55 protein-coding genes and 1 pseudogene (1 of these 56 only partly in view) are annotated in these 57,516 nt (G+C 54.2%); 12 read left to right on the top strand and 44 right to left on the bottom strand.

What is annotated here, in order from left to right; genetic code table 11:
• From FD737_RS23985 to FD737_RS21385, 20 genes are all read right to left on the bottom strand, one after another.
• Positions 1-202, bottom strand: the 5' portion of a protein-coding gene (locus FD737_RS23985) for a hypothetical protein (RefSeq protein ID WP_237448845.1). Its footprint begins 161 nt before the window's first position; 202 of the gene's 363 nt are visible here — the first part of the coding sequence; its start codon is at positions 200-202; its stop codon lies off the left edge, out of view.
• Between the two features lie 14 nt (positions 203-216).
• Positions 217-2,742: a type VI secretion system Vgr family protein gene (locus FD737_RS21475; protein ID WP_202404630.1), complete on the bottom strand. Its 2,526-nt coding sequence runs from the start codon at positions 2,740-2,742 to the stop codon at positions 217-219.
• A 109-nt stretch (positions 2,743-2,851) separates the two neighbouring features.
• Positions 2,852-3,274 carry a putative T6SS immunity periplasmic lipoprotein gene (locus tag FD737_RS21470; RefSeq protein WP_237448844.1) on the bottom strand — a complete coding sequence of 141 codons (423 nt, stop codon included), beginning with the start codon at positions 3,272-3,274 and terminating at the stop codon, positions 2,852-2,854.
• A gap of 73 nt (positions 3,275-3,347) precedes the next feature.
• Positions 3,348-3,794: a putative T6SS immunity periplasmic lipoprotein gene (locus tag FD737_RS21465; protein WP_160834550.1), complete on the bottom strand. Its 447-nt coding sequence runs from the start codon at positions 3,792-3,794 to the stop codon at positions 3,348-3,350.
• 101 nt (positions 3,795-3,895) lie between these two features.
• On the bottom strand, positions 3,896-4,321 hold the full coding sequence (locus tag FD737_RS21460) for a hypothetical protein (RefSeq protein WP_160834549.1): 426 nt from the start codon (positions 4,319-4,321) through the stop codon (positions 3,896-3,898).
• Between the two features lie 333 nt (positions 4,322-4,654).
• Positions 4,655-5,059, bottom strand: a complete 405-nt coding sequence (locus FD737_RS21455; RefSeq protein ID WP_160834548.1) for a putative T6SS immunity periplasmic lipoprotein — start codon at positions 5,057-5,059, stop codon at positions 4,655-4,657.
• A 35-nt stretch (positions 5,060-5,094) separates the two neighbouring features.
• Positions 5,095-5,652 carry a type IV secretion protein Rhs gene (locus tag FD737_RS21450; protein WP_160834547.1) on the bottom strand — a complete coding sequence of 186 codons (558 nt, stop codon included), beginning with the start codon at positions 5,650-5,652 and terminating at the stop codon, positions 5,095-5,097.
• Positions 5,639-8,278, bottom strand: a complete 2,640-nt coding sequence (gene tssH / locus FD737_RS21445; RefSeq protein ID WP_160834546.1) for a type VI secretion system ATPase TssH — start codon at positions 8,276-8,278, stop codon at positions 5,639-5,641. The genes FD737_RS21450 and tssH overlap by 14 nt, the downstream gene beginning before the upstream one ends.
• A 153-nt stretch (positions 8,279-8,431) precedes the next feature.
• Positions 8,432-8,923: a type VI secretion system effector Hcp gene (hcp, locus tag FD737_RS21440; RefSeq protein ID WP_058960474.1), complete on the bottom strand. Its 492-nt coding sequence runs from the start codon at positions 8,921-8,923 to the stop codon at positions 8,432-8,434.
• A 4-nt stretch (positions 8,924-8,927) separates the two neighbouring features.
• Positions 8,928-10,589: an OmpA family protein gene (locus FD737_RS21435; protein ID WP_202404629.1), complete on the bottom strand. Its 1,662-nt coding sequence runs from the start codon at positions 10,587-10,589 to the stop codon at positions 8,928-8,930.
• Complete coding sequence (gene tssL, locus FD737_RS21430; RefSeq protein WP_160834545.1) at positions 10,589-11,239, bottom strand: type VI secretion system protein TssL, short form; 651 nt, start codon at positions 11,237-11,239, stop codon at positions 10,589-10,591. The genes FD737_RS21435 and tssL overlap by 1 nt, the downstream gene beginning before the upstream one ends.
• Positions 11,236-12,573: a type VI secretion system baseplate subunit TssK gene (gene tssK / locus FD737_RS21425; protein WP_160834544.1), complete on the bottom strand. Its 1,338-nt coding sequence runs from the start codon at positions 12,571-12,573 to the stop codon at positions 11,236-11,238. The genes tssL and tssK overlap by 4 nt, the downstream gene beginning before the upstream one ends.
• A gap of 14 nt (positions 12,574-12,587) precedes the next feature.
• Positions 12,588-14,135: a type VI secretion system contractile sheath large subunit gene (gene tssC, locus FD737_RS21420; protein ID WP_160834543.1), complete on the bottom strand. Its 1,548-nt coding sequence runs from the start codon at positions 14,133-14,135 to the stop codon at positions 12,588-12,590.
• Between the two features lie 29 nt (positions 14,136-14,164).
• Positions 14,165-14,662, bottom strand: a complete 498-nt coding sequence (tssB, locus tag FD737_RS21415) for a type VI secretion system contractile sheath small subunit (protein WP_045831911.1) — start codon at positions 14,660-14,662, stop codon at positions 14,165-14,167.
• Between the two features lie 363 nt (positions 14,663-15,025).
• Entirely contained in the window at positions 15,026-15,802 is a 777-nt protein-coding gene (locus tag FD737_RS21410) for an ABC transporter ATP-binding protein (RefSeq protein ID WP_160834542.1), read from the bottom strand.
• Positions 15,799-16,485, bottom strand: coding sequence for an ABC transporter permease (locus FD737_RS21405; protein WP_045816765.1), 687 nt, complete (start codon positions 16,483-16,485; stop codon positions 15,799-15,801). Before FD737_RS21405 ends, FD737_RS21410 begins: the two co-directional genes overlap by 4 nt.
• A gap of 9 nt (positions 16,486-16,494) precedes the next feature.
• Positions 16,495-17,214: an ABC transporter permease gene (locus tag FD737_RS21400; RefSeq protein ID WP_045816766.1), complete on the bottom strand. Its 720-nt coding sequence runs from the start codon at positions 17,212-17,214 to the stop codon at positions 16,495-16,497.
• Positions 17,215-17,226: 12 nt separating this feature from the next.
• A complete protein-coding gene (locus tag FD737_RS21395) occupies positions 17,227-18,075 on the bottom strand; it encodes a transporter substrate-binding domain-containing protein (protein WP_230599012.1) in 849 nt (282 codons plus the stop codon).
• 21 nt (positions 18,076-18,096) lie between these two features.
• Complete coding sequence (locus tag FD737_RS21390) at positions 18,097-19,284, bottom strand: M20 family metallopeptidase (RefSeq protein ID WP_160834541.1); 1,188 nt, start codon at positions 19,282-19,284, stop codon at positions 18,097-18,099.
• Positions 19,285-19,559: 275 nt separating this feature from the next.
• Positions 19,560-20,447 (bottom strand): LysR substrate-binding domain-containing protein, encoded by an 888-nt coding sequence (locus FD737_RS21385; protein WP_160834540.1) that lies wholly within the window; start codon positions 20,445-20,447, stop codon positions 19,560-19,562.
• A gap of 107 nt (positions 20,448-20,554) precedes the next feature.
• On the opposite strand from FD737_RS21385, the gene FD737_RS21380 reads away from it, so the two are divergent.
• Entirely contained in the window at positions 20,555-21,259 is a 705-nt protein-coding gene (locus FD737_RS21380) for an SDR family oxidoreductase (RefSeq protein ID WP_160834539.1), read from the top strand.
• A gap of 210 nt (positions 21,260-21,469) precedes the next feature.
• Positions 21,470-21,592 (top strand): hypothetical protein, encoded by a 123-nt coding sequence (locus FD737_RS24075; protein ID WP_255492038.1) that lies wholly within the window; start codon positions 21,470-21,472, stop codon positions 21,590-21,592.
• A gap of 1 nt (position 21,593) precedes the next feature.
• Here the strand turns inward: FD737_RS24075 and FD737_RS21375 are convergent, their stop codons facing one another.
• Positions 21,594-22,526, bottom strand: a complete 933-nt coding sequence (locus tag FD737_RS21375; RefSeq protein ID WP_160834538.1) for an AraC family transcriptional regulator — start codon at positions 22,524-22,526, stop codon at positions 21,594-21,596.
• A gap of 160 nt (positions 22,527-22,686) precedes the next feature.
• Here FD737_RS21375 and FD737_RS21370 point away from each other — a divergent pair.
• Positions 22,687-23,419 (top strand): annotated as a pseudogene (locus tag FD737_RS21370) (SDR family oxidoreductase).
• Between the two features lie 21 nt (positions 23,420-23,440).
• Here the strand turns inward: FD737_RS21370 and FD737_RS21365 are convergent.
• On the bottom strand, positions 23,441-24,223 hold the full coding sequence (locus FD737_RS21365) for a helix-turn-helix transcriptional regulator (protein WP_230599014.1): 783 nt from the start codon (positions 24,221-24,223) through the stop codon (positions 23,441-23,443).
• 159 nt (positions 24,224-24,382) lie between these two features.
• Between FD737_RS21365 and FD737_RS21360 the strand changes: the two genes are divergently transcribed.
• From FD737_RS21360 to FD737_RS21345, 4 genes are read left to right on the top strand one after another with little or no spacing between them, the layout of a single operon-like run.
• Positions 24,383-26,512, top strand: coding sequence for a TonB-dependent siderophore receptor (locus FD737_RS21360; protein ID WP_160834537.1), 2,130 nt, complete (start codon positions 24,383-24,385; stop codon positions 26,510-26,512).
• Positions 26,506-27,378 (top strand): ABC transporter substrate-binding protein, encoded by an 873-nt coding sequence (locus FD737_RS21355; RefSeq protein ID WP_097117615.1) that lies wholly within the window; start codon positions 26,506-26,508, stop codon positions 27,376-27,378. The genes FD737_RS21360 and FD737_RS21355 overlap by 7 nt, the downstream gene beginning before the upstream one ends.
• A complete protein-coding gene (fhuB, locus tag FD737_RS21350; protein WP_160834536.1) occupies positions 27,375-29,354 on the top strand; it encodes a Fe(3+)-hydroxamate ABC transporter permease FhuB in 1,980 nt (659 codons plus the stop codon). Before FD737_RS21355 ends, fhuB begins: the two co-directional genes overlap by 4 nt.
• 8 nt (positions 29,355-29,362) lie before the next feature.
• The gene (locus tag FD737_RS21345; protein WP_097117617.1) at positions 29,363-30,946 is read left to right on the top strand and encodes a cyclic peptide export ABC transporter; all 1,584 of its coding nucleotides are present in this window, start codon (positions 29,363-29,365) and stop codon (positions 30,944-30,946) included.
• Here FD737_RS21345 and FD737_RS21340 read toward each other — a convergent pair.
• The 12 genes from FD737_RS21340 to FD737_RS21285 all read right to left on the bottom strand — a co-directional run bounded on the left by FD737_RS21340 (position 30,936) and on the right by FD737_RS21285 (position 41,874).
• The gene (locus FD737_RS21340; RefSeq protein ID WP_097117618.1) at positions 30,936-31,631 is read right to left on the bottom strand and encodes a DJ-1/PfpI family protein; all 696 of its coding nucleotides are present in this window, start codon (positions 31,629-31,631) and stop codon (positions 30,936-30,938) included. The genes FD737_RS21345 and FD737_RS21340 overlap by 11 nt on opposite strands.
• A 63-nt stretch (positions 31,632-31,694) precedes the next feature.
• Positions 31,695-33,221 (bottom strand): sodium:solute symporter, encoded by a 1,527-nt coding sequence (locus FD737_RS21335; RefSeq protein ID WP_097117619.1) that lies wholly within the window; start codon positions 33,219-33,221, stop codon positions 31,695-31,697.
• Complete coding sequence (locus tag FD737_RS21330) at positions 33,218-33,487, bottom strand: hypothetical protein (protein ID WP_034822302.1); 270 nt, start codon at positions 33,485-33,487, stop codon at positions 33,218-33,220. Before FD737_RS21330 ends, FD737_RS21335 begins: the two co-directional genes overlap by 4 nt.
• Before the next feature lie 173 nt (positions 33,488-33,660).
• Positions 33,661-34,599 (bottom strand): choline kinase family protein, encoded by a 939-nt coding sequence (locus tag FD737_RS21325; protein ID WP_160834535.1) that lies wholly within the window; start codon positions 34,597-34,599, stop codon positions 33,661-33,663.
• Positions 34,596-35,531 carry a phosphotransferase gene (locus FD737_RS21320; RefSeq protein WP_160834534.1) on the bottom strand — a complete coding sequence of 312 codons (936 nt, stop codon included), beginning with the start codon at positions 35,529-35,531 and terminating at the stop codon, positions 34,596-34,598. The genes FD737_RS21325 and FD737_RS21320 overlap by 4 nt, the downstream gene beginning before the upstream one ends.
• Complete coding sequence (locus FD737_RS21315) at positions 35,525-36,808, bottom strand: Zn-dependent hydrolase (protein ID WP_160834533.1); 1,284 nt, start codon at positions 36,806-36,808, stop codon at positions 35,525-35,527. Before FD737_RS21315 ends, FD737_RS21320 begins: the two co-directional genes overlap by 7 nt.
• Positions 36,747-37,544, bottom strand: a complete 798-nt coding sequence (locus FD737_RS21310; protein WP_160834532.1) for a DeoR/GlpR family DNA-binding transcription regulator — start codon at positions 37,542-37,544, stop codon at positions 36,747-36,749. Before FD737_RS21310 ends, FD737_RS21315 begins: the two co-directional genes overlap by 62 nt.
• Positions 37,545-37,609: 65 nt before the next feature.
• Positions 37,610-39,049, bottom strand: a complete 1,440-nt coding sequence (locus FD737_RS21305; protein WP_237448842.1) for an amidase — start codon at positions 39,047-39,049, stop codon at positions 37,610-37,612.
• 292 nt (positions 39,050-39,341) lie between these two features.
• A complete protein-coding gene (corA, locus tag FD737_RS21300; RefSeq protein WP_160834555.1) occupies positions 39,342-40,310 on the bottom strand; it encodes a magnesium/cobalt transporter CorA in 969 nt (322 codons plus the stop codon).
• A 34-nt stretch (positions 40,311-40,344) separates the two neighbouring features.
• Positions 40,345-40,815 carry a GNAT family N-acetyltransferase gene (locus FD737_RS21295; RefSeq protein WP_160834531.1) on the bottom strand — a complete coding sequence of 157 codons (471 nt, stop codon included), beginning with the start codon at positions 40,813-40,815 and terminating at the stop codon, positions 40,345-40,347.
• Between the two features lie 74 nt (positions 40,816-40,889).
• Complete coding sequence (locus tag FD737_RS21290; RefSeq protein WP_034822312.1) at positions 40,890-41,210, bottom strand: AzlD domain-containing protein; 321 nt, start codon at positions 41,208-41,210, stop codon at positions 40,890-40,892.
• Entirely contained in the window at positions 41,200-41,874 is a 675-nt protein-coding gene (locus tag FD737_RS21285; RefSeq protein WP_160834530.1) for an AzlC family ABC transporter permease, read from the bottom strand. The genes FD737_RS21290 and FD737_RS21285 overlap by 11 nt, the downstream gene beginning before the upstream one ends.
• A 102-nt stretch (positions 41,875-41,976) precedes the next feature.
• On the opposite strand from FD737_RS21285, the gene FD737_RS21280 reads away from it, so the two are divergent.
• Positions 41,977-42,525 (top strand): helix-turn-helix domain-containing protein, encoded by a 549-nt coding sequence (locus FD737_RS21280; protein ID WP_045831923.1) that lies wholly within the window; start codon positions 41,977-41,979, stop codon positions 42,523-42,525.
• Positions 42,526-42,613: 88 nt separating this feature from the next.
• Positions 42,614-43,135, top strand: coding sequence for a GNAT family N-acetyltransferase (locus FD737_RS21275; RefSeq protein WP_160834529.1), 522 nt, complete (start codon positions 42,614-42,616; stop codon positions 43,133-43,135).
• On the opposite strand, the gene FD737_RS21270 is transcribed toward FD737_RS21275, so the two are convergent.
• Genes FD737_RS21270 through FD737_RS21255 form a run of 4 tightly spaced genes read right to left on the bottom strand, consistent with a single transcriptional unit; the run spans position 43,132 to position 47,769 of the window.
• On the bottom strand, positions 43,132-44,532 hold the full coding sequence (locus tag FD737_RS21270) for an ABC transporter ATP-binding protein (protein WP_160834528.1): 1,401 nt from the start codon (positions 44,530-44,532) through the stop codon (positions 43,132-43,134). The genes FD737_RS21275 and FD737_RS21270 overlap by 4 nt on opposite strands.
• A complete protein-coding gene (locus FD737_RS21265) occupies positions 44,529-45,311 on the bottom strand; it encodes an ABC transporter permease (protein WP_160834527.1) in 783 nt (260 codons plus the stop codon). The genes FD737_RS21270 and FD737_RS21265 overlap by 4 nt, the downstream gene beginning before the upstream one ends.
• The gene (locus tag FD737_RS21260) at positions 45,308-46,243 is read right to left on the bottom strand and encodes an ABC transporter permease (protein ID WP_160834526.1); all 936 of its coding nucleotides are present in this window, start codon (positions 46,241-46,243) and stop codon (positions 45,308-45,310) included. Before FD737_RS21260 ends, FD737_RS21265 begins: the two co-directional genes overlap by 4 nt.
• Positions 46,243-47,769, bottom strand: coding sequence for an ABC transporter substrate-binding protein (locus FD737_RS21255; protein ID WP_160834525.1), 1,527 nt, complete (start codon positions 47,767-47,769; stop codon positions 46,243-46,245). The genes FD737_RS21260 and FD737_RS21255 overlap by 1 nt, the downstream gene beginning before the upstream one ends.
• Before the next feature lie 191 nt (positions 47,770-47,960).
• Between FD737_RS21255 and FD737_RS21250 the strand changes: the two genes are divergently transcribed.
• Positions 47,961-48,146 (top strand): tautomerase family protein, encoded by a 186-nt coding sequence (locus FD737_RS21250; protein ID WP_034822328.1) that lies wholly within the window; start codon positions 47,961-47,963, stop codon positions 48,144-48,146.
• 42 nt (positions 48,147-48,188) lie between these two features.
• Here FD737_RS21250 and FD737_RS21245 read toward each other — a convergent pair whose 3' ends face one another.
• Positions 48,189-48,506 carry a DNA-binding transcriptional regulator gene (locus FD737_RS21245; RefSeq protein WP_097117631.1) on the bottom strand — a complete coding sequence of 106 codons (318 nt, stop codon included), beginning with the start codon at positions 48,504-48,506 and terminating at the stop codon, positions 48,189-48,191.
• The gene (locus FD737_RS21240; protein ID WP_160834524.1) at positions 48,499-48,888 is read right to left on the bottom strand and encodes a type II toxin-antitoxin system RelE/ParE family toxin; all 390 of its coding nucleotides are present in this window, start codon (positions 48,886-48,888) and stop codon (positions 48,499-48,501) included. Before FD737_RS21240 ends, FD737_RS21245 begins: the two co-directional genes overlap by 8 nt.
• 198 nt (positions 48,889-49,086) lie before the next feature.
• On the opposite strand from FD737_RS21240, the gene FD737_RS21235 reads away from it, so the two are divergent.
• Entirely contained in the window at positions 49,087-49,827 is a 741-nt protein-coding gene (locus FD737_RS21235) for a GntR family transcriptional regulator (protein WP_160834523.1), read from the top strand.
• Here FD737_RS21235 and FD737_RS21230 read toward each other — a convergent pair.
• The 4 genes from FD737_RS21230 to FD737_RS21215 form a co-directional block, all read right to left on the bottom strand.
• Positions 49,814-50,794, bottom strand: coding sequence for a PfkB family carbohydrate kinase (locus FD737_RS21230; protein ID WP_160834522.1), 981 nt, complete (start codon positions 50,792-50,794; stop codon positions 49,814-49,816). The two genes, FD737_RS21235 and FD737_RS21230, sit on opposite strands and share 14 nt — an antisense overlap.
• On the bottom strand, positions 50,781-51,809 hold the full coding sequence (locus tag FD737_RS21225) for an ADP-ribosylglycohydrolase family protein (protein WP_160834521.1): 1,029 nt from the start codon (positions 51,807-51,809) through the stop codon (positions 50,781-50,783). Before FD737_RS21225 ends, FD737_RS21230 begins: the two co-directional genes overlap by 14 nt.
• Positions 51,810-51,820: 11 nt before the next feature.
• A complete protein-coding gene (locus FD737_RS21220; protein ID WP_097117635.1) occupies positions 51,821-53,095 on the bottom strand; it encodes a nucleoside permease in 1,275 nt (424 codons plus the stop codon).
• A gap of 171 nt (positions 53,096-53,266) precedes the next feature.
• Complete coding sequence (locus FD737_RS21215) at positions 53,267-54,643, bottom strand: aldehyde dehydrogenase family protein (RefSeq protein WP_160834520.1); 1,377 nt, start codon at positions 54,641-54,643, stop codon at positions 53,267-53,269.
• Positions 54,644-55,123: 480 nt separating this feature from the next.
• Here FD737_RS21215 and FD737_RS21210 point away from each other — a divergent pair, with 480 nt between their 5' ends.
• Entirely contained in the window at positions 55,124-56,053 is a 930-nt protein-coding gene (locus FD737_RS21210) for a RepB family plasmid replication initiator protein (protein WP_160834519.1), read from the top strand.
• The last annotated feature ends 1,463 nt before the right edge of the window (positions 56,054-57,516 follow it).

The raw sequence follows: 57,516 nt of genomic DNA, 5'->3' as shown, positions 1-57,516 counted from the left end.
GTGCCTTTTCAAGCCTGTCCATCAACTCACTTAGCTTGCTGGTTAAATCATCAAACTCACCTGAATCAGATTCATCCAGGAAAATGACTTCCGTGGTTTCCGGTCGGAAATAGCACTGGCAGGAGGTGTGATGCGCATTAACAGTGTTACCGTCTTTTTTGCTCAGTGCATTTTCTGCCGCGGGGGGGTGTTTCGCGCTCATTGATTAAAGTCCCTTTATTCGTAATGCAGTGATATCGCGGCCTCGTTCAGGCCGTAGTGCGCTTGCGTATATCCCTGCTCGTCCGTCACGCCACGCAGGATTTGTCCGTCTGCGCTTTCAATTCGGTAAGGTATATAGGCTTTAGGCTTTTGTGTGGCCTGATCCAGTACACAGAAACGACCATTCATTGTGTTCGTAAACTGCGGGTAGCTGACGGGAACGGCTGAAAGTGCAGTCTCCAGTGAGGCATTACCACCCCACGCAATATCTCCACTTTTAAGAGATATCCTCGAAGGAGCACCTATTTCTACGGATCCGTCTTTAATTTTTATATAGGCGCCACCTTTGCTGGTCAGGGTAATTCCCTGGCTGGCATTGAGGATTATTTCCCCGCTGATACTGTTAACCGCCAAATTTTTGTTTGCCTGAAGGCGCATGGCATCGGTTTGTGCCTGAATGTCGACATCGCCTTTTGCTGCATATACTTTTAGCCCCATCCGGTGCGCAAAAAGGCTGATGGCTTCACCCGCCGCAACAGTGAAACGTTTCACAATACTCATATCGACATTTTTGCCTGCTGTTGCCGTCAGGCTTTGGCCTGAAGAGAGTTGGATATTGCTCGCCGTTGCTGCGGCTATGCCTGCGGGTGCAGAAAGCAGAATTCCGGCATCTTTTAACTGATTAAGCGCTTCCGCTAATTTTTGTTGGGACTGAGCATCAGACTCAAGCGCACCGGATGTTTGAGCACTCTGTGCAAGCGCAGTGACCATCTGAAGCGCGCTCTGCAGTTCTGCAATTGCTGTATTCATATCCAGCATACTGCCCTGGGATTTTGGCTGTTTATCTGCGGAAATTAACACCCCTGCTCCGCCCCGAATCGCAATATGCTTGTCAGTCCGGAGTTCAGCCCCTTCACCGCGTAACTCCCGGGTTGCACTCACGTTATGCCCCAGATTAAGCTGCGTCTTACCCCCATACTCCGTGCTGAGCTTGATATGCTCCTCACCACGCTTGTCCTCCATGCGCAGTTTATTCAGCCCTGCCGTACGGATAACATTGCGGGTGCTGTTTTTCTCGGTAACGTGATCCACATGCCGTGAATCATGCAGCGCATGAGCAATATACGGCTGGTCCGGGTCTCCCTCACGAAACGCTATTGCTACCTCCGTCCCCTGTATCAGCGGGAAGTGGAAGCCGTACATATCCCCGCCGTAAGGTTTCGCGAGGCGAACGGGCATGCTTTCCAGGCCGCGATCCTTGCCATCCTCGTCCGCATCAAACACCACACGATATAACCCGGATGCATCCTGCCAGGCATAGATGTCGTTGTCTTTCGCACTGGTCACACGCGCCGTCATGGTGCCGCTGACTTTAGGACGGGCAGGCAGTGCGGGACGCCAGCAAAGCGTCTCACTGTAGGGCACAGCATTCAACGTGGCCTGGAAGGCCGAACGTCGGCTCGCACTGACATTGATTTGGGTGATTAAAACGGGACTCTGCAACTGTGCAGGCAGAGTGGGTATGCCTGTTTCGGTAACAGATAAAACATGTCCGGGGCTGATAAAAGCATCGTTGCAAACACCGGATATCAGCGTCTGCCGGGCAAGAAAACGTTCATGATCGAGACGGGCATAAAAGTTTGCGGTCTCGGTCTCCGGGGCAAACTTATCGCCGCTGTAGGGATGGCGGGGACGATAGTGATAAACCTGCCCGTAAGAGATGTTGTCACCATCACCCCGCGTCATATCGGCCTTCACCGACCGCAGCATGCGCTGTGCCTCACGGTGGTTGTAATCCTTTGCTGTCACACCCGCTTCAACCACGTTGTGGGTCAGATTCAGGTTCCAGACGGATTCCTGAGCATTGTCTTCAAGACCCGAGGGACTGTTCAGCGGCAGCGACTTCTGATCGGAATAAGCGCTATGCGCGTCACCAAAACGGATGACCTCAGTCTGAGTGTCTGGCTGAAGTGTGAAGTAATAGAAAATGCCGATTTCGGACAACAGACGCTGTACAAACTTCAGGTCACTTTCCTGATACTGGTTAATCTGCTCCCTTTTGGGGTAGCCATGCTTCAGGCTGAATTCATATTCCCACCCCTGAAAACCATGCTCATCCAGTATCTGACTGACGACTTCCGGAACGGATTTATTCACAAAGAAACGGTGTGAGCGGAATTGTTTATCCAGAAGCGCAAAGCGGGGTTCAATAATAATGAGATAACTAACCTGGTCTGCGGAACCCGTCAGACGGCGGAAGTCAGTGATATAACCGTGAACAATTTTCTGCGAATCGGGTTCCAGCAAAGAGCCGGTTCTCATGGTCAGCGTTACCGCTTTGCGCAACGTCTTCTCTGGCGAGATGTCTTTATCGGGGCTGGTGAAAAGCACGTCATATTGGTAATTCGCGCTCAGCGCTTCCGTACCGTTCAGACTCTCAACATCAATAACAGCATTGCAGGCGGGAATGTGAAGAGAGTAGCGATTCTGGGTAGACGATAAAACCGATGCTGCGCTAAGTAACATTTCACTTGGGGTCATTGTCATTCGCTCCGTGATGACGGATGGTTCAATCCCTTTCAGGAATGCGGGTTAGATAAGTACTCAGTGTATTGAGTTGAAACGGTCAGGCATTTAATGAAATAAAACGCTAATATCCGCGGCCTATGTAATAGGTGATTTCGTTTCGCTGCAGAGGAACACTGATAACGCCCGTGTTGTAAGCTTTAAAAGCCACGGAAAAGTTCCTGATCGGTTTACGCTTGGTCTGAGTTGTCAGACCAAACTGAGCAACATAAACAATTGCTGAACTGTTGATAATGTCCTCAGTCAGGCAGAGAAGCAGACTGTTATCGGTTCTATATTCTGCTATTTCTGGCTGCTTAACAGAGTTCCGATTTTCTCTTTCAAAGAGGTAAAAATATGAAAGTAAATAATTATCAGGTTTTAATACAGTGAAGCATATGCGGCCATCAACTTTGCTGACCAACGTTTGCTGAGAAGGTGTAAATTTATCGCCAATACAGCCTGACAATACAAACACCATGAGTAAAGGGCACTTTTTTAATATCAAGGTCGCACCTGAAAAAATCACTTTGTTATTTATGCGTTAAATTTATTTGACAGGAAGAAGTATTTAAAATCAATCAAATTCTTCGACCAAGATAATGCACAACCTCATCCTGTTGCAATGGAATATTCACAAAATCTCCATCTTTAAATTCCATCGCAGTGGAGAAAAGCCTTAGATTCTGTCGATTTCCACTCTGATTCAAAACAAACCTGACAATATACTTTCCCTTAGTTAAATCCATGGAAGTAAAATCGTTTAAGCATATATACTCATTATTGACTACCTCCACAGCATCCCTCCCCACAAACTCTCTATTTTCGCTTTGCCCCCGTTTAAAAATGGTTACATTTCCCACTGTAACATCATCGACGCGCCTGACTTTAAAACACACTTTATTTCCTTTACTTTCAACCTTAGCCACTTCAGAAAACGTAACCTTTTCTCCAACACAACCAGTTATTATAAATGCAACAATCATAGGCAACCAATTTACTCTTGGGATAAAATCATCCTTCAACATGGAAAACCTCAGAGAACACATCTATACCTTTCATCGAGAACAGGCTGGGTACGTTCGTTTGCTAACGATATTTAAAAGTCCGTTTTTCCGTCAACATAATCTCACTCAGAGATGAAGCTTGGGAAATAATCTTCTCTTTTTAATGGAAAATTATAGACCCGACTATTCTTCAACCTTATGGCCGCTACTTTTCTAAAGGATGGAAGTGTTTCCAGCCTGGACAATAGACCATAATGAATAATAAATTCTTTTTTTTCTGATGCAGGCAACCAGGATAATGGCATGCAACGTTTATCACTTACTGCTATTAACTCACTGCCATCGATTGTTTTCCTAAGCCCTGAGCCATCTTTATTTTTTATTGAAATCACACTGAAATAATACGCTTTGTTCTGGGGTATATTTATACATAGCATATCATCAATAACGCTCATATCGGCATCGCGTTCAAACTCGACAGGATCTTCTCCCAAAGTACACCCGCCTATAGCGAAGCATGTGAATATGTCGATGAAATATAATTTCATAAATTTCACCATGGAAAACCTCTCAATGCTTTCATGTAAGCTAAACAGGCTTCAGGCTCACTCAACGCTCTAACAGATTTGACATGGTCATATAACCTTAACTCATTCCATCGACCAAATCCCCACTCAGTAAGAATATAGTTATCAGCAATTATTTGAGCCTCTTGCTCCATCGAGTATTCACTCAATAGTCGGCCGTCAAGATCATAAGCATATGTAGCTATAAAACTGAGCATGCCGCGATAGATAACGCACATGGCCTGATTACTCATAAGACGAAGAAATGTCCTCTGTATGAAATTAGTGCGGTCAGTCCGTTGATAAACTGAACCGCTAATATCCCCGTCCCATGTAATAACTGATTTCGTTTTGCAGCAGCGGAACACTGATAAATCCCGTTTTTTCAGCTTTAAAAGCCACAGAAAACTTCCGAATCGGTTTACGTTTGGTCTGTGTCGTCAGACCAAACTGCGCAACATAAACAATTTCTGAATCGCTTACTGTGTCCTCAGCCAAGCAAAGAAGCAGGCTGTTATCGGTTTTGTATTCAGCTATTTCTGGGTGCTTAACAGAGTTCCGATTTCCTCTTTCAAAGAGGTCAAAATATGAAAGTGAATAATCAACAGGTTTTAATACAGTGAAGCATATGCGGTCAGCATCTATGCTGAGAGGAGCATTATCTGAAAGCGTGAACCTGTCTCCTGGACATCCTGCCAGGAGAAATACGATTACTGACAAAGCCAACCTGAAACTAATTATCCTCTGAGATACATTCACCAAGGGAATCCTCTCAACGCATGTTTATATTTCTGCGAAATAATAGACTCATCCAGGTTGCCGTCCAGCGTGACATAACTACGACGCCGGTACTCCATAAATGTATTATACCCTTCACTCGCCAGTAGAAAATTATCTGCAATAATTTGTGCCTGTTGCTCCATCGGATACTCACTCAGTAGGCGTCCATCCAGTTCATAGCGATAGCTCGCCAGCCAGCTTATGAGCCCCCTGCATATCACGCACATTCCCTTTTGGCGCTGCCATACATGGCTGAGCTCGTGTATAAAAGTATGTCTGTCGGCAAGGTCACTTTGAGCCAGGTCAGCAAAATCGTTCCGGTAAAGTGGCGGACGGTAAAATATTTCTCCCTTCGGCGTCATAGCAACACCTTCATTTTGCAAACCAAACGGGAGATAGCTGTCTTTGTGGATCCATACCTTGTGATAATCAATTTTGTCCCGGAACACCGTCCTGGCAAGCACGATTTCCCCTTTACTCATCAGCCGCAGGCTACCTTCTTTGGCTGCCGCAACTCTTTCAGTTTTGTTCATGAATGAGATTCTCAAATGTCATCAGCACGCCATCCTCTTCGTTCCAGTCCAGGCTGAGAGTGCCAGACAACTGCCCGCTGGCCTGAAACTGCAAAAGCTGCTGACTCAGCACCGGTAAAATCTGCTGGTTTAGCAGGCTGTCGACGTTGCGCGCGCCGGTGTCCGGCAGCAGGCAGGCAGCGGTCAGGGCTTCGTACAGCGCGTCCGAAATCTCCGTGCGCAGGCCGTAGTGACGCTGTAGCCGCTGGCTGACCTGGCCGAGCTTCATTTCGACGATGGTGCGCATCGCCTCAGCAGCCAGTGGGCGGTAAATCACCGTCTGGAAGCGCGCCAGCAGCGCGGGGTGGAAATGGTCGCGGATAACCGGGCGCAGCAGTTCCTGCAGGTCAGCTTCACTGGCGTCCGGCTGTTCGTCCAGTTTCTGCATCAACGCGTTGCTGCCGAGGTTAGAGGTCATCAGGATAACGGTGTTGCGGAAGTCAATCTCCCGCCCCTCGCCGTCGCGCATAAAGCCCCGATCGAACACCTGGTAGAACAGGTTAATCACGTCGCGGTGCGCCTTCTCCACCTCGTCAAGCAACACCACGCTGTACGGGCGTTTACGCACCGCTTCGGTCAGCACGCCGCCCTGCCCGTAGCCGACGTAGCCCGGCGGTGAGCCTTTCAGCTGGCTTACTGTGTGCGCCTCCTGATACTCAGAGAGGTTGATGGTAATCAGCGATTTCTCGCCGCCGTACAGGGTATCAGCCAGCGCCAGCGCGGTTTCCGTTTTACCCGTACCGCTGGTGCCGACTAGCAGGAACACGCCCTGCGGCCCGTTCTCGGCGGTCAGGCCGGTTTTCGACGCGCGCAGGCGCTGTGCAATGGCGGTCAGCGCCACCGGCTGGCCGACCACGCGCGCTTCCAGAGCCTTCTCCAGTGTCAGCAGCTCCGTCTGTTCGTCCTTCATTAAGGAAGAGAGCGGCACGCCGGTCCAGTCGGCAATCATGCCCGCCACCGTGCGCGCGTCCACGTCCAGCGTCATCAGCGGCTCCCCCTGCTGCAGCGCATGAAGAGCGGACTGAAGTTCAGCGCGGCGCACCTGCTGAGAAGCATCCTGCCGGCTGAGAAGCAGCGTCTCCGTCAGCTCACGCTCGGCCACCCAGCTCAGCTCCAGCTGTTCGAGACGTTCATCCGCGGTGGCCAGTTCTTTCAGAATGTCATGCATGCGCGCCTCCTGAACGGTGCCGCCCAGCGCTTGATCATCCAGGATAGCGCGCTTCTCAATATTCAGGGCATCGGTGCGGGCACGCAGTTGCGTGATAGCTTCCGGCACCGTGTCCTGGCTCATGCGAACGCGCGCGCTCGCGGTGTCGAGCAGGTCCACCGCCTTGTCCGGCAGCTGGCGTCCGGTCAGGTAGCGACGGGACAGCGTGACGGCGGCGCGCACGGCTTCGTCGGTGATGTGCACACCGTGGTGCTGAGCGTAACGCGACTTCAGGCCACGCAGCATCAGGCAGGCGGTCTCGTCGTCCGGCTCATCGACTTTCACCATCTGGAAACGGCGCTCAAGTGCGGCATCCTTCTCGAAGTACTGCTTGTACTCGCTCCAGGTCGTGGCGGCGATGGTGCGCAGTTCGCCGCGCGCCAGTGCGGGCTTCAGCAGGTTAGCTGCATCCGCGCCGCCTGCCTGATTGCCCGCGCCGATGATGGTGTGGGCCTCGTCGATGAACAGCAGCACCGGCTGCTCAGCCTGCTGCACCTCAGTAATGATGTTCTTCAGGCGCTGCTCAAACTCACCCTTCACGCCCGCGCCCGCCTGCAACATGCCAAGATCCAGGGTGCGCACGCTGACCGTGCTCAGGCTTGCTGGCACGTTGCCTTCCGCAATGCGCAGCGCCAGCCCCTCGACCAGCGCAGTTTTGCCCACGCCTGGTTCGCCCACCAGAATCGGGTTGTTCTTGCGGCGACGCGAGAGGATGTCCACCATCTGGCGGATTTCATTATCGCGCCCGTACACCGGGTCAATCTTCCCGTCCCGCGCGTCAGCGGTAACGTCGCGGGTGAAGCGGGACAGCGCTTCTGAGCCGGCAGCAGGCGCAGCGACCGACAACACCGGTGGCACACCCTCCTCTGCGTTCAGGCTCCGCAGAGGTTCGTTCGGCTGCAGCGCGTCGGGTCGTTCGTCCGACTGCGCGTCCAGCAGCGGGCGCAGCGCCGTCATCTGGCGCGGGCTCAGAGTGAGGATGGGCCAGAGTGCGTCACAGCGAGTCAGCGAGTGGTTGCCAACGATGGCTGTCAGCAGGTGTACGCTACGGATGCGCTCCTCACCATCCACCGAGGCCGCCAGCCAGGCCTCTTTTAGCATGTGATGTAGCCGGGAGGACAGTTCCGGGCGGCTGCGCACCAGGCGAGGCTGGCCATCCAGAAAGCTCAGCAGCCCCTGCCAGACGCCGTCCATGTCCCACTCATAGCGGCGCGCCATCACCGTGATGTCGCCCTCTCCCTGCTCCAGCAGCTTTAGCAGCCAGTGCTCGGGGAAAATTTCCGCGTGCGCGCGGGTCTGGCACAGCGAGGCAGCGGCCTCCAGCGCACGGGCGCAGAAGGGATTAAGACGGCGCAGCAGCGCTGCAGACTGGTGTTCCATAGGTGTTCTCTCCGTTTCAGGCACGCTACCGCCCCTGGCCGTTAACCGAGGCCCATAAGGTCTGAGGTATCTGTACATCAGTGTGTTTTTCAGGGCTGCACCCGCACGCAGGCGCACGCCTGAAAAAGCGGACGGCGAACCGTCCGCACGGGCTTACGCGGTGGCGCGTTCGTTCCAGGAATCGGAATGAATGATGTTGCCGTCCTTGTAGGTCCAGGTGATTTTTTCGTAACGCAGCTCAATCATCTCCAGATGGTTGTGCTTCTCTTTGGAAGGATCTTTAATGTCGTGCATGACAGGATTGACCTTCACCACCTTCACGTTCTCAAGCCTGGTGTTGAAGTACTCGACTTCCTGTCCTGCATCGCTGATGCGGTACCACTTGAACTCCGCAGACTTCAGGGTCTGACCAGTGGTCACCGCCTTGTAGAGGTACGGGCTCGACGAGTCGATTTCCTTGGTGAACAGGAACGGCGTGTGAATGCGGGTGCCGGTCAGCTTGCCGGTGTTGTTGTCGGTCGGGATGTACAGGTTATGCTCCTGTGCCACCACCTCAATGCTGCCCTCGCGGTCCTGCACGTCTACTGAACCCTTGATGTCCGCGCCGCCGTCGTCCTTCAGCCACAGATAAACTGGAATTGCCATGTTGTTACTCCTTTTCAGACTGAGAATGGCCATCATCCTGTGATGACCGGGTGTGTGCGTCTGGCACGCGGCAGGCATCCGCCTGTGGCACCAGACTGATTTCGACCCGGCGGTTGAGCGCACGCCCCTCCGCCGACTCGTTTGTTGCAACCGGACGATCCTGACCGTAGCCCTGTACCGCGAAGCAGCTCTCCGGTACGTCGCCGGTATCGCGCATCCAGTCGCGCACCGCTCCGGCGCGCTTCAGCGAGAGCAGCTGATTGTTCTGCTGATTGCCGGTGCTGTCGGTATGGCCGGCGACGACAATCAGCCAGCCGGGTCGGGCCTTGATGCCCACCAGTGCATTGATGAGCACTTTGTCGGACCCCGCCTTCAGCGCCGCTTTGCCCGATTCAAACAGCGACAGGCTGTCAAGCCGCACCGTTTGTGGGCCCTGCACTACCTGCTGAACCACGGGAGCAGGCGCAGGCGGGGGTGACCAGCGGTGGATGGCTGTGTTTACCGGCGCACTAAGCCGCATGCCCTGATAAAGTCCCATTCCGAACCGCAGTGGCTCACCGCTGCGCTGCCAGGCATCCAGCAGCGAGCGGTCATGGATAAGCGCATCGCGTGCAAGCATTTTTGCCGCGATAGCGTCCTCCGGCAGGCTGCGCCACAGGGCAAGGTGATCGGCCACGCTGCGCACAAGGCGCTGGTTATGAATAAAAGAAGCAAGCATGGCCAGCGCCAGAAACAGGCCCAGCATCATCCCGACCCCACGCGCCGTGAGCAGCCAGCGGCTGATACCCTGCCGCTGCGGCATACCGGACAGCAGCACATCCGGCAATGGCAGTGAAGGCGGAGACGCATAGTTTTCAGGCGACAGCGTGGTCAGCCCGACGGCATGCTGCTGCCACAGGTTGCCCGGTAGCGACGGCACTGGCGTCAGGCAAACGCCGATCTGGCAGGGGCTCGCGGTGTGCGAAGCCGCGAATTGCCCCGCATACCATTGCATCAGGCTTTGCAGTCTGAGCGCGTGATGAAAATGCAGGGGATCCCGGGTGACCCACTCCGCCAGCGAAAGGCGGGCGTCATTTTCCGGATGAAACTGAAACTGCGAATGGTCTGGCGTATAGCTGAACCAGTGCGTGCGCTCATCCACTGACGAGCCCCATATCACGGCACACAATGGCGGCAACCCTTTAAGCACAACCCGGCACTCTGAAACGGCCCTCAGCCATCCACCCTGCTGCTGAACCAATACGTCAGCGGAGGTGTGCTGCCCGGGGATGATTGCCAGCATCACTGAAAGCTGAGGTAGCAGCGCCGGATATTGCTCTGCCAGCCGTTCCGCCAGCGCGGGCAGTTCAGCAGGCTGGCGCACGTTCAGATACCACCCCAGCCGTGTCTCCCTGTGGGTCAGTTCACCAAACAACGGTGCCGTATCCCCGATAAGCAGAATCACTGGCCCGCAATAAGTTTCCGGCGGCAGACTGGCATCAATGTCCGGTTGATGATCAGTAGCATTACGCTGCAGACGCCACAGAAGAAAACCGGCCACCAGCAGCACCAGCACACAGAGTGCCACCGTGTTCAGCGGGTTCAGTCCCCAGAAGCCCACTACCAGCAGGATTGCGAGCGCGGCTGCCAGCAGCAGCAGTCCCTGACGTGAATCGGGTCGGACCATTACTGTGCACCTGCCATGCGCGACACCATCTCTGCCAGCGTTGACTCCAGCAGGAACCAGAGCCCGCCAAGCAGCACCACTGCTGCCACCCAGCTCAGCCAGTAAAAGCGGCGTCCGCTGCGCAGACCTGCGGGGCGGACCACCAGCGGCGCATCTTCCGGCAGCGCAAAAGGCGGCACGCGGGCAGCCAGCGCACTCACCACGTCTTCACGACGTTCGTCATCCTGCGCGCGGTAATGCCCGACGAACCCCAGCTGCAGGGTGCGGTAAAAGCAGGTCAGCACCGTAATGTCTGCTGCAGGTTCGTTCAGCACGGTGCGGATGCGATCCCAGAGTGCTTCACCGCCGTTCAGTGAACCAAAGAAGCGCACCTGCAACGGATCACGGGTCCAGCGCAGCCAGCCATCGTCCTGACTCCCTCTGTTCAGCACTGCCTCATCCAGCAGCACGCAGAAGGCATACAGCATGTGGTCACGGCTGGCCTCGCTGAACCCGGCCTCTGTCAGCGCCTCGCGGGCTGACTTCACCCAGTCCGCCGCGCGTCGGTATAGCGCGTCGCCGTTTTCAATTTGCTGTCCGCAACGCAGCTGGCTGACCATCAGCCAGCCCTGAAAAAACAGACGCTCTGTCAGTGTGTTGGGATTATTCATGAGCGCAGCACCGCGTAGAGTTCCAGTTTCAGCTCACCGAGCGATTCCGGCGTGTAGAAGGTACAGCCACCGGAGGACAGCATTGCCCGGGCCGCGTCCGTTGAGAGATCCAGCGCGAAATACTGATTTTCCAGGCGTAATGGGATGGCCGCCGGGACATGCGGCAGCGGGCGGATGACCATACCGCTCAGCGCGATATTCACTACCTCTGACACATCGTCCTGGCTGCCTGCCTTGCACAGCAGCGGGAAACGCGCCTGAAGTTCATGATTTGGCAGCGAAGAGCGCACGGACAGATAGAAATCCGCCCCTTCGCGCAGGCGCGCATCGTGCAGCCTGCCCTTCCACAGCACCCCCTGTTTTTCCAGGTCGATGGCGATCACGCGGGAAGGCAGGCTTGCCTCCAGCAGCGTATCCAGCAGCGTGAACAGCGGCGGGAAAACCTGCTCTGGCGCGTTGTGTCGGTAGGCTGGGATATCGTCCGGCGCGTTCTCGAGGGAAAACGTCAGCAGACTCCCCGCAAGGCGCACCAGCTCACGATAAAGCAGTTCAGGATGGCGCGACGGTGACTGGTACAGCTCAGTCAGCACCGGCTCAGCGCTGTTCAGCGCATTGAGCAGCCAGAACAGGGAAACGTCGGACACGGCAAAATCCGCCATGCGTTCGTTACTCTCGCGGCGCAGTTGCATCAGACGTTGACGGCGTGCCTGCAGGCGATGAAGCAGATCACCCAGCGCCGCGACCAGCGCCGGGCTCGCAGCCAGTGACAACATGGGGGGAATAAACGTGGTGTCGCGCATCCACTGCCCCTGAGCGTTGCGCACCAGACGGGCAACCGGACAAGTCAGGTACGCCACGTTTTCTTGATGCGCCAGCCGCAGGCGCAGCGCATAACGCTGTACCGCAATCTCGGTACGCTCGTGACCGGCCAGCTCCTGCACGCGCTCCCGGGTGGCGACCCAGCGGCGCGGACGTTCGCTGTCCGCACCGTTTTCCAGATTACCGCCGTTGGCGTTGATCAGCGGCAGCGCCAGTACCACCTCTACGCTGTCCCGGTCCGTCACATCAGTTAACTCACAGACAGGTGGCAGAGTGTCAGCCAGACGGGTTTCGACCAGGGAGCCATCGGCAAAACGGACGGCGATGTGCGTCGCATTCAGCTTTGACAGCGCCAGCGCGCCCTCGTCGAATTCGGCACACAGCACGCCCCAGGGGTGTGCTAGCGTCATGCCAGCGACGGTACCTGCCACGTGCGCGTCCCACATAGCCTGCTGCTGGAACTGTTGCGGCGTCAGAAACGCGCCGTCTTCCCATAACGGACGGTAAATTTTCATTCCCGATAGCCGCCTTACGCTTTCGCTTTTGGCATCTGAGATACCAGCGACAGATTGACGTCCATGCCTTCCACCTGGAAATGCGGCACTGCGAACAGCTTCACGCGGAAGAAGCCCGGGTTATCTTCGATATCTTCCACAATCACTTTGGCATCGCGCAGCGGATGGGAAGCCTGCAACTCATCGCCCGGATCGGTCATTTCAGTTACCAATCCACGCACCCAGGTATTCAGCTCCAGTTCCAGCAAGCGGCGATCTTTGGTGGTGCCGATGTTTTCGCGCTGAATCAGCTTCAGATAATGCGCGATGCGTGATAGCAGGAAGATGTAAGGCAGGCGCGCATTGATGCGACTGTTGGCGGTGGCATCTGCGGTGTCATACAGCGCCGGTTTTTGCGCGGAGTTTGCGGAGAAGAAGCAGGCGTAATCACGGTTCTTGTAGTACGAAAGCGGGATAAAACCGAGGTTCGCAAATTCAAACTCGCGGGTTTCAGGGATCATCACTTCAGAAGGGATTTTCACCTGATTACCGGTGCCGAGGTCATACAGGTGAATCGGCAGATCCTGCACCGCACCACCCGCCTGTGGGCCACGAATCTGTACGCACCAGCCGTTATTAATAAAGCTCTTCACCATGTTGGCGGCGAAGGCAAAAGACGAATTGGTCCAGAGATATTTTTCGTGATCCGGGCCTTTTACCTCTTCCACGTAGTTGAAACTGCGCACCGGCACGGTATCAGGTCCGTACGGCAAACGGCCCAGCACACGCGGCATGGTCAGGCCGATATAGCGAGAATCATCGGTGTCGCGGAAGGATTTCCACTTGATGTATTCCGCACGATCGAAGTAGTTGCCGATGTCCTTGATGGCAGCCACTTCTTCCATGGTTTCTTTGAGGAAGAATGCCGGCCCTGCAGAACCGATAAACGGCATATGGGCCGATGCAGCAACTTTCGAGATATTACGCAGCAGCGCGATATCCTGCGCAGAGGCATCGAATTCATAGGCAGAGATCACCGCGCCAATCGGTTCGCCGCCCGGCGTGTCGTACTCGGCAACGTAAGTCTGCAGGTACAGGCCGCTCTGGATAATTTCCGGTGCGTCTTCGAAGTCCTGACGCAGATCCTCTTTCGACACATCAAGCACTTCCAGCTTCACGTTCTGGCGGAAATCGGTCTTATCCACCAGCGATTTCAATCCACGCCACACCGATTCCACTTTCTGGAATTCGTCATGGTGCATCACCGCATCCAGCTGGCGGCTGATCTGATAATCCAGCTCGGCAATGTGATGATCCAGCAGGTTTTTATCCAGTTTTTCGACTTTCTCACCGCTGATTTTTAAGCGATTAAGAAACACCTGCATCGCCGCCGTGACGCGCTCGTCAGCAGTGGCGTCTGACATCGCCTGATTGTCTTGCCAGACATTCAGATCGCTCAGTGAGGTGACCGGATGGAGATTAATTTTATCGAACAGCGAGGCGTACACACCTTCCGCTGCAGGGTTTTCAAGCACGGTGGTTTCACCGGAAGACCGGGTTTCATTCTGAACTGACATCAGCATCGTCTCTCATTTAGTCCGTTAAAAGGGGTTCAGCCGTTATCGCTGGCAAGCGCAGAAAGTTCCGCACGCAGTTCGTCACTCAGTGCCGGGTCTTTCAGGATGATCTCCAGCTCTTTACGGAAAGTGACGTTATCGAGCAGATTGGATTTGAGATCGCGTAGCAGATTGCGCATCGCGAGCATCGCTTTGAGTTGCGGAATTTGGCGGGCGACCTGTTCAGGTTCGAAGTCTTTGATGTTACTGAAGGTCAGATTGATGGCTTGTTCACTGCCATCCGCTGACAAGGTATCCGGCACGGTGAGCCTTACTGATGGCGAGAAGTCAGCGAGCACGCTGTCGAAGTTGTTTTTATTGACGTTGACCTTTTCGCGTTCGCTCAGCACGCGATCTTCCTGACCATTACTGAAATCACCAGTCACCAGCAATTTGAGCGGCAGCTCCATTTTGCGTGCAGCGCCGCCTGTATGAACGTCGAGTTTGATGTTAACGCGCGCTTTGGGTATTTCATTTTGATAAGAATTACTCATATTTACTCCTGTAAGTGAAGCGCGGAAAGCACGCTTTAAGCACACTTTCCTTGTGTGATTCTGCGCGAATATATCTTAGGCTTAATGAGGATAGCAACAGGGTAAGATGATCTTTGTGATCTGATTTATATAGGAAATTTCTTACTTTTTATTTTAAGTCGTTGAAGTTAAGCGCGGTTCAGGCCCAGGAAGGGTCTGAAAATTTATGTTGTATACACTGTTTTATTAACTGAAATCGTTAAGATAAATCGCAAGAAATATCCTAAAAATTAATGTATTTCAGAGTGGGATTGTTAACCAAAAAAATTACTTATTAGCGGGTTTGGATATGAAAAAACCCGCCGAAGCGGGTTTGAAAGGAGGTTAACTATTACGCTGCAAGTGACTACTCACAAATGCGCGACACCGGTCTGAGAGCGGATCAGTAAACACCTGCTGTGGCGGCCCCGACTCTTCGATTTTGCCCTGATGCAGAAACACCGCTTTGTTGGAGACATCACGCGCGAAGCCCATTTCGTGGGTGACGATGATCATCGTACGTCCCTCTTCAGCCAGGCTGCGGATCACCCGTAACACTTCGCCCACCAGTTCAGGGTCGAGAGCGGAGGTGGGCTCATCGAAAAGAAGCGCTTTGGGCTGCTGTGCCAACGCACGCGCTATCGCCACACGCTGCTGCTGCCCACCTGACAGCTGCGATGGCCACGCGTTGCGCTTTTCATACAGCCCGACTTTATGCAACAGAGCTTCGGCTTCTTCAATCACCTCTTTTTGACTGCGTTTCTGCACATGTACCGGCGCTTCAATAATGTTCTGCAGCACCGTTTTGTGCGGCCACAGATTGAAACTCTGGAAGACAAAACCCAATTGCATGCGCATCAGTTTGATACGACGCTGCTGCTCACGGCTGAGTTTCTCGTGGGGATTGTCAATGGTAACCACCTCATCCCCGACCGCGATTTCTCCGCCTTGCGGCACTTCAAGAAACGGAATACAGCGCAATAGCGTACTTTTTCCGGAACCACTGGCGCCAATCAGTGATATCACGTCGCCATCCTGCGCCGTCAGGCTGATGTCATGAAGCACCTCATGCCCGCTATAACTTTTTCTGAGATGACTCAGGGCGATAGTGGGTTTACTCATTGACGTGCTCCAACATGATAAGGTGACAAACGGCGCTCCAGCAGCGCCACCGCTTTACTGACCAGCACAGTCAGCAGCAGATATATGATCGCCGCACTGATAAACACCTCCAGCGCGCGGAACGTCTCTGACACAATCGAGTCCGCGATACCGGTCATTTCCATCAGGCTGATAGTGCTGACCAGTGAAGTGGATTTGATCATCGAGATAATTTCATTGCTGTAAGCAGGCAACGCCTGACGCACGGCGAGCGGCAAGGTGATGCGGCGCAGCGTCGTGAAGCGCGACATACCGCTGACTTTGGCTGCCTCAAGCGACTGCACGCTAACGGCATTAAGACCACCACGAAGAATCTCCGAGGTGTAAGCCGCATCGTTAAGCACCAGCGCAATCAACCCGCACCAGTAGGGATCGCGCAACAGCGGCCACAGCACGCTCTCGCGCACTGCCGGTAAACTCCCCAATCCGTAATAGATCATAAAAATCTGGATTAACAAGGGTGTGCCGCGGAACAGCCAAACGTAAAAGCGGGCAAAGACGCTACCATAGCGATTCTGGCGCAACAGGTTGAGCAATAACGCTAAAATCCCCCCACCCAGCAGTGACAAAACGGCCAGATTAAGGGTCAGTGGTAAACCGCGCAGCAACGCGGCCAGCGTATGCTGTAAAAAGGTGAAATCCATCGTGGCTCCTTACAACCGCGCGCGTTGTTGCCCGCGCATGGCCACTTTTTCCACATAGCGGAAAACAAAATCGGAACAGGTGGTGATGATCAGGTAGATCACCGCGCCGACGCTGTAAAAGAAAAATGGCATTTGCGTGGAGTTGGATGCGGTGGAAATCTGGTTCATGGTTTCCACTAAGCCGGTGACGGAAACCAGTGCAGACTCTTTGATCACTGATTGCCATTGATTCCCCATGCCTGGCAGCGCGGTGCGAAGCGCCTGCGGCACGATCATGCGACGAAACAACATCAGTCGTCCCATACCTGTCACCGTAGCCGCTTCCAGCGTGCCTTTCGGGATGGCGTAAAATGCGCCACGAAACACACCACTCTGGTAAGCACCAGAGATCAATCCGATGGCGATAGCCCCGGCGACAAAACCGTTAACATCAAACGGCCCCTGCATGCCTAATGTTTCCCCGACGAAGGAGACCACCTGACGTCCGCCGAAGTAAAACAAATAGATCACCAGCAGCTCAGGGACGCCGCGAAACAGCGTGATATAGCCATTAGCGAGGCGCTGTTGCCAGCGCGCACCACCAATTTGCATCCAACAGAGTAGGCTGCCGAGCACTGCGCCCAGCAGCCATGCACACAAAGAAACGGTGACGGTCACCGTGGCGGCGTCAAGCAAGACGCCGCCCCAGCCTTCGTCACCAAAACCTAACAATTGCCAGTCAATAGTCATAAGCGCTTAGCATTACTCCGCAGGCGCGACGTTCTCGCCGAACCATTTTTCTGATAGCTGTTTCAGCGTGCCATCTTTGATCATTGAAACTAAAGCCGTATCCAGCGCCGCTTTGAGCTCCGGGTTGTTCTTCTGAATGGCAATCGCTGAACCCTGCCCTAACACGCCGCCGGAGAAGCCGTAACCGGTGCTGTTCACGGTATCGGTGTGTTTTTTCACATAGGCATTCAGGTTGGTGCGTGACGCCATTACCGCATCAACGCGACCGTTAAGCAGGTCAGCAAAAGTTTCCGGGCCAGCCTGATAGGTGCGGATGGTGGCAACATCAGCCAGATATTTGTTGAGGAAATCAGCCTGAATAGTCGCGACCTGCACGGCGATGGTTTTACCTTTGAATTTCGCTTTCAGCGCATCGATGGCTTTCGTCATGCCCGCCTCATCACCCGCCTGAACGACTTCACCGTTACCCGGCAAAGTATCTACAGCGCTACCTTTCAGGGTGACAAAACCAGACACGCTCACGGTGTACTGATGGGTGAAATCCACCACTTCTTCACGTTTAGGTGTCACGGTAACCGCATCAATGACAGCATCATATTTGCCATCGACCAGGCCCGGGATCATGCCGGACCATTTCTGCGCCACGATTTCATATTTAAAACCGGCACGTTTCGCCAGTTCCGCCACCATATCGGGCTCATAGCCAACAATCTTGCCGCTCGGCGTAGACTGGTTGAACGGAGGATAAGCCGCTTCGGTTGCGAATTTCAGTGTGCCAAAATCTTTTGCCTGCACCAGTGCAGAAGTTGCCAGCAGCAACAGGCCAGCGGAAGCGGTAAACAGCCCTTTACGCATCATCATAAAACCTCTGAGTTCATTATTTTAGGAGAGTAAATCGATGGCTAAACGGGCTAATGCCTGAGTGCCTGCATGAATGCTGCGTTCGTCGGGTTGATAATCCGAATTATGCAGATGATCATCGCGCCCCGGCGCCCCGGACCCAATATGAATCTGGCAACCTGGCGCCCGCTCGGTAAACAGGGAGAAGTCCTCCGCGCCAAAACTGGCACTTGGTTTCGCCACAATCGGCTTACCAAACTGGTGCGACAAAATGGGTTCGAGCACATCGATCAGCGCATCATCATTCATTAAAGGGGGCACGCCGCGCTGATAGTTGACATCAATGCGTGTATTCAGCGAAAGCGCCACGCCGGCACAGATACGCTTAAAAGCGTGCTCAATGTGCGCGCGTGACTCAGGTGATTTCGCCCGCACAGTGCCCTGAATCAGGCAGCTATCGGAAATGATGTTGTGCGTCGAGCCACCATGAATATGGCCAATGGTTAACACCGCAGAATGCGCCGGATCGAGTTCACGTGAAATGATGGTTTGCAATTGGCTGATAAGGTTCGCCGCCGCAATAATCGGGTCGGTTCCCATATGTGGGCGCGCAGCATGAGTGGATTTGCCGTGGACGACGACATCAAATTCGTCGCTGGAAGCCGTACTGGCACCGCGCGTCAGCGCAATTTCACCTGCCGCCAGCTCGGGCTTATTATGCAGAGTGATCGCCAGATCCACGCCCTCAGCCACGCCATCAGCAATCATCGCCTCGGCGCCACTCTCAGGCGTCTCTTCGGCTGGCTGGAAAATCAGCCGCGCCGTGCCTTTTAACTGGCTGCGGTATTGCGCAACAATCGCCGCCACACCCAGCAGCGTCGCCGTGTGGATATCGTGGCCGCAGGCATGCATTTTACCGGGGTAGGTGCTGCTAAACGGTAAACCGGTCTGTTCCTGAATCGGCAGCGCGTCCATATCGGCGCGGATGAGGATGGTTTTGCCGGGCTGTTCGCCCACAATATCCACAACCACGCCGGTTTTTCCGACGCCTGTTTGTGGCGAAAGCCCCAGGCGCAGCAGTTCATGCTCGACGATATGCGCAGTACGAATCGTGTCGAACCCCAGTTCGGGATGCGCGTGAATATCACGGCGGATGGCAATCAGGTGCGCTTCCATGCTTACGCTTTTGGCGCTGATGTCCCTGGCTAAAACATCTTTAAGGTCGGTCATAATTGCATTGATCTTTTCAGGCTGATGCCTGGCCTTTATGGCATTTTTATGATGATTGACCTTGTATTTATTCACAGCCATAGCAGGATTGCAACGCGCATTGCTAATGGTTACTTGCTGAAATATCGTGATATTTTGCTAATCCACTGCGTTTGCAGGATAAAAGCCCGGATTTGCATCTTCAGTCAGTTATAACATTCATAATCCACATGAGATCATCAGAATTACTGATTTTGTGATTGAACAAAACGGAGCAATTTTTCGGCCACATACAGCTATTTTATTTGCTCAAGCAACCACGCACGCACGGCCTGTACGCTCGTGTGTTCACGTGGACGATGGGGAGAGACCAGATACCAGCCCGCGTCAACGTTCATTTGCTGAGGAAACGCGGGCACCAGACGACCGCGAGCAAGATCGTTTTCGACAAAGTGCGGACTGGTAAGGGCAATGCCCTGCCCGCTGACCGCCGCCTCTAAGGCCAGTGCAGTCTGGTTAAAACGCAAATGATGCTGATGGTGTAGCCTGTTGTGCGGGAAAAGATAAGAGAGAAACACTGGCCAAAGATGGTGCCCGTCATGCAGCAAAGCATAGCGCTCAAAGCTATCCCGAACCTGCGGATCGCCCAACCCAGCCAATAAATCCGGACTCACCACTGCCAATACGCTTTGACTGAACAGCAGCGTGGCATCCAGCCCTGCCCCAAACGGAGGACGTCCATAACGCACCGCCAGATCAACCCCTTCGTGATGAAACTGCACCAATCTTTCTGAGGCCAGTACACGAAGGTCAATATCCGGCCACGCGGTGGTAAAGGCCGGTAAGCGAGGCAGCATCCAGCGGCTGGCAAAAGTCGGCGTGACACTCAAGGTCAGATGATCCGGTTCGGGTCGCAAAGCACGTGTGGCCTCATCGATCAAATCAAACGCCTGGCGGACACTCACCGCATAACCTGCACCCGCTGCGGTTAACGCCAAAGTCCGTGGCAGCCGTTCGAACAGTTTCAGCCCCAGGCTGCTCTCCAGCCCACGAATTTGCTGTGCCACCGCGCCCTGAGTGACGCCAAGCTCTTCAGCAGCGAGGCGAAAATTGAGATGACGTGTCACCGCTTCGAATACTTTCAACGCATTAAGCGGCGGTAGCGTGGGAAACCCCTGACCCATCCTGTAGTTTTCCTATCGTCAATTGCGAATCAGACTGACTCTCTGCAACCGAATTTAGCCCCTATACTGCAATAAATCGACTTCTAATCTTAAAAAGGATACGAATTATGACAGTAGAAAAAGTCGCAGTGATTGTGGCAGGCGGTAGTGGCATGGGTGCCGCAGCAGCAGAAAAACTGGCAGCGGATGGCTATAAGGTTGCGATCCTTTCCTCCTCTGGCAAAGGGGAAGCGCTGGCTGACCGTTTAGGCGGATTAGGTATCACCGGATCCAACCAGTCAGTGGATGACTTACAAAAACTGGTTGAGGCCACGATGGCTCGCTGGGGTCGCATTGATGTGCTGGTCAACAGTGCCGGACATGGGCCGCGCGCGCCGATTCTTGAACTGAGTGATAATGACTGGCAGGTTGGTATGGAAACCTATTTCCTGAACGTGGTGCGAGCCGCGCGCCTGGTCACCCCGATTATGCAAAAACAGGGCGGTGGCAGCATTATCAACATCTCATCCGCCTGGACGTTTGAACCCACCGATATGTTCCCGACCTCAGCCGTGTTCCGCGCCGGACTCGCCTCATTCACCAAAATTTTCGCGGATACTTACGCAGTTGATAACATTCGTATCAACAATGTGTTGCCGGGCTGGATCGACAGCTTGCCAAAAAACGATGCTCGTCAGGATAGCGTACCGCTCAAGCGATACGGCACCGCAGAAGAAGTTGCCGCCACCATCGCGTTCCTCGCCTCACCCGGCGCGGCCTACATCACCGCTCAGAACATTCGTGTTGATGGAGGCGTCACCCACATCGTGTAAAACTGTTGTCTCCAGCCGCGTGAAGTTCCAATCTTTGCGGCTGGAGGCCCCTCTCACACTTTCGTCCCTCGCACAAACAAGACTGGTCTCGTCGATCGTTGTGTAAGAAATAGTCAGAATATTCCTATCCGCTGCCAGACCTTTCTGAACGCAGCCACTCCATATCCGATTAAACATTCTGACCTGAGGTTTCTATGCAAACGATTTTACGTGCACGCATCACGCATCAATGCGCTTATCAATCCTGAACGCCATCAGATCTGGCAATGGATGCTGACAGGCTGTGCGATGTTTTGGATTGTGGCGGTGATTGCCGTGATGGGCATTCGTTAAATTAATGTGCCTGTAGTCTCCCGGTTAATTGCTCAGGGGGCAGCAGTTCAAATGCCCTTTTCATCACCCTCGCTTCTTCTGCCGGGCTGCGACCAAACAGGCGTTTAAACTCGCGATTAAACTGGGAATCACTTTCATATCCCACTCGCGCCGCGGCACCGGCGGCGGTCAGATTATCGCGAATCATCATCAAACGAGCCTGATGCAAACGTAGCGATTTAAGGTATTGAATCGGAGACGTTTGCGTCACCGTTTTAAAATGCAGATGGAAACGCGGCACGCTCATCCCCGCTTCGTTCGCCAGGTGCGGTACATCCAATGGCTGCTGCCAGTCAGCATGAATACGCTGCAGTGCACGGGCAATGCGGCCAAAATGGCCCTGATAGGTCAGCGCCGCGCGCACCGCCCCGCCTTGTTCGCCCATCAATATACGAAAGCAGACCTCCTCTACGCGCGCGGGTCCCAGCACTTTAGCCTCCAGTGGATCACTGAGCGCCTCCAGTAATCGCAACGTGCTTTCTGCCAGCACATCATTAATCGGCGTAGAGATAATCCCTGCTGGTGGTACCGTGACCGCCGTCTCAGCTTCGGCAAGTTGTGCCACTAACCGCGCGATCATCGTAGCATCCAGACGGATTGCTATCCCCAGCAGTGGCTCTTTAGAAGTTGCTTCAGTTTCGGCGGAAAAGGGCAACGGCACTGACAGCACCAGATAATGCTGTGCGTCATAGCGATACATTTTATCGGCGAGAAAGGCGCGCTTCGATCCCTGGCAAATAATGATGATGCTGGGCTCATACAGCACCGGCGTGCGCGCCCACTGTTGGTCCGCACGCATAAAGCGCACGCTCTCCAGCAAGGATTCGGTATAGCCTTCCTGGCGTGCCAGCTGACGTAACAGGTGGCAGGTTTGCTGTTTTACCGTGTTCGACATTGATAGCATACCAGAGAGAGGTTCAGGCAAAGCATAGCCATTTCATTCAGTGATGCACAATGGCGGCGAGAGAATCAGGCAAACATTCGCCACAATCCGGTCTGTTGCGCCCGGCTGAATTTTTCAACAATAGCCTCGTCAATTACACGAGGAACTCACCATGAACTCCAACCAAAAAGTTATTTTGTTAACCGGTGCCAGCAGCGGGATCGGTGAAGGCATTGCCCGTCATCTGGCCGAGCAAGGGCATAAACTGGTGCTGGGTGCGCGCCGTACCGATCGACTGGCAAGCTTGTGCGATGAATTACACCGTGAAGGTGCCAGCGTGGATTATCTCGCAACAGATGTCACACAGCGCAGTGATACGCAAAAGCTGGCGGATTTCGCACTGGAGAAATACGGACGCATTGATGTGATGATCAACAACGCTGGCGTTATGCCACTCTCGCCGATGAGTTCAATGAAAGTTGAGGAGTGGGATTTGATGCTGGACGTCAACGTTCGCGGCGTGTTGTACGGGATCGCTGCGGTGCTGCCCACCATGCAGGCACAGCGCATGGGGCATATTATTAATATCGCTTCTGTAGGAGCGTTAACGGTTTCCCCCACCGCCGCCGTTTACTGCGCCACCAAATATGCGGTTCGCGCCATTTCCGATGGTTTGCGCCAGGAATCGCGTGAGCTGCGCGTCACGGTAATCAAACCCCGGGGTGGTGGAATCTGAACTGGCAGACAGCATCAGCGACAACGTGGCGCGCGAGGCGATGAAAAGCTATCGACAGATTGCACTCAAGCCCGAGGCTATCGCCAGAGCAGTCAGTTGGGCCATCGATCAGCCTGGCGAAGTCGACGTTAACGAAATCACCGTGCGCCCTACTGCCAGTGGGCATTGAGGGAAAATAACCCTGGCGATTTCAGGCTGAAATTCGCAGAAATCGCTGTGGTGTTTCACCCATCAAACGGCGGAACATAGAGATAAAGGCGCTGGGGCTTTGGTAGCCAAGTTGGTTGGCGGTGCGCAAAACCGTCTGCCCTTGCGCCAATTGCACCAGTGCCTCTGAGAGACGTAACTGCTGGCGCCATTGGGTAAAGGTGATACCGGTTTGCTCGCGGAACAGGCGGGCCAGCGTGCGCGAACTGGCACCCACGCGCTGGCCCCACTCTTCCAGCGTATCGCCGCTGGCCGGGGTCGCCAGTAGCTGCTGGCAAATGTTGAGTAAACGGCGGTCGCTGGGCAACGGCAAATTACACACCGGACCGTCCGAGGCACGGCGAATCTCATCCAGTAACAGCGGTGAAATCAGATCTACACGCGCGAGGTCGGGCTGCGGTTGCAACTCGATCTCCACCAGCGTTTGCATCAACACCTGTAATAGCGGCGAGATTAACATGCTACGCGCCTGCGGCCAAAACGCCCGCGCCAGTTTGGGATCGAGATACAAACTCGCACTGCGGATATCGCTCAGCGCGGTCAACGCGTGCGGTACACTGCCTGGCAGCCAAAGTGCACGACCGGGTGTCAATGTCCAGGAAGCGGTTTGCGTCTGCACGCGCATCACACCCTGCAAACAGAGCACCAGTTGCGCCACTTCATGCGCGTGCCAGCGCTCTTCACGACCAGCCTGATAATGCATTTCGCGCGTGGCGAGTAATGGCAGTGCTGGCGTCATTTCCGCCGCAAGTGGTTTCTGCAACACCCTTTCACCCAATCCCGTTAAATTGCCGATTGATGTCTGCTCTGCGTTATTTGCAATTGAGAAGGTGCAAACCCGCCAGCAGGACGCTATCAAATAAGATAGTAATGATTATCATTTGTATCACTATTTGGGGCCATTGGAACATATCGGGGAAAATAAATGCCGGGTCATTGCACCTTTAAGCGCAAGCCACTGAGCGTATTGCTGCTGATGCTGATCAGCAGCACATCAGGTTGGGCTGCTAATAATAATAACAATTCGAACGCCACACTCACCGTGACAGCCAACAGTGTCGATAGCGATAGCGCAGATGCCGACAGCTGGAATCAGGTGGCGAAGAAAGCAGATTCTGTCACAAAAAGCACGCGGCCGATTATCGAAACGCCACAAAGCATCTCGGTGATCACCCAGGCGCAAATGGCTTCGCAGGCGGCATTGAATGTGCCTCAAGCACTGCGTTACAACGCGGGAATTGGTGCCGAAGGCGGCGGTGCTGATTATCGTTTTGACGACATCTATATCCGTGGTTTTGCCGCCGATGAATACCTGGATGGCTTACGCCTGCCAACGGTGACTTACTGGTCGCGTCCGAATTACGACACTTTCCTGCTGGATCGCGTTGAGGTGGTCAAAGGCCCGAGTTCAGTGACATTCGGCCAAGCGAGTCCCGGCGGCGTGATTAATCTGATGAGTAAGCGCCCGACCGCGGAGCCCATTCACCAGATTTTTGTCAGCACCGGCAGTCATAATCTGTTCGAAACGGGACTCGATCTCTCTGGCGCACTGGATAACGATGAACACTGGCTGGGCCGCATCACCGGGACCTGGACGCGTAATGACACGCAAGTCGATTACACCAAATACAAGCATTACGATATCGCGCCCGCGTTGACCTGGCAGCCGAATGACGACACGCGCCTGACGTTACTTGGCCAATTCCGCAAAGATCCTTACACCGGTTTTTACAATCAGCTGCCACTGGAAGGCAGCCTTGTAAAACTTGCGCAGGGCAATTTCTCTGACAAATTCTACGGCGGTCAGCCCGGCTTCGACTATTACCGTCGTGAGCAGGCCAGCATCGGCTATGACTTCATGCACAAGTTCGATGACGTCTGGAGCGTACATCAAAACCTGCGCTATCTGCATACCAGCAGCGATTATCAGATGGTCTATCCCACCGCGACCATCACCGATGGATCAGCCACGGTGAGTCGCGACAGCATGCGGGTGATCGAGTCATTTAACGCCTTTGATGTGGATACCAACCTGCAAGGCAATCTCGATACCGGCGCCATCAATCACGCGCTGACGTTGGGTGTCGATTTTGTGCATGACGATTTGCGGCAGAACAGCGGTTACGGCAGCGCGTCAGATATCAGCTATCTCAATCCGGACTACAGTACCCCAGTAAAATCGCCATCGATCGATTATCACAGTCGCTCTTTCATGACCCAGCAAGGTATCTATCTGCAGGACAGCATGAAGTGGAACAACTGGGTGCTAAATCTGGGTGGCCGTTATGACAAAGCGCAAACGCGAAGCCAGAACTGGGTCAGTGGCACGCGCACTGAGCTGAATGATTACGCCATCACCGGCCGTGCCGGTTTGCTGTATCACTTTAATAACGGCATTGCGCCTTACATCAGCTACGGTACGTCGTTCCAGCCGCAGGCGGGTACCTCGTTTGGCGGCGATCCGTTTAAACTGACCAAAGGCAAACAGTCGGAAGTCGGGATTAAGTATCAGCCAAACGGCTTTAATGCGCTGTTCAGTGCGGCCCTGTATGACCTGCGCCAAGCCAACGTGTTGACCGCCGATCCGGATCACGCCAACTACTCGGTACAGACCGGCGAAATTCGTTCACAGGGATTAGAACTGGAAGCGAAAGCCAATATCACATCTCGCTGGCTGGTGAATGCCTCTTATGCACTGACCAACCCGAAAGTGTTGTCAGCCAATGATGATACGCAAGGTAAGCAACCGGTATCGATTGCCCGCCAGACTGCTGCGCTCTGGACCGAATATGCTCTGCCGGGTGTATTGGATGGCCTGACGATTGGCGGCGGCGGTCGATACGTGGGCACCAGCTATGCCACCAGCGACAACAGCCTGAAAGTGCCGGCTGCGATGATCTACGACGCGATGATGCGCTATCGCTGGCAGGATTGGCAGCTTGGTCTGAATCTGCAAAACCTGACCGATAAACAGTACCTCAGCAACTTTAACGATCTGGGTTGTCACTTTGGCTTACGCCGTCAATTGATCGCCACGGTGAGTTATCAGTGGTAATCCGACGTCGAACACTGATTAAGGGCGCGCTGGCAGGCACGGCCCTTTTTTCGTTTCCGCTGCAGGCAAAAACGACGCCGCGCTGGGTGATCCTCGATTGGGGGATCACCGAAATGGCTCTGCTGTTGGGCATCACGCCGGTTGGCATTGCCGCCCCCGACTGGTATCGCCGCCTGTTTAGCCAGCCTCCGCTCCCCGAGCAGGTCGCCGACGTGGGTTTGTTATTTCAACCCAATTACGAAACCTTGTTTGAATTGCGACCTGACACATTGCTAGTCACGCCAGCACACCGTATGGCTGAAGCACAACTATCCCGCATTGCCCCGTTATCCTACTTTTCGACAAGTGGCCCCCATCCGTGGCAACAGGCGCAGCAGAATCTGCATGCGCTGGCACAGCTGGCCGGTCTCCGCACACGCGCTGACCAAGTCATGGCAGGTTTGCTGCAACGCCTGGAAAAAGCGCGACAGCAAGCCGTTCACTTCAAAGACAAACCCATCTATTTACTGCATCCACTGGATACCCTGCATGTGCTGGCTTTGGGCGCGGGAAGTCTGTTTACTGACGTGCTGGGTTTACTTGACCTGCCCCACCACACGCCGTTTGCGGTGGGCGCTCAGGGCTATGCCACGCTGGAACTGGAGCAACTCACGCAGTTGCCGCCCGGCTGGCTGGCGCTGCTGCCTTCCAGGCCGGAAATTGATCTCAAACCCGTATTGCAATCTCCGTTGTGGCATACCCTGACGCGATCGGATGGGCATCGGTTGCTGGAGTTACCGGATGGACTTTCAACGGAAGGAGGCGTGCTCACCGCCGTGCGTTTCGCCGAAGCGCTGGTCAAGGCGTTAAACGAGGCAAATCCATGAATCGCCATCCCGCCTCACTGACGCTTTTACTGTTTGCAGTTGCGCTGATGCTATGTCTTGAGCAGCTGGCGCACCAATTGCCGTGGCACGATGCCTGGCAAGCGCTGCACCACACCGCAATGCCCACGCTGGCACAACAGGTCTTCACGCTGATGTGGTTACCTCGTCAGGGTATGGCGATTTTATGTGGTCTGGCGTTGGGCTTTACCGGCGTGGTAATGCAGCAGGCGCTGCGCAATCCGTTAGCCGAACCGATGACGCTGGGCATTGCTTCCGGCGCAACCTTAGCGCTTTCCCTCACCACCTTGATGGCACCTGCATGGCTGCTGCTGGGGCGAGAATGGATTGCGCTCAGTGGAGCGATCGTCGCCTTTGCGCTGGTCTTTCTGCTTAGTGTACGTCAGGGGTTTACCCCGCTGGCGTTAACGCTCGCGGGTATGCTGGTGAACCTGTATTGCGGTGCCGCCAATATGCTGTTGTCGATCATTTACGATCGTTCGCTGTCCGCCGTGTTTATCTGGTGTGGCGGCTCGCTGGCGCAGGAGAATGCGCATGCATTGTGGTGGTTACTACCGCGCTTGCTCATCGCGGCATTCCCCGTGCTGCTGATTTTACGCCCTTTACGCCTGCTGGCGCTGGATGAACGGGTTGCTCACTCAATCGGTTTGCCTGCTGGATGGGTGCGAGGGATTGCGATAAGTTCCGCGTTGCTGATAAGCAGCCTGGTGATCAGTGTGGTGGGCGTCATCGGTTTTATCGCGCTTGCTGCGCCACACCTGGCCGCACTGGCGGGCGCGAAAAGCCTGCGCCAGAAGCTTCTCTGGTCACCGCTGCTGGCCGCCGGTTTACTGTGGCTCACCGATCAGTGGGTCAGTCGCCTCAATGGTATTGATGGCTTGCTGCTCCCCACCGGCATGATGACCGCGCTGGCAGGTGCGCCGCTGTTACTGTGGTTTTTGCCGCGCCTGCGCCATCTTTTTCAGCCCGATGTGAACGAGCCTCAACCTGCTCCCTGCCCGGCGCGACGCTTTACACGCCTGCCGGTACTTGCTCTCTTTGTGGTAATGCTGGTTGTCGCGCTTGCCTTTGCTCATGGGGTCAACGGCTGGCGCTGGAACTCCTTTGCTGAGATTCAGGTGATGTTGCCATTTCGTCTGCCACGCTTACTGGCCGCCATCGCCGCCGGCGTGCTGCTGGCAGCTGCGGGCGTTATTTTGCAACGCATCAGCCGCAATCCGATGGCCAGCCCAGAGTTGCTCGGCATCGGTGCCGGTGCCTCATTGGGTATTACGGTGCAACTGTTACTTTGGCCGATGGCAGCGATGCCGGTGATGATTGCCAGTAGTGCGGCAGGTGCGCTGATCACACTGGGGATAACGTTGTGGCAGGCGCGCCACTATGCCCTAAATCCACAATGCATGTTGCTGAGCGGTCTGGCCATTACTGCACTGTTCCAGTCGGTTGCCGCCATTGTTATCAGCAACAACGGTATGGCCGCCGCGATGCTGCGCCAGTTGATGACCGGATCCACCTATTACGTCAGCACACCCATCGCCGTGATAGCTTTCACCCTGGCCCTGTTACTGCTGGCACTCACTCCCCTGCTGCGGCGAGCGATGTTGCTTTTGCCACTGCAGGGAATTCCCTCCTCGCTTGGGCTGAACGTGACTCAATCCCGGCTTTTGCTGATGCTGCTGGCTGCGGCGATGACAGGCGTTGCCACCTTAATTGTTGGGCCGCTGTCATTTATCGGCTTACTTGGCCCGCAACTGGCCCGCCAGCTGGGCGCGCGTAAACCCATGGAACAGATGCTGTTTGCCGCCGTGATCGCCGCCATTTTAATGATGCTGGCTGATTGGGCCGGCAGCAACCTGCTGTATCCACGGCAAATTCCTGCGGGCCTGATGGCAACCCTGATGGGCGGACCATGGCTGGCATTGCTGCTGTGGCGGCCGTTGGATAGTACAAACTCATAGGAGATGAGGTGTCGATTTATTTGATGTTACTGCGCACCACCGGTGTGCTGTTTTTCGTCGCGCTGGCCTGCAGCGTGATCGGTGGCTTAAGCAACGCGGCGCTGCTGGCACTCATCAATCAGGGATTGAGCGCCACGGAGGCACAGCGCTGGCAACTGGCGTGGCAGTTTGCCCTGCTGGCACTGCTGATGCTGGGCACGCGCACCCTGAGTCAGTCCCTGTTTATGGCAATGGGTCAGCGCTGCAAAGCCGAGTTGCGCCGTAAGCTGGTCCAGCAGGTAGCGGATGCCGGTTATGCCGATCTTGAACAGCACGGCATGCCGCGTGCCCTTAGCGTTTTGACGCAGGACCTCGACCAGGTGGTGGTGTTCTTTATTGCCTTGCCGGGTTTCGTGATGTCGCTGGCAGTGATCATCGGCTGCATGGGCTATCTCGGTTATCTGTCGCTGACCGTGATGATGATTGCGCTTAGCACAGTGTTGATAGGCTCACTCGGCTACAGTGGCGTGCATCGGCGCGCCTTACAACTGATGCGCCAGTCACGTCAGCGTGAAGAGACGCTGACTGGTGAAGTGAGCGCGCTGTTCAGCGGTGCGAAAGAACTGCGCTTACACGCCCCGCGCAAACAGGCGTTTCTGCATAACAAACTTTTCAATACCATCGAGCAGGTGCGTGTGGAACGTACGCGCGGTTATGTGCTGTATGCTCTGGCCAACATTTGGGCCAGCGTCTTCTTTTTTGCCTTTATCGGCGTGGTGATGTTTTTACTCGCCAACATGCTGGATCTGCACGGCGCGGTGATGTCTGGTTTCGCGATGGTGTTTCTTTATATGATCGTGCCGATTGAGACAGCGCTCGCCGCCCTGCCCGGCCTGACACTCACGCAGGTTGCACTCAAACGCATTCAAGCCATGCAGCAGCAGCTGCCACCTGAGCAAACAACCTTTGGTGCACCGCCGCTCAGTTTCCATCAGCTGGCACTGCGCGACATCACCTATCAGCATGAGGCATTTCAGCTCGGCCCACTCTCATTGCAGTTTCGTCCCGGTGAGTTGGTGTATCTGACGGGCGGCAACGGTAGCGGTAAAACCACGCTGGCTCGACTGCTTACCGGCTTATATCAGGCGGATAGTGGTCAACTGCTGCTGGACGGTGAAGTCATCAATGAGAGCAACCGCGCCGGTTATCGTCAGCTGTTTTCTGCCGTGTTTAATGATTTTCATCTGTTTGAGGATTTGCAAGGCATCGACAGCACACGCTGGAATGACGAAGCGCACGCCCTGCTGGATGCCCTGCAATTAACCCGAAAAGTCACGCTGGTGGAGGGCACTTTCTCGACGCTGGCGCTCTCCACCGGACAGCGTAAGCGCCTGGCGCTGCTGGTGGCCTGGCTGGAAGACCGCCCGTTCTATCTGTTTGATGAATGGGCAGCCGATCAGGATCCGACGTTTCGCGAGGTGTTTTACCACCAACTGCTCCCCGCGCTGAAAGCACGAGGGAAAACCGTTCTGGTGATCACCCATGACGATCGCTATTTCCACCTCGCCGATCGCTGTTTGAAGCTGGAGCTGGGCCAGTTAGTTAGCGCTTGAGCCTGGCGGCGGCAGCTTCTGTGGCCTCGCGGCGGCGAGCAATAAAGTCATGCATCTGGTTTTGCGCCTGCGCCAGTCGTTCCGGCGAGGCGCTGCGTGGTGAACCTGCATGAAACGGTGGCGCGGGATCGTACTCCATCTGCAGTTGAATGTTTTCCGCCACGTCGCGGCCAAACAGTTCTTCTGCCACAGTGAGTGCAAAATCGATACCTGACGTAACACCCGCGCCGGTAATCCGATTACCATCGCGCACCACACGTTCGGCTACCGGCGTGGCGCCCAGCAGGCTGAGCTGATCCAATGACCCCCAATGCGAAGTGGCACGATATCCCTGCAACAAACCGGCGGCCCCCAGCACCAGTGAACCGGTACATACCGATGTCACCCATTGGGCTTGTTCGGCCTTTTGCCGCACAAAATCCAGCGTCTCTTCATCCTCCATCAGCGCAATTTGTCCCGGACCGCCAGGAATGCAGATTAGATCGAGGGGCGGACACTCAGAAAACGTTGTCGTCGGCACGATGGCTAAACCACGATCGGACATCACCGGTTGCCGATCCTTCCAGATGAGATAATTGTTCACGCCGGGCATGCGAGCAAAGACTTCCCACGGGCCAGTGAGATCGAGTTGAGTGAGATGCGGGAACAGCAGCAGACCAATATTGAACGGCGAAGAGGCGGCCATGATAGGCTCCGATAAGGGGTCAGAGCGTTATCATGGCCTTGATACGAAAAGGATTGCAACGGGTTAATTCATCAGCGGTTTTGCCACCGGTGCTTTCACGCCATCAGCCAGCGCGAACAAAGCTTCGACACGGGCTTTCTCTTTGTCGTCAACTGGGATCAGCAAGCCACACACCATAAACACCGCCACGTTACCCGCCAGGCCAACGATGCCGCTGGTCAGCGAGCCAAGCGCCGGGATGTCATCCGGGAAGAACACGGTGAGCACGATAGCGATAATAATCCCGGTCATCATGCCCAGTAGCGCACCCTGTTTGTTACCAAAGCGGCTAAAGATACCAAAGAACAACGGCACCGCCAGCTGAATAATCCCCTGATAGGAGATCTGCGCCAGCAGCTGCAAACGGGAATAGTTGAAGGTGAAGTACGCCAACAGCGCGGCAGCGACAATAAATACCACCATGCCCGACTTCGCCAGCACCGTCAGTTGACGATCGCTACGCGGTTTATTCCAGGTCGCCAGATCGTTGGCAAACTGCGTACCACATACCTGCACGCATCCATCAACGTGACCAATACTGGCAGCAAGAACAATCACCAGCGCCAGTGCCAGTAACCACGGACCGCCCTGATCAAACAGCGCCGTGAAGAAGCCATTTTGTGGATTGGCCTGCACGTTAGGATCCTGACTGACCGCCGTGGCGAACAGCATCAGGATGGCGTAAAAACCGCCCACCAGCAGAATCGTCAGCAAAGTGCCTTTCTTGACGGCACGGATGCCGCTGGCGGTATAAATGCGCTGGAAGCTCATCGGCCAGCACATTGACCCAATCACACCGGTGAAAATCAGGCTGAACATATACCAGGGACCATAGTGCGAACCCTCCGCGCCCGGAATCTGCAGCATTGCGGGTGGTAACGTTGCCAGTTGGCCGAAGCCATGATCGCCACCAAACAACAGCACCACGCACACCAGCGCACCCAACCCATAGGCGATGATGCCTTGATACATATCCGTCATGATCAACCCACGCATGCCCATGCTGACGGTCCAGTACTGACGCACCAGAATCAGCAACACGCCAGCAATCAGGCAGGTGGTGACACCCCAACGGCCAAAACTGGCAAATTCCACCAACAACGCCAGTGCCTGTATCCCCATCACCACCCACGGGAAGACGCAGATGATGCCGATAATCGACGCCACTCGCTTCACCGCCGGGCTGTTGAAACGCATGCCGAGCAGATCGGGTTGTGTCGTCAGATTGAAGTGCTGGCCCCATTTCCACGCGCGGCGCGCCATCAGATACATGGCTGTCACGCCGAGCGTTGAGTAGACCGCGCCATAGAAGCCGATCACTCCGCTCACCGATAGTGAGAAGAAAGCGGTAAAAGTCGCTCCCGGCCACCACGAGTTGGTATAGCTCATGGCGATATACCACGGCCCATACGATCGGCCGCCGACGGCGTAATCAGAAAAGGAGGTGCTTTTACGGTTGGTGGCATACAGCACGGCAATCATGATCGCCAGAAACAGGCCAATCATGCCAAAGGTAATTAAATAATGGGGTTCTGCTGCAGTGATTTTCATGCGACTTCCTCATCATCCGGAATTTCACCAAACGCGCATTCCGCCAGATACATAACCCATAATCCCACACCCAGGAATACCGCAATCGCGAGCCAATAAACGATCGGCAGAGGTATCCCCAGTAATAACGCACTACTTCCGCTGACGCTTAAATAAAGCGGTGGGCAAAGTGCCAGCAGTAATAATGCCAACAGGTATAGGGCGAAGATTTTATTTTTAATACTTATGCGGGCGCGTAATTGCTGCGCCATGACCATCGAACTCATAATAACCTCCTCAATATTAATTGACGGTGTGCGCACTCCTTTACCTGCTGAATATCAGCATTTCCCCTTTGGTGTAACCTCAACATCAGACAGCAAAGAGCGCTGTCCGAAAATACGACGGACGGATAATGTTACAGACGATCTTACAAGGACTTAATCCCGGCGCGTTCCGCTTACACCGCGCGTAGCCAGTTTTCCCAGTCGGGATGATTTAACACGCTGCGCGCCCGCAAATGCTTCCAGGCACCATATTTTGAAAAATCAAAATCAATATCGGCCACATGATGTTGAATAATGGCCCAGGTTGACCACTTCATATCCGCCAGATACTTATGAATTTGCACGCGAGCGAATAATGCTGCATCCACTTTACCGAAATAGTCCTCCAGCAATTCCTGTTCTATTTTCGGTGTGAAAAACATTTCGCCAAACCACAGCGCCAGTTCATAACAGCGATCGTTATTTGATGCATATTCAAAATCGACCAGGCGAATATCGTTCTGCGCATTGAGCATGAAGTTACCCGCCAGCGTGTCATTCATGCACGGCACCAAATCTAATCCCGCCGCTTCTAACGCCTGCTGCGCGCGCTGTGCCTGTTTGTGCAACCAGGCAGCATCAGCAGAGAGCGCGACATTGAGTGCACTGACCTGCTCAATATGCTCATTAAGCATGTCGAATACGGTTTTGTTCTGCCTGAGCAACGGCTGATCGTTGAAACTTTTCAAGCCCTGCAACGCACGATGACGAATCGCGGATTGCTGGAAATCGAGGTTTGACGAGGCGCGCCAGCCATCGATGAACTCAAACACTTCCACGCCAAGATCGCGCAGATAGGCCACCACCGGCACGCCATAGCCGGTTTGCGCGGCTTTCAGGCTCGCTTCATGTGCGGTGTCACGATTAATAAAGCGCTCGGTGCCTTCGCCGGGAATTTTGACGAAAGAAGCACAAGGCGCGCCCTCGACTGCCACGTGCCAGTTGGCGTTGGAAATACCGCCGCTTACCGGACGATACTGCACCGCCCTGCCCTGCCATTCCGGCATCGCCGTAATGGCTTGTTCCACCCGCTGTTCCTGCCAGCTTTGCCCTTCACCCAGAGATTTGCTCATTTTGCCTGCTCCGCTGTCAGGTTTAACCAACGTTCAAAACGGGGATCGCTCAGGCTCTGACGGCAGCGCAACAGCATCCACTGGCCGAGCTTGGCAAACTCCAGACCGCGCGTGCTGGTGACACCGTTCAGCATGCCCCATAGCGTCCAGTGATAATCATCCACCAGCGCATATAAGCGACAACGCGCTACATCAGCCTCGCTGCTGTCACCACGCCACGCACGAATCGCATCACGCCAGCGATCGTCAGTAGGCAGTTGTTCGTGGATAAGCGTCGCGATATCGTGCCAGGCATCCCCGCGCGCGGCATAGTCAAAGTCCAGTAAGCGCCATTCACCCTGAGGGTTGACCATCCAGTTGCTGGCGATGTTATCGCCGTGGATCAAAACCGGTGTATAGGACACGGCGTTGAGTGCTTCCCACGCCAAATCGACACATTCCCCCATCCATTGCAGCTCATCTGGCTGTTGCACACCCTGTGTTTCCAGTTGAAGACGTAGCCGCAACATATCCTGCTGGCGGCTGTGTAAGGGAAGCGGCAATCCTGAGTGATGTAATTTATCCAGCGTACGCGTCAGGCTGGCAAAGTGATGCGGATCGCGTAACGCATCCAGTCGCGCCCAGCGGAAGCTGTCATCCAGCGCCGCGAAGATCAGAACGCCATTGCGCGGATCGGCGTGGCATAGCGCCGGGGCGATGCCCAACTCGCCCGCCTGGCGGCTAATTTCGGCGCTGCGCTGGAAATCAATCAACGCTTTCTGATCATCGAACAGCACCTTGGCATAATAGCCTTGCCCCGCTGACTGCAGGCGAAATCCGGCCCATTCCGTCGCTAAACGATGCGGTGACGCAACACCTGCCGTGCCTGGCTGAATATCAAAGGATTGCACGGGTTGCCAACTCGCCAGCGCTTGCTGTAAACGCATCAACATAAGGCGTCCTCCCCTTTCAGGCAGAGCTCAGTGAGCATCGCCATCAACATGTCGAGACCGCGATGCAAGTCGGCGGTGGCGGTGTATTCACGTTCATTGTGCGAAAGGCCGTCTACGCTGGGCACAAACAGCAATGCACTCGGGCAGTGATAGCTCATGCTTATCGCATCGTGACCTGCTACTGAACGCATCGGCATCGCTTTCAGCCCCAATTTTTCCGCCTGCGCTAAAGCCAGATCACTCAATGCCGAATGTAACTGCTGTCGTGGACGATACTGTGCACGGTCGAGACTGACATCGGTGGCCGTGTTCTGCGCAATCGATTGCATCTGCTGGCCGAAGCTGTCGCTCAACTGGCGCAATAGCGCTTCATCAGCAGAACGAAACTCAATAAATAACGTGGCTTCAGAAGTCACTACGTTCGGCGAATTAGGCACGGTTTCCAGACGGCCCACCGAGGTATGCAGTGCTTCGCCATAGCGTTCAGCCTCTGCACGCACCGCCACAATGGTGTGCGCGGCTGCCAGCAGCGCATCCCGCCGGCGATCCATCAATGCCGGGCCGGTATGGTTTTGCTCTCCGCGAAACGTCACCTGCCATTTCAGTGCCGCCCAGGTTTCCGTCACTACGCCTATCTGTTTCTGCTGCAATTCAAGATGTGGACCCTGCTCAACGTGCAGTTCGCAGTAGGCCGCCACCGTCAGATCGGGTAACGCCGTTCCGCGATAACCAATATTTTGCAAAGCTGTTTGCAACGAGATACCTTCGCCATCACAACACGCCAGAGCCTGCTCCAGCGAGAGTGCGCCTGTGAACACTGAACTGCCGGTCAGGCTGGGTTGAAAGCGCGCACCCTCTTCATTGGTCCAGTTCACCACCGCCAGATTACGTTGCGCGGTTTGCGAATGGTCGCGCAGCTGGCGAGCCAATGTTGCCATGGTCACTGCAGCGCCGGTGACGCCGTAGGCACCGTCGAAACGTCCACCCAGCGGTTGGCTGTCCAGGTGCGAACCGCACAGCACCCATGGCGCGCCTTCGCAAAGCGTCATCAAGCCAAAGATGTTACCAATTTCATCCACGTGAACGTGAAAACCCTGTTGCGTCAGCCAGGTACAAAAGGCATCGCGCATTTGCTTATCCGCAGCAGATGCCGTCAGGCGATGTAAACCGCCTGCTGGCGTTGCACCAATGCTGCTGCTGAGGGCGAACAGCGCATCAAACGCCTGATAATCTTGCGGTGTCATCCTCGGCATTGCCGGGATGGAGGATGTTGACATGGGCACTCTCCAGACTCGCTACAAAAGCTGCCGCGGGTCGCGCATTGGTCACTAAGGTGTCAACCGCGCTAAACGGCAGCGTGTTCACAAAGGTTCGCAGTCCAAATTTGCCTTCATCTGCCAGAATCACACTCTGGCGACAGCGCGTGCTCAGCACGCGCCTTAATAACGCCTCAGGCTCTTCGTAATCCATAAAACCGTTGTCCCGATCCACTGCACCAATGCCCATAAAGGCAATGTCGTAGTGGAATTGACGCGCGAACTCCAGCGTATGGGGGCCAATGAGTGCGTTATCATTTCGCCGAACGCGCCCTGGTGTTAGCGTGACAGCGTTGTCGCTTTGCTGCGTGAGCAGCGCGGCGATATCCATTGAGTTCGTGATAACCTTCAAACGCGAGAAGCGGGTCAACTGCTGCGCCAGTGCCAGCGTTGAAGTGCCGGTATCCAGAAACAGCGCCATTCCCTCTTCCACTAATTCGCTTGCCAGCTGACCAATACGCGCTTTAGCACGCGGCTTGATACGGCTGCGTATCTGTAACGGCTGCTCTTCGTTGGGCACCGGTAAAATGGCACCGCCGTGCACGCGTCGTAATACGCTCTGCTCTTCCAGATATTTAAGATCGCGGCGAATCGTCTCTTCTGACACCACGAATTTCTGCGCCAGTTCCGTGACGCGCACCCGTTTGTCGTGGTGTAAAATCCGTTTTATCTCATCCAGACGTGGCTGATTAATCATGCTTACCTTCTGTTTTTAGAGGCCAAAACCGCAGTATACCTATCGGGCGGTCTCAAGGCCGCGCCTTACAGAGAAGGTTGATGTTGATCCCACGGCATCAGGGCTTCGAGCGCCGCGCAGAACTGCAATACGTCGCCTTCCGCATAACGTCGGCCGATCACCTGCAAACCCACCGGTAAACCTTGCGCGGTAAAACCACAGGGAATCGTCGCCGCCGGATTACCACTCAAATTGAATGGCCAGGTGAAAGGTGTCCAGCGCGCCCACTCTACTCCGCTGTCGCCCGGCGACTGATTTTCCGGCACATGGCGATCGGCCGAGAACGGCAGCACTGGCAGCGTAGGCGTGATCAGTAAATCCACGCTGTCAAACAAGGCGTGCACTTGTCCGGCAAACGCCGCTCGTTGTTTCTGCGCCGCCAGGTAGTCGGCCAGATTCAGGCGCTGCGCGTGTTCAATCAGCGCGGCAAAGCCCGGATCGAGCTGGTCGAGCTGCTGCTGCAGTGCGGCACCATACGCCACACCGCGCCCGCCGCTCCATAAAGTGTCAAATGTCTCAAACGGTGATGACCAATCCAGCGGGCGTGCCGTGAGCGTCACCGGTAACGTATGGGCAATCTGCTCCACCGCCTGTTCGACGCAACGCGCAATCTGCTCGTCGACCGGTGTGTTAAACAGCGTGGGACTGTAATGCACACGCAGCGCGGGCAATGGCTGGTCGCAGCGTGCCAGCCAGGATTCATTTTTCGCTGGTAGCGCCTGATGGTCGCGCGCATCCGGTCCAGAAAGCAGATCAAACAGCAGTGCGCTATCACGAACCGTGCGCGTCATCGGCCCGGCATGACTGAGCATTTCAGTGGCAGACCACGGCCAGGTTGGGATGCGTCCCAGCGAGGCTTTAAGGGCGAAAATGCCACAAAAAGCACCGGGGATACGCACCGATCCGCCACCGTCGGAGCCCAGCGCGGCGGGCACCATGCGCGCCGCCACGCTGATTGCCGATCCCGAACTGGAACCGCCGCTGGTTAACGCCGGATCCCACGGATTGCGCCCATGACCAAATACCCGTGAATAGCTTGATCCGGTCCAGCCAAACTCGGTGGTCGCGGTTTTGCCGACAATGATCGCTCCCGCCGCCTTCAGTCGCTCAATAATCGGCGCGTCATGTTCTGGTACGTTATCCAGTGAGGTGAGTGAACCTTTGGTGGTGCGCAACCCAGCCGTTGAGAACAGATCTTTGACGCCGAATGGCACACCGTGCAATGGACCCCGACTCTTGCCCGACTGACGTTCGCGATCGCAGCTTTTAGCCTCTTCCATCGCCTGCTCATCGTAAACATCACCAAAGGCATTCAATGTGGGATTGTGGGATTTTATTTGCTGAAGGCAATTCCCCACCAGCTTTTCACTGCTGATATCACCGCGACGAATCTGCTGCGCCGCGCCAATAACATCAGGCATCGAGTTAAATAAATTCTGGTCCACCGCCATGGTTACACCCTGCATTTCTGGCATCACTATGTAGCGATAGTGGCAACAGTTGGCGAATGAAGCAAGACCGGGTCATGTGGTTAATGTGGGATATGTTGTATTTAATCTGGCGTTGTTATAGGAAAAGATGATGATGAAAAAAACAGCGAAATGACAAAACCGTGGCAATTGGATGAAGGTTTTGCGCGACAGGCCGCTCAATCACTCAGTTGCAGTTAAATCGTTCAGGGAAATGTGTGGATGGAGATATTAATTCACTGCGCCGCTATCATCAGCACAGTGATAATAAAGTCATCTGATAAAAAGATTACAACCAGCCTGCTTTTTTCAGTCGTGACCACATCACACCACAGATCGCCAGCGTCACCAACAGTACCGCGGGATAACCAAAGTGGGTTTTCAGTTCGGGCATATCAGAGAAGTTCATGCCGTACATACTGAAGACAATGGTCGGGACGATCAGCACCGCACCCCAGCCCGCCAACTTTTTATTCACTTCGCTCTGCTGAACCGACACCAGCGCCAGATTGACCTGCATCGCGCTGGTGAGCATTTCACGCATATCCTCGGCATCGATCATCACGTGATGAGCATGATCCTGAACGTCACGCAGGTAGGCACGCAGGTTCTTCGGAATAATGTCTTCGTGAAAACGCGCCAGCTGGGCGCAAATTTCAGTCACCGGCATCGCGGCATTGCGCAGCGCCAGCAGTTCGCGCCGCAGATGATAGACATCCTCCAGCGTTTTGCTGTCAAAGCGGGTGGTAAACATGCCCTCTTCAAGCGTACCGATACGTTCACTGAGTGATTCGGTTATTTTACTGTAGTGGTCAACGATAAAATCGAGGATGCAGTAAAACGCGTAACCCGGTCCCTGACACAACATAGTGTGGTTTTTTTCTGCCCTGGCGCGAATTGCCGCATAGCCCTCCGATGAACCGTGGCGGACGGTGATCAGGAAGTTTTTACCGAGGAAAAAGTGGGTTTCACCAAAGCTGATGCGCTGCTGATCGTCGAGATGTGCCGTTTTCACCACGATAAATACCGACTCACCATATTGCTCAATCTTCGGGCGCTGATGCGCCACCAGCGCATCCTCAATCGCTAGCTCATGCAGGCCAAACTCTTCCTGCAACGTCTGCATAAAAGCCGGTTCAGGCTGATTCAAACCCAGCCAGATAAACGCACTTTCGTCTTTGAGTACTTCGCTGATGTCGGCGACATCGACATGCTCTTCACGTTTGCCGTGGCGATAAGCCACACAGTTAATCACCATTTTGGCGCTGTCCATGTTGTTTTCACTTACTCAATCATAGTGTCAGTATCATTTCGACGCAGGGGAGATCGGCTTTGGCCAGAGCGGAAGGATACAAGGCTTCACGCACAGTGCTAAAGCCATGGCGCAGATAGAAACCGCTGGCATTGGGTGTTGCGGCCAGGGTCAACTGCCGAAAACCACGCTGGCGGGCTTCCGCGATAATCGCGATCATAATGGCGCTGGCATAGCCTTTGCCGTTGCAGGCTGGCAGAGTAAAAATGGCTTCTACGCTTCCGGTTTTGAGATCGAGAAAGCCCGTAGCGGCAGCGCCCAACTCAGGATCGTCGATCACGTAGAAAGGATTGCCCTTAATCGCCTCAAAGTAACCTGACGGCAACGCGTCAGGCGTCCATGCGGCAATCACTTCAGGCGGATAAGCTGACTGGCAGCCATCGCGAATCGCGAGATTGCGAATACGCCACAAGTTGGCGGCTTCATGTGGAAGCGCTAAGCGCGGTGTCATGGATTCTTCTCTGTGCGATGAATACGGAAGTCCCACAGTAGCAAAACCCTTGCCGCAAGTTTGTTCTTTTTGGCTTAAGGCACCCCAAAATAACGCAGCAATGCCGTCATCACGGCCGCGCCAACAATCACTAAAATCAATGGCGTACGGCGCCAGGCGAGAAACACGGCAAACAACACGCCCGCTATCCGCGCGACACCTGCGAAGTGGCTGCCTTCAAATAGTGCGGTGGTGACGGCAACCGCCAGTAACAGCACCGTAGCAGCATCAGAGAGCATATTGCGCACCGATTCCGACATCGGCATACGGCTTCCTAGTCGGTAACCCGCGAAGCGCATCACATAAGTGCCGACGGCGAGCAGCGCGATCCCGGCAATCACGAGGTTATTGTGCATTTTTGCGCTCCCGCCAGCTTAATAAGCCCAACAATGAAAACAATACTGGCATTCCCGCCGGAACAAACGGCGTGGCGAGTACTGACAATGCCGTACCGAGCGTGGCCGGAATCCGCGTGCGACGTTGACGCAAAGCGGGAAATATCAGCGCGATCAAGATGGCAGGGAAAACCGCATCGAGACCAATCGCCGAGACATCGGGAATGAAGCGCCCGATAAATGCGCCGCACACCACACTGAGTGGCCAGATAGCAAAAATCCCTAAACCACACACCCAGTATGCGGCGCTTCGCTGGGAAAGCGTCTTTTGCGAAATGCCAAACACCACGCTTTCGTCATTCATGATATGGCAACCCAGCAAACTGCGTCCGCCCTGGCCGACCAGATCTTTCACTGCAATACCAAAGGGCAAGTGCCGCGCGTTGACCAGCAAACCCGCCGCCGCTGCTGTTAATGGGCTGCCACCACCGGCCACAATGCCGATGAACAGAAACTCGGATGCGCCTGCCAGCACCATCGTCGAAAGCGCGATGGGCACCCACAGTGGAAAACCATCCGCCGCCGCCAGCGAACCGTAAGAGAGCCCGACAATACCGTCGGCCAGACAAACCAGGAAAATCGCTTTTAATACGCCGCGATCAAGCGGAACTGCACCCAGACGCATCACAATTTGATCTCATATCGAACAGGAAAGCCGTTATAATGAACGCGCCCGAGATGTTTTACAAGATGAACAAAACGTTCGATATAAAGAACAGGAGTAATTGTGACACCACCGATCGATCTTATCTCTGCTGGATTAGTGCGCGAACGCCAGCGTGCCGGGCTCTCGTTAACCGAAGTCGCCCGCCGCGCTGGCATTGCGAAATCCACGCTTTCCCAACTGGAAGCGGGCAACGGCAATCCCAGCATTGAGACGTTATGGTCACTGTGCGTGGCGCTCAATATTCCTTTTGCCCGCCTGATGGAGCCGGAAGTGAAGCGTTTGCAGGTGATCCGTCGTGGTGAGGGCATGATGGTGTCGGCTGAACTCGCGGATTACCAGGCCGCGCTACTGGCCAGCTGTCCGCCGGGCGGACGTCGTGATTTATATCTGATCACCAGCCAGCCGGGCGCACCGCGCGCCTCTCATCCGCATCCGCCCGGTTCCGTAGAACACATCATTATTGCGCAGGGTCGCGCACTTGTTGGGCCTACCGATGCCCCGGTCGAACTTCATCCCGGTGACTACATCTGCTACCCCGCCGACGAACCGCACATCTTCGAAGCGCTGGAAGCGAATACCATGGCAGTGCAGCTGTCGGAGCAAAATTAGTCATAATAATTTCCTATGTTCAAACCCGATGATTGGCGCGTGACACAGTGGCATCCTGTGTTTTTCGCTAGCCGATTATCAGGAACATATGGATATTATTCCCGCCCGACCCCATCACGCCGCTGCCATTCAGAAAATCTATGCGTGGCACGTCCTCCACGGCACCGCCACCTTTGAAACCGAACCGCCCAGCGAAAGCGAAATGCTCAACCGCGTCAAAGATGTGCAGCAGCGCGGAGGCTTCTGGCTGGTGGCGCAAGAGGATGAACAGGTATTGGGTTATTGTTATCTGGCACCTTATCGACCGCGCTATGCCTATCGCTTCACGCTGGAAGATTCGATTTATCTCGATCATGAACAGACCGGGCGTGGCGTCGGGCGGGCGTTATTGCAAAAAGCGATTGCGCTGGCAGAAGCAGCAGGCTTTCGCCAGATCATCGCCATCGTGGGAGATAGCGCCAATCAGGGTTCGCTGGGATTACACCGGGCGCTCGGCTTCGAGCACACCGGTGTAATGAAATCGGTGGGATTCAAACATGGCCGCTGGCTCGACACCGTCGTGATGCAGCGCTCACTTGGTGTCGGTGATAGCCAGCCGCCAGAACGTTAAGCCGCCTGCATCGCAATCACGCGATCTGTCCCCTTCTCCAGCAGTTCGCGATCGTGGCTCACCAGCAGCACGCCGCACTGCAGCTGACGCGCCATCTGCGTTATCAGCTGCAGGGTTTGCTGCTGTACCAGCGGGTCGAGCCGCGATGTGGGCTCATCGGCGAACAGGAAAACCGGCTCAAGCAGCATGACGCGTAACAGAGAGAAGCGCTGTAACTCGCCGCCCGAGAGGGAATCCGGGCAGCGCGTGAGTAATGAAGGATCTAAGGCTAATTGCTCCATTAGCGAGTCGCGTTTTGACCGTTCAATGCGATGACAACGCAGCACATCCTCCAGGCTTTGTGACAGTGTGCGCGTGGGGGGAAACAATGCCGAGGGATCCTGATAGATCTTCTGATACTTCAGCGCGCTCGCCGCGACGTGACGTGTAATGCTGCCCTGCTGTGGCGCGAGTAATCCCAGCAATACGTCGCCAAAGCTGCTTTTTCCACTGCCGCTGGCCCCATGTAAGCCGACAATTTCCCCAGCATGCAGGGTGAAATTTTCTGGTACACCCAACGTATTTCCGCCGCGCTGCAGTTTTAATCCTTGCGCACTTACCACGGGTTTGCTGCGGATCACCGTGCTTTGCCGTTGCGGCCAGGCAACGGGATCGGCGGCCAGCAACTCGCGGGTATAGCGCTGCTGCGGGGTGTATAACACTTGCTGCGCTGCGCCTTGCTCGATCACTTTGCCCTTATGCATGACGATAACGTCTCCGCCCAACTGACGCGCCAGCGCAATATCGTGCGTGATGGTCATTAAAGTCCCACCTTCAGCCACTTCACGACCCAGCAAAGTAGCAACGTCATCGCGTCGCGACACATCCAAACCCTTAGTCGGTTCATCTGCTATCAAAATCTCCGCACCGCCCGCGCGCGCCGCCGCAAATGCCGCACGCTGCGCCATGCCACCGGACAGTTGCCACGGGAATTTTTGTGCCGCTGCCTGTAAGCCCAGTTGCGCAAGGTCATCCTGCGCAGCCGCCACGCTTCGCGGCGCGGAATGCCCTCGAATATAGCGATAGCCTTCCGCGACCTGCTGCTGAACCGCCATGGTGGGATCGAGCGCCAGCCAGGGTTCTTGTGGCAGCGAGGCCATAGTCCTTCCCCACAAGCTGCGTAACGCATCACGATCCTGCGGTAACTGATAGCGTTGACCGTTGATGATCAGGGTTCCGCTGGCCTGAAGTGTCTCCGGCAAAATTCCCATTACCGCCTGCGCCAACAGGCTTTTTCCGGAGCCAGTCTCACCCAATAAAGTGAGCGGTTGGCCAGGTTGCAAGTGGAAATCAACCGGCTCCACCAGCGTGGCTTCTGCTGTTGCGATGTTTATGCCGATGGCCTGTAATCCTTTCATGCACGCTCCTTTTTCATCATCAGGTTAAGGCTAATCAGTAATAAAAACAGTGCGACCACAGGCTGTAGCAGCAACCAGGGCGCTTCCCAGGCAAAGGGCAGCAGTTCGGTCATCATCAAGCCCAATTCCGGTGTCGGTGGACGGACACCGACGCTGATAAATCCCAGTGCCGATACCGCCATGATGGCGCTGCTAAACGAGAACAGTGCAACGGTAAGCAAAACAGGTGCGAGTGCCGGCCAAAGGTGACGGTGAAAGCGGTAGATCGCGTTAAAACCCAGCAGTTTCGACGCCTGCATACCCGGCGAATGCACAATCAGACGTAAGGTGGCGCGTGTCACACGGAAGAATTCCACCCACAGCACCAACGAAATGCCTAACCACAGCATCTCCGGTGAGTCCGGAGCAATCGCCGCTAGTAACAGCACCAGCAGCAGGCCGGGCAGCGCGAGGCACATATCCCCCAGCATGCTGACCACACGGTCGAGCACTCCACCATAAAGCGCGCTGAGTACGCCAGCCAGCACACCGACCAGCATCGCACTGATCACACACAGTGCAGCCAGACCCAGTGACAGGCGCAGCGCCGCACTCAGGCGCGGCAGCATGTCACGTCCCAGGTGATCAAAACCTAACAGATTGGCCTGGCTGGGCGGCTGCAATATGTTGAGCAGTTCTTGTTGCAGAGGATCACCATGATGAAACAGAGGCAGTAAAAAGGCGTAGCTCAGTAGCAGAGCTAGCAGCAGTAAACCGACATGACTTGAAGTTAATTTCATGGGCGCGTCCCTCGCGGATCAAGCAGATGGCAACCTGCATCTACCAGCATATTTAGCAGGACAAACAGCAGGCCGAGCGTCATGGCACTGGCCTGAATTACTGGCACATCGCGGGCGAAAATGGCATGAACCAACGCATGCCCAATGCCCGGCCAGGCAAACAACGTTTCCACTACCACCACGCCTTCCACCAGCCAGACAAACTGCATGCCGAACCAAGTGAGTACCGGTGTTCCCAGATTGCGTAAACCATGACAACGCAGCAAAGTGACGGTCGCCAGACCTTTTTGCTCCCCCCATTGGTAATAACCCGCGTTCACTACCTGCCAGGTGGCTTCGCGCACCACACGCACGCCCACCGCGCTTAGCGACAAGGCCAGCGTCAAAGCGGGTAACAGGAAATGACGCAGCTCACCGTGTCCCGCACTCGGCAGCCAGTCGAGTTGCAGCGCGAACAGCACGATCAGCAGCATACCCAGTGCAAAATGCGGCACAGACTTAAGCATCGATGTCAGCCAAAACAGCAGCCGATCCAGTTTGCCATTGGCATGGCAACCGGCCCAGATACCCAACGGCAGCGTGATAATGATTGCCAGTAGCAATGAAACACCGGCTAACGCCAGCGTCTGACTCAGTTGCCAGCGCAATTCATCCATCACCGGTTCGCCGGAGACCAGTGAACGGCCAAAGTTAAATTGCAGCAGGTCCAACAACCAGTGCAGTAACGCACTGCCTTGCTCAGCAGCCCCACTTAACTCCTGCTGCACGCGCGCGACGGCATCCGCATCAACCCGATCATAGCCGTAGCGACCGCTGGCAATGCGCCACGCCATATCGCCCGGCAGCGACCGGACCAAAAACCAGGTGAGTAATCCCACCGAGAGCACGACAAAAAATGCCTGCATCAGCCGCCAGCAAAGTTGTTTGATCATCACGGCTCCCAACGCAGTTGGCGCAGGCCGAAGTGACGCTCAAACGGATCGAGCGCGACGTTTTGCAACTTACTGTTGATCGCTGCAGATTGTTGATACCAGGCGATTGGAATCATCGGGAGATCCTGTTGCAGTGCCGAAGTGATGAGTGTTCGAGCTTTGGCACGCGCGGAGGCATCGGTGGATTGCGTCAGGGTATGCAGTGCGCCACTGAATCCTGTCGGATGCCAGTTCATCGCCCCCCAGTCGCCACCTTTCTCGGCATAATCCTGCAATAAGGTGCCGGTTGGATCGGGCGTGAGTGCAAAGTTGCGTGAGAACAGCGCCAGTTGCAGTTTCCCGCTGTGGTGCTGGGCAGGAATTTCGCTGGCATTGGTTGAGTTGATCTTCACTTCAATACCGATTTTGCGCAGTTGCTGCTGGATAACCATCGCCATCAACGGCAGTTCAGGGCGATCCGGGAAGGTCAGCAGCGTCAGGCTGAATCGCTGGCCGTTGCGGGTCAGCACACCATCTGATCCCGGTTGCCAGCCGGCTTTCTGCAACAGCGTGACCGCCGAATCGGGCTGATAGGAGAGTGGAGGCAGCGCCGCATTGTGCCACTCGCCCATGTTCGGCGGGAACAACTGGCTGGCAGCACCCGGATAGCGCAACACCGCCATCGCTAACGCATTACGATCAATGGCCATGCTGATCGCTTCACGCACCGGCTGTTCCGCTAACAGCGGATCGCCCAGATTGAGCTTCAGCATAAGCGTGCGCGGCACGGGGATTGCGGGAAGTTGCAGCGCAGGTTTGTGTGCCAGACGCTGACGGCTGGCGGCATCCAGATTGAACACATAATCCGCATCACCGCTTTCTGCTAATAGCGCGCGGGTCTCTGCCCGGCCAGAAGAGAGATAGCTGGCTGCGGCGATGTATGGTTTTTCTCCCCAGTAACCTTCAAAGCGTTTTACCGCTAACGACTGCGGCGGCTTAAAGGCGGTCAGCATAAACGGCCCGGAGCCGATGATGCGCGTGATGTTGCCCTGTGCATCCCAGCTGGATAACGCCAGAATTTGCGAGCGACTTTCCGCCAGGACGGAAAGCAGAGGTGTGAAAGGCTCGCGCAGCGTGATGGTCACCACCTGCCCTTCTCCGCTGATCTCAGTGATCGGTGTTTTATCCAGTAATCCCGCTTTACTCCGCGCAGTATTGAGTGATTTCACTACCGCTGCCGCATCCAGTGGCGAACCATCATGGAAATGCACGTTATCGCGCAGCTGTAATTGCCAGCGCAAACCGTCTTCCGAGACCTGCCAACTCTTCGCCAAAGCCGGGATCGGTTCACCGCGTTGGTTCACTTCCACCAGCGTTTCCACCACATCCATGCGCAGAAGGATGTCACCGGAAAGCGCCGGATCGGCACCTTTAATTTCAAACGGAGCGGCAATGCGCACCGTGTTTTCCTGATGCTGCGCCGCGAATGAGGCGCACGAAGCCAGGCCGAGCGCCGTGGCGATCAGCAATTTTTTCATTGATTTCATTATGGTTTCCGAAAAATACCGCTACAAAAATCCCAGAGAAATTATGTTATAACATAACAATACACATTTAAACACAGATCGCCTGCGGAGATAAACGGTTTGCGCGGGTGTTTATGACAAATTGACACTGCATGCTCGGGCATGACTGGGTTATGCTGAAACCGAATCTGAACCCTCAAGGAGAAACGGAAATGCCAGAAATCGTTGTCTATGCTGCGGAAGGCCGCACGGTTGAGCAGAAGAAGAAGTTGCTGAAAGCGGTGACTGCCGCAGTCGCGGACTCGTTTGAGATTGATGCCAATTCGGTGACGGTCTCAATCATTGAAACGCCTAAGCATCATAAATCTAAAGGCGGCGTGCCGTTTGATGAGCGGTGATAGGTTGTTTGATGCATAAAAGCCCAACAGGGCTTTTATGTTTTATAGAATGAAAACCGCTGGACCTTTGTCTTCAATGGTGTTGAGGATACGCAAAGCCGCTTTATTGGGTTTACTCTCGTTACGTTCCCACTTTGAAACACTCTCAACTGACATGCCAGTGGTCATTGCCAATGCTGCCTGCGACATCTTCCATCTTAAGCGTACCGCTTTAATCTCAATCCCAGACATAGCGCGTACTGGAGGGATATTACGAGCTTCGATCGCCGCACTGATTTCCGCAACCGTCTCGCCCTGAACAACGCCCAATTGGTTATAGCGCTGCGCCATATCGTGGATTTTCTTTAAGCGTTCAGTCATCACAAGTTACCTCGATTAGTTCTTTTAACTTAATCAACTCCCGGACCTTCTCATCTGACATCGCAATAAAATCCCGAGCGATACGGCAATAAGCATCAATTTCATCATCTTCAAGTTCTTTGCCTTTCTTCTTTGATAGCTGACTTTTCAAGAACATATCAAAGAAATAAATGTTGTTGCCATAATTGAAGAAAACAATGCTACGCGCGCCGTCAGATGCCCCCACACCAGGCAACCCGAATCGTTTTTTGAACGTGTAACGTCCTAATGGGTCTCCATGTAATCCCGCAAAAATCGACTTTGCAGCTTTACACAAAATTTTATCATTGATGCGTGCATTACATCTCTCTTCCTGAAATTCTGGCGTCAGGTAAATGCCCATTTACCCCTCCTTGCCTTAAAATATCCGTAAGCGTGACTATAGTCTTCGTTACGGGTTAGGTCAAATTACAAGCGAAAGGATTGGTTGAATCTAAGCGCTAATAACCGCAATAACATGTGGTTAAAGTCGCTACGCGAACGGTGAAAATTCAGTATCATATCTCACCCCTGGCTAACCCAATTGAGTGCTCAGCCCGCTATGACTGAACAGAATCCGCTGTTTTCGCGGCTTACCACCACACTGGCTGAAGAGAGCCGTACGCCGTTGTACAAGCGCTTTGCCGCCGCCATCAAAGAGGCGGTGCGTGATGGCATCCTGGTGCATGAAGAGATCCTGCCCGGTGAGCGAGAATTCAGCCAGTCGCTCAGCATCTCGCGTATTACGGTGCGTAAAGCGATGGATGAGCTGGAAAAAGAGGGGGTGGTGTTTCGTTCACGCGGTTACGGTACACAAATTTGCAGCCAGTTTGAGTATTCGCTGAAAGAGCCCAAAGGTTTGTCGCAGCAGGCGGTTTTACGCGGTAAAAAGCCTGATACGGTGTGGATTAATAAGAGCAAAATTCAGTGCAGCGCGGAAATCGGTGAAAAACTGGGATTAAGCAAAGGTAGCGAAGTCTACTTGCTGAAGCGTATTCGTTATGTCGATCAGCAAGCGGTGTCAGTTGAAGAATCCTGGGTGCCGGCACACTTTATTGCAGATGCCGATGACATTGGAATTTCTTTGTATGATTACTTTAACAAGCAACAGATTTTGCCGGTTAAGTCCCAAAGCAGAGTGAGTGCCCGCATGCCTGATGAAGCGCTCCAGCAGCAGATTGCCCTGCCCGCCAATGTCCCTGTGTTAGTGATTAAACAGCTGGCACTTGACGCGCAAGGCAATCCTCTGGAGTACAGCATCAGCTACTGCCGCAGCGACATGTACGTGTTTATTGCTGAGTAAGTCTTTGCTGCCAATAGCTCTGCAGCGTGGCGCGATCGGGTGCACAATCACCACCGCGTTGTGACACCACATAAGACGCCACGGCATTACCCAATGCCACACTTTCCGCCAGCGACCAACCTGACGCGAGCCCGGCTAACACTCCCCCCGCATGGCTGTCACCGGCGCCAATCGTATCGACTACTTGCGTTGCCAGAGCAGGGATCCAACCCTGCGACTCTGCATCGATATAACCTGCGCCATCACTGTCTAGACGCACCACCAACGCAGCGCCAAAGTGTTGTTGCCATTGAGCCATTAACTGACGGGCATCAAAGGCTTGATGCTGGTTCAAACGCTCCAGCCACAGTAACTCTGCTTCCTGTCTGTTCACTGTAATCAGTGGTTTTAGCGCCATAATACGGGCAAATTGACGCTCCCCGATGTCAGCCAAACGCGGACCGAAATCCACCAGCAATTGATAGTTATGCGCCTGCTGTTCGAGCCAGTCGATCAGCACATCGCCGCTTTTGCTGGTCAGTTGATAGCCAGACAGGTAGATCCAACGGTGTGGGGGTTGTGGCAATGTGCGCAGCAGTTCAGCATCCCACAGATTTTCGACACCGCTAACCGACAGAAACGTGCGCTCACCATCCGGCTCCACCAGTGCCAGACACCAGCCATTGTCTCCTTTACTGGTTTCCAGCACGCTTTGAAGGCCATATTCCATCAGCTTCTGCCGCACAATACTGGCCCAAATGCCGTTACCCAGCGGCAGCGCGTTGATGGATGGAATGCCCAACCGATGCAACGCGATCGCTACATTCAACGCACAACCGCCCACGTTGACGCCCTGCTGGTGGAGTTCAATATCACTTCCCCGATGCGGTAACGAATAGGCATCGGCAATCACGTCCACCACAGCGGCACCAATCACGCACACCGGCAGACGTCCTTCCAGCCGGTTCAGGTCATCAGGCGTCAGCATAAACGGCCTCACGCTGCTGACGGAAACGCATGAATGCGTTGCTATAGCGAGTGAAATCCAGCGCGTTGGCAGCATCCAGTTCGGCTTTTAACTGTGAATCAATCCCATCAATGCCATGCAGCGCTCCGCAAATGGCCACCGCCATCGCGCCGATGGTATCGGTATCGCCCCCCAGATTGGCACAAAGAATAGCGCAGCGATTCGGATCGGTGTTGGCCAGTTCAACCATTGCAATAGCAGCTGGAACCGATTCGATAGTGGCCGTCCCGGTCCCCACCAAATCATAAATCTGCTGCATCGTTGACTCCACACCTCTGCCCTGCGCCACAACGCTCAACGCCAGCTCAACACGCGCGGCCATGGACGCGCTAAAGGTCGTGACGCGTTTTTCCTGCGCAGCGCGCGCAATCGCAGGCAGCTCATCGCGGATGTATGCCCAGCTTGCGCCGTCAATGGCACGTGACACTGCCCAGGCAATCACCGTTGCCCCCGCGATGGCGACATCAGATTTATGCGTAGGACTGGATGCCAGTGCGACAGCGTCAATAAAGGCATCCAGATCTTTGGCTGGCAACAGACAACCAAGCGGTGAAACGCGCATCGCCGCGCCATTGGTCATGCCGTTGTTCTCCAGCTGCGCCACTGGCGTTCCCGTTTTCAGTGCATTCAGGGCTATTTTGGATGTGGGTCCCAATACGTTTTTGTTGAAGGCATCAAACTCCTCTGCCCAGTGCAGGATATTGGCACCAATGGTCTCCGCGTTGATATCGCCATCATGCGTGACTATCGCATCTGCCAAAGCCAGCGCCATCGAAGTGTCGTCAGTAAATGCCGCGCGGCCAAAATAACAGGCGGCATTGTTTTCAGCAGGCCCCGGCAGAAAACCATCAATCCAGCCAAAATGCTGCTTAACGCGACTGCGCGGCCACAATTCCGATGGCATGCCCATCGCATCGCCCAGCGCCTGACCATAGAAAGCGCCCAAAATCCGTTTTTCCTGGAGTGTCATTGTCATCATTACATCTCTTATTTATGGCTATCAGCGGTGGCTGATTGCTCGAAAGCAGTTAATTCTTCACTGCGTTTTTTGCCATCGCGGAACAGCACGATGAAGGCGATGGTGATAATGATGATCATCACGCTGCCAAACATCCACATGCCCGCCCAGTTGAACGTTTGGCCATTGCGAGGCTGGTCGTAAGCGAACATCTCTTGCATCAAATATCCGCCGAGACGATAGCCCAGCAAGCTGCCAATCCCCTGGCATGCGAGCGTGATCAGGCCCTGTGCTGCGTTGCGCATCGCGACCGGTGCTTTTTTATCAACGTAGATGTAAGCCGTGATGAAGTAGAAGTCATAGCTGACGCCGTGCAGCAGGATGCCCATAAACAACAGGCCAATCGTCAGGGCATTTTGATCGCCGCCGAACACGAAGAATATGTAGCGCAGCGCTGCGGTGGTTAAGCCAAGCAGCAACACTTTGCCAATGCCAAAGCGCTTGATAAAGAACGGCAGTGCCAGCAGGAAGAAGATCTCCGATACCTGACCCAGCGTCATCCAACCGGTGGCGTGCGGCAGGCCCACCTCCGTCAGGTAGCCTTCGGCAAAGATGTAGTAAAAAGCCAGCGGCATGCTGAACAGGAATGAGCAGACGAAGAACACAAGGAAACTGCGATCTTTCAGGAGATGCAGCGCATCCAGACCCAGTGCCACACGCAGGCTGAATTTGCCGGTGCTTTTCGGCTCGGTTGCCGGCAGCATCAGCGAAAAGATCCCCAACACCAGTGAACTGGCAGCAGTGATCAGCAGCGGCACATTACTGGCTGAAATGTCGCCATAGCCCATCAGCGGCGGCAGGAAACCACAGGCAATGCCTGACGCAATCCAGCCTAAAGTGCCCATGACCCGCACGCGTGGATAATCGCGTTCGACATCTTTGACATGCGAGAAAGCAATACTGTTAGTCAGCGCAATGGTCGGCATGTAAGTGAGCGCATACAACAGCAGCAGTGGGAAGAAACCACTGAAGTGCGTCTGCTGGGCCGCGAAATACATCAGAATGGAACCGACGATCATCAGCAGCGACAACACTTTCTGTGCCTGGAAGAAGCGGTCTGCCAACGATCCAACGAGGATCGGCGACAGGATAGCGGCAATCGAAGTACAGGCATAGCACCAGGCAATCTCAACCGGCGAAAAGCCGTTTTTGCTGAGGAAAGCCCAGAGCGGCACAAACCATGCCCCCCAGATAAACCACTCGAGAAACATCATGAAGGATAATTTTGGGATTGTTGTTTTCATTAAAATAGGACTCCCCGGTGTAGGTGAGGCCAATCTAACACCACTAACAATACCTTTGTAATACCATTAGCGGATTCTTTGAGCTACTCCACAACAATTTTAACCGAGGATTAACAGTAAGGCAGGAGATAGAGCGTGGAATAAGGGCGTGCAGTGCACGCCCTAAAAGTCCTAACGACGGTTTTTCCAGATGGTCTGGATATTACAGAATTCGTGAACGCCAAAACTGGAAAGTTCACGACCATAGCCGCTCTTCTTCACACCACCAATCGCCACGCGGGGATCGGAAGCACCGTTGCCATTGATGAACACGGCGCCGGTTTCCAGTTTCTCTGCCAGCTCATTGGCTATCGCTTCATTACCGCTCCACACGGTAGCGCTCAAACCAAATTCGCTGTTATTCGCCAGCTCTAAAGCATGCTGTGCATTGCGTGCCACTGTAATCGCTGCCACGGGGCCAAAGATCTCCTGCTGGAAGGCGATCATGTCGGGTGTCACATCAGCAAGGATCGTTGGTGCGTAGTAGTTGCCAACGCCATCGATCTTATGACCACCGATAACCAGGCGCGCACCTTGTTTCAGGGTCTGCTTTACCTGCTGGTCTAACTCATCACGCAGATCATAACGCGCCATCGGTCCGATATAAGTTTCTTCATTCAGCGGATCGCCAATTTTCAATGCCTTCACAGCCGCGCTAAAACGCGCCTCAAACGCTTCTGCGACACTTTCCTCAATGATGAACCGTTTGGCTGCCATGCACACCTGTCCGGTGTTCTGGTAGCGTCCTGTGACCGCAGAAGCCACTGCCGCATCCAGATCCGCATCGGCAAGTACGATAAACGGATCTGCACCACCCAGCTCCAGTACCGTTTTCTTCAATACGGCACCGGCTTGTGCTGCAATAGCACCGCCCGCCCGCACACTTCCTGTCACCGCAACTGCCGCAATACGCGGATCTTTAATTGCAGCCGAAACGCCATCGTTATCCACGTTAATCACGGTGAAGCCACCTTTTGGCAGATCTGTCGCGTCAAACAGTTCTGTCATCAGATTGGCTGCACCCATTACGCTTGGCGCGTGTTTGAGCACATACGTGTTGCCTGCCAGCAACATGCTGACTGCACCGCGCAGCACCTGCCAGTAAGGAAAGTTCCACGGCATTACCGCAAGAATCACGCCTAATGGACGAAACGATTGCCAGGCTTGCTGATTTTCTACCAGCGTAGGCTTGTCAGCCAGCATCGCTGGGCCCTGTTCTGCATACCAGTCGCAGAGATTTGCACATTTGAGGACTTCAGCACGAGCCTGTGCAATGGGTTTACCCATCTCCAGGGTTGCCATGGTAGCGAGTTGATCCTGACGCTGGCGGATCTGTTCTGCTAACTGGCGTAACACGATGACACGCTGTGCCATGCTGGTGGCTCGCCATTGTGCAAAAGCATCCGCGCTGGTCTGCAACGCAGCTTCGAGTTCAGCGGCATTCTGCAATGGATAGGATGCGATGATTTCGCCAGTGGTAGGGTTACGTGAAATAACGTTGTCAGTCATAAGATGCCTTCGTCATGAGTTGTAGGGGATGAATATGAGTTTCACCTTACGCTCGGTGAAGATTGATGAAAAATGAATAATAATGAGGAAGTTGTTCTCTTCTGATGAAAGAAGCGGATCTTCTTTACAGAGAATTAATGTTTTTTCGCCATTGGTGGGATCAATCTTACTGACCTGCATATTCTGACAGTTTTTGATGTTAGAAGCTGATTCTTCATAGGGTTATGCAGTTATACAGTGAATAGATCTTAAAGAAAGATCATAGAGAGATCTTAAAGAGATCCTAAGAGATCCCCGATCGCTGCAAGCCGCACCCCACAAGGCCTGAGAAGGTGATCGCGTTCACTATAATCAGAAAAACGTTCACTACAATCAGCATAATATTCACTATAGACTGTAGAATGTTCACTATAAACAGTGTTAATGTTCACTGTAATCAGAAATCGATCCTTTTCATCCACAGAATGAAGATCTCAGGCTATGGCAGATAAAGAGAGTGAAAACAAAGCGTTACTAGAACCTTTTCTGTCGGTGACAAAAAACAGCGGTGAGGTTATCCAGCTTCATCCTAATAAAAATAACACCGTACAACCGGTCGCGTTGATGCGCCTGGGTCTGTTCGTTCCGACACTAAAGTCTACTGCGCGTGGGAAATCGGGCGCGATGGCTTCAACGGACGCCACCAAAGAGCTCAAGAACCTTTCGTTAGTTAAAGCGGAAGGCTATGAAAAGATTACCATTACTGGCGCAAGGCTGGACATGGATAATGATTTCAAAACCTGGGCTGGCATCATTCAGTCTTTTTCGCGTTATCCCTCAAAGGGCGACACCGTGACGCTGCCGTTTATTGATTTCGTGAAAATGTGCGGGATCCCATCGGCAAACTCTTCAGCGGCCTTACGTAAGCGTTTAGATGCCTCATTACGACGCATCGCAACCAATACGTTGTCCTTTGAAGGTAATGACAAAGCGTATCATACCCACCTTGTGCAGTCGGCGTATTACGATCGTGAAAAGGATCTGGTGCGCATTCAGGCCGATCCCAAACTGTTTGAGCTGTATAACTTTGACCATAAAGTCCTGCTGCAGCTGCGTGCTATTTCACGCCTCAAACGTAAGGAATCGGCTCAGGCGCTGTATACCTACCTGGAAAGCTTGCCAACCAATCCTGCACCGATATCGCTGGCGCGTCTGCGCATGCGTTTAAACTTAGGCTCTAAGACGACCACGCAAAACCACGTGGTTCGACGCGCGATGGAGCAGCTTAAGGAGATTGGTTACCTCGACTATTCAGAGGTGAAGCGTGGACGTTCTGTGTTCTTTATTATCCATAGCAGAACGCCGAAGCTGGACGGTATCAGCAATCTTGAGAGCATTGATTCCCTCGATGATATTGAGTTTGAAGACTGATTTTTCACGTTCACTGTAATCAGCTACCTGCCCTTGAGTGTGTCACTTAATCGCCAAAAGTGACACACTTCTTCTCCGCACTGTTCACTGTAATCAGCATCCCTTCATTCATTCACTGTAATCAGTAACGTTCACTGTAATCAGTAACGTTCACTGTAAACAGTATTCAGCGACACGTTAGTCTTACTTCCTCCTGCAGAGTTATCAAATTTGACGAATCATTGGGTTAAATTGTGATAGTGAGTACTTACTAGGTGGGTTTTCAACACTCGAGCGCCCTCTTTTGCAGCGGGTATGCTGATTACAGTGAACATCAGCCATAGCGTATTTGGTTGCTGATTACAGTGAATGGTGGTGATGTAGTGAAAACAGATTATAGTGAATGATTAAATTTAAATGTTTGAATATTCTATGTAATATTGAATTGTTGGCACTCATTCACTGTAATCACCTTATTGTCTGTACAAATAAACAGTAAAAGTGACAGGGTTGGTCACCTTCACTGATTACAGTGAATTTTTCCCTTTATTGCAGATTGCAGTGAACGTTATGCCAGTGCGGTCGGGATTGGATTTAAGGCCTCAATCGTGCGCGTCACGCTGTCACTGATTTCAGTGAATGCTCTGCAGCCCTTCCCTCTACCGAAACATTTTTATACCTTATCGTTGTGGCCTCAGAAGATCGCTTTACTGATTACAGTGAACGTAAATAACTTTGCCAGCGAGGAGCAATTACTGATTACAGTGAATGTTACAACCAGGGATTCGGGAGGTAGGAAAAAACGGTCTTCACCTGTTTTGCTGATTACAGTGAACGTTGGAGTACAAAGACAAACATTCCGTTTCTGGTTGATCCGGCAATGGGTGCATGTAATAGCCACCGGTTAAAACGGACACTTCACCAGAAAGAGCAGCTAAAATGCTCTTCTCTCTTCTCTCTTCTCTCTTATCTCTTATCTCTTCTCTTTAATAGGTCATTTGCCATCGGTCATACCCCACCAGGCATGCCTCTTCAGTCGTTCATTCTCTGGCCATTGCTTATCTTCAATATCGCCAGTAGAGCATGGTGAACCGGTCAGGACCCGCCAGTTATAGCTTACCCGCTATCCCGCACTTGCAATGGCTCAACGCTGAGCATCTACCCGTTTTCACTCACGTACAGGCAGCCATAAGCCACCGATGATTTAGCTTCACTCACTCACTCACTCACTCACTCACTCACAACAAACCCGCATTCGCGAACCACGAATCACAACTGAAAACGCAAATTGGGTTACTGATTACAGTGAATGTTAACAGTCATTTTAGCCCGTATTCACATCCCTGACTCCTGACTCCTGGAGTTGCCCCCGCTAAAACGGACACGGTTAATTTATAGCTAGCAGCGAACTTCTGTATTCCCTTGGTGACTGCATTTTCAGCCCTTTATGGGGATGCCAGTTATTATAGTCTTCCATCCATTCC

The organism is Pantoea sp. Seng (assembly GCF_009829935.1).
GTDB classification, from domain to species: domain Bacteria; phylum Pseudomonadota; class Gammaproteobacteria; order Enterobacterales; family Enterobacteriaceae; genus Pantoea; species Pantoea communis.
This window is presented reverse-complemented; position numbering and strand designations above follow the sequence as displayed.

Excerpts from the sequence above, each read along its gene's own strand:
- FD737_RS21390 (WP_160834541.1), bottom strand. The coding sequence starts at position 19,284 with ATGACCGACCTTAAAGATGTTTTAGCCAGGGACATCAGCGCCAAAAGC.
- tssK (WP_160834544.1), bottom strand. The coding sequence starts at position 12,573 with ATGAAAATTTACCGTCCGTTATGGGAAGACGGCGCGTTTCTGACGCCG.
- FD737_RS21270 (WP_160834528.1), bottom strand. The coding sequence starts at position 44,532 with ATGAAAGGATTACAGGCCATCGGCATAAACATCGCAACAGCAGAAGCC.
- FD737_RS21330 (WP_034822302.1), bottom strand. The coding sequence starts at position 33,487 with ATGAGTTCGATGGTCATGGCGCAGCAATTACGCGCCCGCATAAGTATT.
- FD737_RS21240 (WP_160834524.1), bottom strand. The coding sequence starts at position 48,888 with ATGGGCATTTACCTGACGCCAGAATTTCAGGAAGAGAGATGTAATGCA.
- FD737_RS21255 (WP_160834525.1), bottom strand. The coding sequence starts at position 47,769 with ATGAAATCAATGAAAAAATTGCTGATCGCCACGGCGCTCGGCCTGGCT.
- FD737_RS21265 (WP_160834527.1), bottom strand. The coding sequence starts at position 45,311 with ATGAAATTAACTTCAAGTCATGTCGGTTTACTGCTGCTAGCTCTGCTA.
- FD737_RS21260 (WP_160834526.1), bottom strand. The coding sequence starts at position 46,243 with ATGATCAAACAACTTTGCTGGCGGCTGATGCAGGCATTTTTTGTCGTG.
- FD737_RS21395 (WP_230599012.1), bottom strand. The coding sequence starts at position 18,075 with ATGATGATGCGTAAAGGGCTGTTTACCGCTTCCGCTGGCCTGTTGCTG.
- FD737_RS21235 (WP_160834523.1), top strand. The coding sequence starts at position 49,087 with ATGACTGAACAGAATCCGCTGTTTTCGCGGCTTACCACCACACTGGCT.
- FD737_RS21405 (WP_045816765.1), bottom strand. The coding sequence starts at position 16,485 with ATGGATTTCACCTTTTTACAGCATACGCTGGCCGCGTTGCTGCGCGGT.
- FD737_RS21250 (WP_034822328.1), top strand. The coding sequence starts at position 47,961 with ATGCCAGAAATCGTTGTCTATGCTGCGGAAGGCCGCACGGTTGAGCAG.
- FD737_RS21435 (WP_202404629.1), bottom strand. The coding sequence starts at position 10,589 with ATGGTCCGACCCGATTCACGTCAGGGACTGCTGCTGCTGGCAGCCGCG.
- FD737_RS21380 (WP_160834539.1), top strand. The coding sequence starts at position 20,555 with ATGACAGTAGAAAAAGTCGCAGTGATTGTGGCAGGCGGTAGTGGCATG.
- FD737_RS21275 (WP_160834529.1), top strand. The coding sequence starts at position 42,614 with ATGGATATTATTCCCGCCCGACCCCATCACGCCGCTGCCATTCAGAAA.
- FD737_RS21450 (WP_160834547.1), bottom strand. The coding sequence starts at position 5,652 with ATGAACAAAACTGAAAGAGTTGCGGCAGCCAAAGAAGGTAGCCTGCGG.
- FD737_RS21400 (WP_045816766.1), bottom strand. The coding sequence starts at position 17,214 with ATGACTATTGACTGGCAATTGTTAGGTTTTGGTGACGAAGGCTGGGGC.
- FD737_RS21215 (WP_160834520.1), bottom strand. The coding sequence starts at position 54,643 with ATGACTGACAACGTTATTTCACGTAACCCTACCACTGGCGAAATCATC.
- hcp (WP_058960474.1), bottom strand. The coding sequence starts at position 8,923 with ATGGCAATTCCAGTTTATCTGTGGCTGAAGGACGACGGCGGCGCGGAC.
- FD737_RS21225 (WP_160834521.1), bottom strand. The coding sequence starts at position 51,809 with ATGACAATGACACTCCAGGAAAAACGGATTTTGGGCGCTTTCTATGGT.
- FD737_RS21375 (WP_160834538.1), bottom strand. The coding sequence starts at position 22,526 with ATGTCGAACACGGTAAAACAGCAAACCTGCCACCTGTTACGTCAGCTG.
- FD737_RS21360 (WP_160834537.1), top strand. The coding sequence starts at position 24,383 with ATGCCGGGTCATTGCACCTTTAAGCGCAAGCCACTGAGCGTATTGCTG.
- FD737_RS21310 (WP_160834532.1), bottom strand. The coding sequence starts at position 37,544 with ATGATTAATCAGCCACGTCTGGATGAGATAAAACGGATTTTACACCAC.
- FD737_RS21320 (WP_160834534.1), bottom strand. The coding sequence starts at position 35,531 with ATGTTGATGCGTTTACAGCAAGCGCTGGCGAGTTGGCAACCCGTGCAA.
- tssC (WP_160834543.1), bottom strand. The coding sequence starts at position 14,135 with ATGCTGATGTCAGTTCAGAATGAAACCCGGTCTTCCGGTGAAACCACC.
- tssL (WP_160834545.1), bottom strand. The coding sequence starts at position 11,239 with ATGAATAATCCCAACACACTGACAGAGCGTCTGTTTTTTCAGGGCTGG.
- FD737_RS21335 (WP_097117619.1), bottom strand. The coding sequence starts at position 33,221 with ATGAAAATCACTGCAGCAGAACCCCATTATTTAATTACCTTTGGCATG.
- tssB (WP_045831911.1), bottom strand. The coding sequence starts at position 14,662 with ATGAGTAATTCTTATCAAAATGAAATACCCAAAGCGCGCGTTAACATC.
- tssH (WP_160834546.1), bottom strand. The coding sequence starts at position 8,278 with ATGGAACACCAGTCTGCAGCGCTGCTGCGCCGTCTTAATCCCTTCTGC.
- FD737_RS21315 (WP_160834533.1), bottom strand. The coding sequence starts at position 36,808 with ATGTCAACATCCTCCATCCCGGCAATGCCGAGGATGACACCGCAAGAT.
- FD737_RS21290 (WP_034822312.1), bottom strand. The coding sequence starts at position 41,210 with ATGCACAATAACCTCGTGATTGCCGGGATCGCGCTGCTCGCCGTCGGC.
- FD737_RS21295 (WP_160834531.1), bottom strand. The coding sequence starts at position 40,815 with ATGACACCGCGCTTAGCGCTTCCACATGAAGCCGCCAACTTGTGGCGT.
- FD737_RS21460 (WP_160834549.1), bottom strand. The coding sequence starts at position 4,321 with ATGAAATTATATTTCATCGACATATTCACATGCTTCGCTATAGGCGGG.
- FD737_RS21220 (WP_097117635.1), bottom strand. The coding sequence starts at position 53,095 with ATGAAAACAACAATCCCAAAATTATCCTTCATGATGTTTCTCGAGTGG.
- corA (WP_160834555.1), bottom strand. The coding sequence starts at position 40,310 with ATGGTGATTAACTGTGTGGCTTATCGCCACGGCAAACGTGAAGAGCAT.
- FD737_RS21385 (WP_160834540.1), bottom strand. The coding sequence starts at position 20,447 with ATGGGTCAGGGGTTTCCCACGCTACCGCCGCTTAATGCGTTGAAAGTA.
- FD737_RS21305 (WP_237448842.1), bottom strand. The coding sequence starts at position 39,049 with ATGCAGGGTGTAACCATGGCGGTGGACCAGAATTTATTTAACTCGATG.
- fhuB (WP_160834536.1), top strand. The coding sequence starts at position 27,375 with ATGAATCGCCATCCCGCCTCACTGACGCTTTTACTGTTTGCAGTTGCG.
- FD737_RS21325 (WP_160834535.1), bottom strand. The coding sequence starts at position 34,599 with ATGAGCAAATCTCTGGGTGAAGGGCAAAGCTGGCAGGAACAGCGGGTG.
- FD737_RS21465 (WP_160834550.1), bottom strand. The coding sequence starts at position 3,794 with ATGTTGAAGGATGATTTTATCCCAAGAGTAAATTGGTTGCCTATGATT.
- FD737_RS21475 (WP_202404630.1), bottom strand. The coding sequence starts at position 2,742 with ATGACCCCAAGTGAAATGTTACTTAGCGCAGCATCGGTTTTATCGTCT.
- FD737_RS21410 (WP_160834542.1), bottom strand. The coding sequence starts at position 15,802 with ATGAGTAAACCCACTATCGCCCTGAGTCATCTCAGAAAAAGTTATAGC.
- FD737_RS21210 (WP_160834519.1), top strand. The coding sequence starts at position 55,124 with ATGGCAGATAAAGAGAGTGAAAACAAAGCGTTACTAGAACCTTTTCTG.
- FD737_RS21285 (WP_160834530.1), bottom strand. The coding sequence starts at position 41,874 with ATGCGTCTGGGTGCAGTTCCGCTTGATCGCGGCGTATTAAAAGCGATT.
- FD737_RS21245 (WP_097117631.1), bottom strand. The coding sequence starts at position 48,506 with ATGACTGAACGCTTAAAGAAAATCCACGATATGGCGCAGCGCTATAAC.
- FD737_RS21230 (WP_160834522.1), bottom strand. The coding sequence starts at position 50,794 with ATGCTGACGCCTGATGACCTGAACCGGCTGGAAGGACGTCTGCCGGTG.
- FD737_RS21340 (WP_097117618.1), bottom strand. The coding sequence starts at position 31,631 with ATGGCCGCCTCTTCGCCGTTCAATATTGGTCTGCTGCTGTTCCCGCAT.